At 31.0% G+C, this 47,410-nt stretch carries 47 protein-coding genes and 1 other RNA gene; 19 read left to right on the plus strand and 29 right to left on the minus strand.

The window, feature by feature from the left end:
• The 5 genes from JG780_RS03005 to JG780_RS03025 all read left to right on the plus strand — a co-directional run.
• On the plus strand, window positions 1–828 hold an 828-nt coding region (locus tag JG780_RS03005; protein WP_287569165.1), incomplete at its 5' end, for a YncE family protein.
• A gap of 36 nt (window positions 829–864) precedes the next feature.
• Complete coding sequence (locus tag JG780_RS03010) at window positions 865–1,467, plus strand: CBS domain-containing protein (protein WP_287569166.1); 603 nt, start codon at window positions 865–867, stop codon at window positions 1,465–1,467.
• On the plus strand, window positions 1,467–2,120 hold the full coding sequence (locus tag JG780_RS03015) for a segregation and condensation protein A (RefSeq protein ID WP_012580321.1): 654 nt from the start codon (window positions 1,467–1,469) through the stop codon (window positions 2,118–2,120). Before JG780_RS03010 ends, JG780_RS03015 begins: the two co-directional genes overlap by 1 nt.
• 3 nt (window positions 2,121–2,123) lie before the next feature.
• Complete coding sequence (gene scpB, locus JG780_RS03020; protein ID WP_004102444.1) at window positions 2,124–2,669, plus strand: SMC-Scp complex subunit ScpB; 546 nt, start codon at window positions 2,124–2,126, stop codon at window positions 2,667–2,669.
• Entirely contained in the window at window positions 2,617–3,642 is a 1,026-nt protein-coding gene (locus tag JG780_RS03025; protein WP_041427225.1) for an AAA family ATPase, read from the plus strand. The genes scpB and JG780_RS03025 overlap by 53 nt, the downstream gene beginning before the upstream one ends.
• Before the next feature lie 28 nt (window positions 3,643–3,670).
• On the opposite strand, the gene fliY is transcribed toward JG780_RS03025, so the two are convergent.
• The 27 genes from fliY to JG780_RS03160 form a co-directional block, all read right to left on the minus strand.
• The gene (gene fliY / locus JG780_RS03030; RefSeq protein ID WP_287569184.1) at window positions 3,671–4,768 is read right to left on the minus strand and encodes a flagellar motor switch phosphatase FliY; all 1,098 of its coding nucleotides are present in this window, start codon (window positions 4,766–4,768) and stop codon (window positions 3,671–3,673) included.
• A complete protein-coding gene (gene fliM, locus JG780_RS03035; protein ID WP_012580317.1) occupies window positions 4,768–5,757 on the minus strand; it encodes a flagellar motor switch protein FliM in 990 nt (329 codons plus the stop codon). The genes fliY and fliM overlap by 1 nt, the downstream gene beginning before the upstream one ends.
• 13 nt (window positions 5,758–5,770) lie before the next feature.
• Window positions 5,771–6,295 (minus strand): flagellar basal body-associated FliL family protein, encoded by a 525-nt coding sequence (locus JG780_RS03040; protein WP_012580316.1) that lies wholly within the window; start codon window positions 6,293–6,295, stop codon window positions 5,771–5,773.
• 11 nt (window positions 6,296–6,306) lie between these two features.
• Window positions 6,307–7,173, minus strand: a complete 867-nt coding sequence (locus JG780_RS03045; RefSeq protein ID WP_004102432.1) for a flagellar motor protein MotB — start codon at window positions 7,171–7,173, stop codon at window positions 6,307–6,309.
• A gap of 2 nt (window positions 7,174–7,175) precedes the next feature.
• Window positions 7,176–7,964, minus strand: coding sequence for a motility protein A (locus JG780_RS03050; protein ID WP_004102430.1), 789 nt, complete (start codon window positions 7,962–7,964; stop codon window positions 7,176–7,178).
• Window positions 7,964–8,176 (minus strand): flagellar FlbD family protein, encoded by a 213-nt coding sequence (locus tag JG780_RS03055; RefSeq protein WP_041427341.1) that lies wholly within the window; start codon window positions 8,174–8,176, stop codon window positions 7,964–7,966. Before JG780_RS03055 ends, JG780_RS03050 begins: the two co-directional genes overlap by 1 nt.
• Before the next feature lie 19 nt (window positions 8,177–8,195).
• Window positions 8,196–10,310, minus strand: a complete 2,115-nt coding sequence (locus JG780_RS03060) for a flagellar hook-basal body complex protein (protein ID WP_012580313.1) — start codon at window positions 10,308–10,310, stop codon at window positions 8,196–8,198.
• A gap of 5 nt (window positions 10,311–10,315) precedes the next feature.
• On the minus strand, window positions 10,316–10,984 hold the full coding sequence (locus JG780_RS03065) for a flagellar hook assembly protein FlgD (RefSeq protein WP_012580312.1): 669 nt from the start codon (window positions 10,982–10,984) through the stop codon (window positions 10,316–10,318).
• Window positions 10,959–13,220 (minus strand): flagellar hook-length control protein FliK, encoded by a 2,262-nt coding sequence (gene fliK / locus JG780_RS03070; protein WP_012580311.1) that lies wholly within the window; start codon window positions 13,218–13,220, stop codon window positions 10,959–10,961. Before fliK ends, JG780_RS03065 begins: the two co-directional genes overlap by 26 nt.
• Complete coding sequence (locus tag JG780_RS03075; protein WP_012580310.1) at window positions 13,217–14,164, minus strand: hypothetical protein; 948 nt, start codon at window positions 14,162–14,164, stop codon at window positions 13,217–13,219. Before JG780_RS03075 ends, fliK begins: the two co-directional genes overlap by 4 nt.
• Before the next feature lie 113 nt (window positions 14,165–14,277).
• Window positions 14,278–16,335, minus strand: a complete 2,058-nt coding sequence (gene fusA, locus JG780_RS03080; RefSeq protein ID WP_012580309.1) for an elongation factor G — start codon at window positions 16,333–16,335, stop codon at window positions 14,278–14,280.
• Between the two features lie 49 nt (window positions 16,336–16,384).
• On the minus strand, window positions 16,385–16,675 hold the full coding sequence (locus JG780_RS03085; protein WP_249030999.1) for a LiaF transmembrane domain-containing protein: 291 nt from the start codon (window positions 16,673–16,675) through the stop codon (window positions 16,385–16,387).
• Window positions 16,676–16,684: 9 nt separating this feature from the next.
• On the minus strand, window positions 16,685–17,194 hold the full coding sequence (locus JG780_RS03090; protein WP_287569167.1) for a hypothetical protein: 510 nt from the start codon (window positions 17,192–17,194) through the stop codon (window positions 16,685–16,687).
• Complete coding sequence (locus JG780_RS03095; RefSeq protein WP_287569168.1) at window positions 17,191–18,975, minus strand: polysaccharide biosynthesis protein; 1,785 nt, start codon at window positions 18,973–18,975, stop codon at window positions 17,191–17,193. Before JG780_RS03095 ends, JG780_RS03090 begins: the two co-directional genes overlap by 4 nt.
• An 11-nt stretch (window positions 18,976–18,986) precedes the next feature.
• Window positions 18,987–20,234: a UDP-N-acetylglucosamine 1-carboxyvinyltransferase gene (gene murA / locus JG780_RS03100; RefSeq protein WP_012580305.1), complete on the minus strand. Its 1,248-nt coding sequence runs from the start codon at window positions 20,232–20,234 to the stop codon at window positions 18,987–18,989.
• 11 nt (window positions 20,235–20,245) lie between these two features.
• Complete coding sequence (locus tag JG780_RS03105; protein WP_287569169.1) at window positions 20,246–20,839, minus strand: GGDEF domain-containing protein; 594 nt, start codon at window positions 20,837–20,839, stop codon at window positions 20,246–20,248.
• Entirely contained in the window at window positions 20,832–21,467 is a 636-nt protein-coding gene (locus JG780_RS03110) for a hypothetical protein (RefSeq protein WP_287569170.1), read from the minus strand. Before JG780_RS03110 ends, JG780_RS03105 begins: the two co-directional genes overlap by 8 nt.
• Window positions 21,464–22,477 (minus strand): rod shape-determining protein, encoded by a 1,014-nt coding sequence (locus JG780_RS03115; protein ID WP_126992334.1) that lies wholly within the window; start codon window positions 22,475–22,477, stop codon window positions 21,464–21,466. Before JG780_RS03115 ends, JG780_RS03110 begins: the two co-directional genes overlap by 4 nt.
• Window position 22,478: 1 nt before the next feature.
• The gene (alaS, locus tag JG780_RS03120) at window positions 22,479–25,058 is read right to left on the minus strand and encodes an alanine--tRNA ligase (protein WP_287569172.1); all 2,580 of its coding nucleotides are present in this window, start codon (window positions 25,056–25,058) and stop codon (window positions 22,479–22,481) included.
• A gap of 17 nt (window positions 25,059–25,075) precedes the next feature.
• Window positions 25,076–25,888, minus strand: coding sequence for a phosphatidate cytidylyltransferase (locus tag JG780_RS03125; RefSeq protein ID WP_004102403.1), 813 nt, complete (start codon window positions 25,886–25,888; stop codon window positions 25,076–25,078).
• Window positions 25,885–26,562 carry a polyprenyl diphosphate synthase gene (gene uppS / locus JG780_RS03130; RefSeq protein ID WP_012580301.1) on the minus strand — a complete coding sequence of 226 codons (678 nt, stop codon included), beginning with the start codon at window positions 26,560–26,562 and terminating at the stop codon, window positions 25,885–25,887. Before uppS ends, JG780_RS03125 begins: the two co-directional genes overlap by 4 nt.
• A gap of 2 nt (window positions 26,563–26,564) precedes the next feature.
• Window positions 26,565–27,122 (minus strand): ribosome recycling factor, encoded by a 558-nt coding sequence (gene frr, locus JG780_RS03135; RefSeq protein ID WP_012580300.1) that lies wholly within the window; start codon window positions 27,120–27,122, stop codon window positions 26,565–26,567.
• 45 nt (window positions 27,123–27,167) lie between these two features.
• Window positions 27,168–28,310: a hypothetical protein gene (locus JG780_RS03140; protein ID WP_287569173.1), complete on the minus strand. Its 1,143-nt coding sequence runs from the start codon at window positions 28,308–28,310 to the stop codon at window positions 27,168–27,170.
• Window positions 28,300–29,997, minus strand: coding sequence for a GspE/PulE family protein (locus JG780_RS03145; RefSeq protein WP_287569174.1), 1,698 nt, complete (start codon window positions 29,995–29,997; stop codon window positions 28,300–28,302). The genes JG780_RS03140 and JG780_RS03145 overlap by 11 nt, the downstream gene beginning before the upstream one ends.
• Window positions 29,978–31,033 (minus strand): cell division protein FtsZ, encoded by a 1,056-nt coding sequence (gene ftsZ, locus JG780_RS03150; RefSeq protein ID WP_004102388.1) that lies wholly within the window; start codon window positions 31,031–31,033, stop codon window positions 29,978–29,980. The genes JG780_RS03145 and ftsZ overlap by 20 nt, the downstream gene beginning before the upstream one ends.
• A 3-nt stretch (window positions 31,034–31,036) precedes the next feature.
• Window positions 31,037–32,299 (minus strand): cell division protein FtsA, encoded by a 1,263-nt coding sequence (ftsA, locus tag JG780_RS03155; protein WP_114702548.1) that lies wholly within the window; start codon window positions 32,297–32,299, stop codon window positions 31,037–31,039.
• Window positions 32,300–32,304: 5 nt separating this feature from the next.
• Window positions 32,305–32,820: a DUF4894 domain-containing protein gene (locus JG780_RS03160; protein WP_287569175.1), complete on the minus strand. Its 516-nt coding sequence runs from the start codon at window positions 32,818–32,820 to the stop codon at window positions 32,305–32,307.
• A 21-nt stretch (window positions 32,821–32,841) separates the two neighbouring features.
• Here JG780_RS03160 and rnpB point away from each other — a divergent pair.
• From rnpB to JG780_RS03230, 14 genes are all read left to right on the plus strand, one after another.
• Window positions 32,842–33,165, plus strand: an RNA gene (gene rnpB, locus JG780_RS03165) — RNase P RNA component class A.
• A 53-nt stretch (window positions 33,166–33,218) separates the two neighbouring features.
• Window positions 33,219–34,157 carry a class II fructose-1,6-bisphosphate aldolase gene (fba, locus tag JG780_RS03170; RefSeq protein ID WP_287569176.1) on the plus strand — a complete coding sequence of 313 codons (939 nt, stop codon included), beginning with the start codon at window positions 33,219–33,221 and terminating at the stop codon, window positions 34,155–34,157.
• 21 nt (window positions 34,158–34,178) lie between these two features.
• Complete coding sequence (ackA, locus tag JG780_RS03175) at window positions 34,179–35,399, plus strand: acetate kinase (protein WP_287569177.1); 1,221 nt, start codon at window positions 34,179–34,181, stop codon at window positions 35,397–35,399.
• Between the two features lie 50 nt (window positions 35,400–35,449).
• Window positions 35,450–36,145 carry a FliH/SctL family protein gene (locus tag JG780_RS03180; protein ID WP_287569178.1) on the plus strand — a complete coding sequence of 232 codons (696 nt, stop codon included), beginning with the start codon at window positions 35,450–35,452 and terminating at the stop codon, window positions 36,143–36,145.
• Window positions 36,138–37,442, plus strand: a complete 1,305-nt coding sequence (fliI, locus tag JG780_RS03185) for a flagellar protein export ATPase FliI (RefSeq protein ID WP_287569179.1) — start codon at window positions 36,138–36,140, stop codon at window positions 37,440–37,442. Before JG780_RS03180 ends, fliI begins: the two co-directional genes overlap by 8 nt.
• Window positions 37,443–37,468: 26 nt before the next feature.
• The gene (locus JG780_RS03190) at window positions 37,469–38,833 is read left to right on the plus strand and encodes a hypothetical protein (protein WP_287569180.1); all 1,365 of its coding nucleotides are present in this window, start codon (window positions 37,469–37,471) and stop codon (window positions 38,831–38,833) included.
• 16 nt (window positions 38,834–38,849) lie between these two features.
• Entirely contained in the window at window positions 38,850–39,566 is a 717-nt protein-coding gene (locus tag JG780_RS03195; RefSeq protein ID WP_012580294.1) for a hypothetical protein, read from the plus strand.
• A gap of 92 nt (window positions 39,567–39,658) precedes the next feature.
• Window positions 39,659–40,657, plus strand: a complete 999-nt coding sequence (gene gap, locus JG780_RS03200; protein ID WP_287569181.1) for a type I glyceraldehyde-3-phosphate dehydrogenase — start codon at window positions 39,659–39,661, stop codon at window positions 40,655–40,657.
• 73 nt (window positions 40,658–40,730) lie between these two features.
• Window positions 40,731–41,939 (plus strand): phosphoglycerate kinase, encoded by a 1,209-nt coding sequence (locus tag JG780_RS03205; protein WP_114702552.1) that lies wholly within the window; start codon window positions 40,731–40,733, stop codon window positions 41,937–41,939.
• 2 nt (window positions 41,940–41,941) lie between these two features.
• Entirely contained in the window at window positions 41,942–42,682 is a 741-nt protein-coding gene (gene tpiA / locus JG780_RS03210; protein ID WP_282956778.1) for a triose-phosphate isomerase, read from the plus strand.
• A gap of 53 nt (window positions 42,683–42,735) precedes the next feature.
• Entirely contained in the window at window positions 42,736–43,338 is a 603-nt protein-coding gene (locus JG780_RS03215; protein WP_287569182.1) for a response regulator, read from the plus strand.
• Entirely contained in the window at window positions 43,322–43,747 is a 426-nt protein-coding gene (locus JG780_RS03220) for a potassium channel family protein (RefSeq protein WP_004102358.1), read from the plus strand. Before JG780_RS03215 ends, JG780_RS03220 begins: the two co-directional genes overlap by 17 nt.
• Entirely contained in the window at window positions 43,744–44,403 is a 660-nt protein-coding gene (locus tag JG780_RS03225) for a potassium channel family protein (RefSeq protein ID WP_004102356.1), read from the plus strand. Before JG780_RS03220 ends, JG780_RS03225 begins: the two co-directional genes overlap by 4 nt.
• Window positions 44,404–44,405: 2 nt before the next feature.
• Complete coding sequence (locus tag JG780_RS03230) at window positions 44,406–45,887, plus strand: TrkH family potassium uptake protein (protein WP_004102354.1); 1,482 nt, start codon at window positions 44,406–44,408, stop codon at window positions 45,885–45,887.
• A 1-nt stretch (window position 45,888) separates the two neighbouring features.
• Here the strand turns inward: JG780_RS03230 and queD are convergent, their stop codons facing one another.
• Together queD and JG780_RS03240 are read right to left on the minus strand one after the other, a co-directional pair.
• A complete protein-coding gene (gene queD, locus JG780_RS03235) occupies window positions 45,889–46,251 on the minus strand; it encodes a 6-carboxytetrahydropterin synthase QueD (protein ID WP_004102352.1) in 363 nt (120 codons plus the stop codon).
• A 20-nt stretch (window positions 46,252–46,271) separates the two neighbouring features.
• Window positions 46,272–47,147 carry a hypothetical protein gene (locus tag JG780_RS03240; RefSeq protein ID WP_287569183.1) on the minus strand — a complete coding sequence of 292 codons (876 nt, stop codon included), beginning with the start codon at window positions 47,145–47,147 and terminating at the stop codon, window positions 46,272–46,274.
• Window positions 47,148–47,410 lie beyond the last annotated feature (263 nt).

Genomic DNA, 47,410 nt, shown 5'->3' on the forward strand with positions numbered 1-47,410 from the left:
GTTTTAACAAGTTCTATAGAAAGAAAGGTATATATTTATGACTTAGAAACAAACAAATTAAAATATCTATTTAATAATGTTGGAGTGTATCCTGCAATATCATATACAGACAAAAATTATTTATTCATTATTGATACTGTTGGAAAAGAAATAATCCTAATTGATTTAAAAAAACAAAAAAAACATACAAAAAGACTTGAGCACAGACCAATTTTCTACAATCGTATTAATAGCATAATTTACATTCTTGATTCCGAGGGGAATCTATTTGGCTATGACTTTAATTTAAACTTAGTATACTATCACAAATTTCTCTCAACACCAAATTATTTCTATTTTTACAAAAGCAAACCAATTGGATTATATATCTGGAAAAACAATATTGATTTTGAATATCAAGGAAAAATTTATAACTATAACCTTACTACACCCTCATTATTAGTAGATAACTTTATAATAGATACAAGAGGGGGGAATATTTTAGAAATTGATAAAAAGAAATTGTATAAGTCGGAACCTTACATATCATTTGCAATAATCTGGAATAAAAAACTTTACTTTGGTTCAATGTTTAGTAATACAATTTACAGCATAGAAAGTGGTAAAATAGAAAAGGTAGCAAAATTAAATTATCAACCAACTTACGCAAAAATTATAAACGATAAACTATACATTCTCTCTGCATCAAACAATAAGCTTATAATATTTGATAACAATACAATACAAGAAATCGAGACAGGTGATTTTCCCATTGAAATTTTTAGTTATAAAGGCGAAATAGCCGTTGTCTGTGCTGAAAATGGCGAGATAAACATATTTGAATTCTAAAAAATTATTTACTTAGTAAAAAGAGGAGGGCAAAATATGAATGTAAAAAAATGGGTTTTACAACACTTTCCAACAGTAAAAAAAGACGAAGAAATAGGAAATGCTTTAAGAAAAATGAGAGAATTTTCCTGTAATTATTGTATAGTATTAGATGAAAATGACAAGTTCGAGGGTGTTGTTTACAAATCGAGTATCAGAGATTCAGAACTCGACGAAAAAATCGATATGTATGTAACTTTTCCAGATTTTTATGTAGTCGAAGATTCAAATGTCGAAGAAGCAGCACTAATGTTAATAGAAAACAAAGATCAAGTTCTTCCAGTTGTAAATAATAACGCAGAAGTTATTGGAGTTTTAACTGTCCAAGAGGTGCTTGAAGCATTTATTGAACTTTCAGCAATGGATGAACAAGGAACCAGAATAATTTTAGAACTTGAAGATAAACCTGGTGAACTAAAAAGAGTAATAGATGTTCTTGCAAATAATAAAATGAACATTTTATCAATTCTTACTCTCAAAGACGACAACAAAAGACAGGTTTCTATAAAAATTCAATGTGAAGATCCTGAATCAGTAGCAAATTTACTTGAAATATATAATATCAAATACATATCTATCATTGAAGAAGAAGGTTTTTAATGGAATTAGTATTTAAATTCCAAGAATTTGAAGGTCCATTAGATTTAATAATATATTTAGTAAAAAAGAAGAAACTAAGTATTAGGGATATTCCTCTTTCTCAGCTTGCTGATGAGTTTTATGAGTATTTACAACAAATGAAGAATTTAAATCTTAATATAACTTCTGAATTTATAGTCACTGCTTCTTATTTAATGGAGTTAAAATCAAAAAGTCTTCTACCAAGAAGCAGTGAGGATGAGTCTTTTAAAATATCCAAAGAAAAATTTTATTCACAAGTTGAGCAATATGCAGCCTTAAAAGATTTAGTCGAAAAAGTTAAAAATAGCGAAAATTTAAATATTGAAAAAATGCCAGTTTCTGTAAAAACTGTTTTTCCGAAAATTAACGAAAAAAAGTTAAAAGATATAATAAAAAATGCTATAAAAGAAGTTGAATTAAAGCAAAAAGTATATAAAATCAAAAAAGAAGAAATCACAATCGAAACTATAATGAGTAAGGTTCTAAATTCTAATATCAACAAAAACTTATATGAAATTCTTAAAAACTTAAATAGCAAGTATGAAATTATAATGTACTTTCTTGCAATACTAGAACTAATTAAACTTAAAAAAATAACTTTAGATGAAGAATTTTACATTAGGAGTGTTTAGTCTATGGAAAAAGAAAAAATTGCACTAATCGAAGCAATTATATTTGCATCAAAAGGAATATCTATTCAAAAACTCAGCGAACTAACAAATATTGATCAGGATGAAATAAATAAGATTATAGAACATCTCTATTCAAAATATAACAATAATTCTGAATCTGGAATTGAATTAAAAAACATAGATGGATATTTAAAATTTTACACGAAAAAGCAGTATTCTTCACATATTGAAAAAGTTGTAAAAAGACGTTCTTTAAGCACTCTTACAAATCAACAACTTGAAATTGTAATACTTCTTGCAACAAAGAAAGAAGCAACAAAAAAGGAAATAGATGGAATCCGTGGGAAAGATTCTACAAATATTTTAAAACAGCTACTTTATAACGGCGTAATTAAAAGAAAAAAAAGTGGAAGATCTTATATATACGGTTTAACTGAAACTTTTAAAGAAGAAACACTAATAGAAGAACTCATCGAAGAACTGGGAGGTGCTCAACTTGACACTTTTAGAAGCAAAAACTCTAGCCCGCAAAATAATGGAAAGCGGTGAAATACCACTTTTAGTTGGCCATTTTGGTGTAGGTAAAACCGATATAATTAGAGAAATCGCTCGTGAGACAAACAGAGAATTAATTATTTTAGTTCTTTCACAAATGGAACCTGGAGATTTAATAGGACTACCCTCAAGGCAAGATGATAAAACAGTTTTTCTTGAACCTGATTGGTGGCCTAAAAATAATCAAACAATACTTTTCTTAGATGAAATCAATAGATCTCATAGAAGCATTAGGAACGCTATTATGCAGCTCTTGGTTGACAAAAGAATTCATAATCACATATTGCCAGAAGGCACTTGGATTGTAGCTTCTATGAATCCTCCTGATGAAGAATATGACCAGGTAGATTTAATAACTGATCCTGCATTTTTGTCAAGATTCTTTATCCTTGAAATTACACCTGACCTTGAAGAATGGTTAAAATGGGCACAAAAAAACGATATTCCAAATGAAATAATAAAATTTATTGAAAAAAATCCTGAATTTTTATATTCCTCAAATCATATATCACTAAAGACAACCATAAAACCAAGCCCAAGAAGCTGGCATAAGCTTGGAAATGTATTCAAAAAACTTTCCGATGAGGAGAAAAAAATTTTCGGATATCAACTTGCCTCTGGAATACTTGGGCCAGAAGCAGCAAAAATATTTACGGAAAACCTCTTCTTAAATATTCCTACTGCAAATCAATTGCTATTAGAAGGAATTATTCCAGAAAAATTAGAACTACATGAAGCTAATTCAATAATTCTAAGAATAATTGACTTTTTTTCAAATCTTGATGAAGAAAATGCAAAAAAATTACATGAAAAAGCAGAAATAATTGCAGGAAATTTAATCAAATTTTCAAATTCTGTTCCAAAAGACAGCTTTTTCAGCCTAGTTAGATTACTAAGTGAGCTTTCAAATGAGAATGGTTATAAAGGAAAGTTGTGTGATAAAATACTTGAAAAAATATCATATTAAAAAAAACTCCCTTCAGCACTGAAGGGAGTTATTCTAGTGTATAAAATCTCTCCTGAGGTGTTACAATTTCCGTAATCCTTACTCCAAAATTTTCATCAATTACTACAACTTCACCACGGGCAATCAACTTGCCATTTACAATAATATCAACCGGTTCACCGGTAAGCTTATCCAATTCAATTAGAGAACCTACTGATAATTCCATAACTTGCTTTAAAGTAAGTTTTGTCTTTCCAAGCTCAACAACAACATTAAGTGGAATATCAAGAAGTGCCTGTATTCTATCAGGTATTTCTCCTGTTGATTTTACAGTTCCGCCACTTTCAAAAGATTGAAATTGTACTGGAGATACCGAAACAGGATTTTTCTCTACATTTTTTGTAGTTGTAGCAGAATGCTCGGCATAATTTTGAGTAGAAACAGATGAAGAAGTTTCTGCTGCGCTCGATTTTACCTTTTCTTGTTTTTCACTCTCAAAAATCATACTATATAATTTTTTAACAAACTCTGGATGCATTGCCAAAAAGAAATCAGCTGGTTCTAAACCCTCGATTACAAGCTTAAAATTAACCTTAGCTACAACCGCATCATCACTAGTTGCAATAGGTGGGAAATTAACGTTTTCACCATCAAAATCAATCAATTCAACAGTTGGTGGAGTAATATCTACAGGCTTTTTTAACATGTCAGAAAGGGAAGTTGCTGCAGCTCCCATCATCTGATTCATAGCTTCTGACACAGCACTCAATGATATTTCATCAACTTCTTCATTTTCAACTTCTCCCGTTCCACCCATCATTATGTTAGCTATTTGTGCAACCAGCATTTGCGGAATAATAAGAGCATTTAGACCTTCTATTGCACCTTTAAAATGTATGGAAACTACTGCATTTTTTCCTGTAACTTCTTTTTTTATTTCTGAAATTTTTTTCAAATCAACTGTTGGAACAGTAATATCAACTTTCCTCCCAAGCAAAGTTGAAAGCGCAGTAGTTCCACTCCCCATTATAATATTCCCTATTTCACCAAACATATCTTTTTCTATCTCAGTTAAATCTTCATCTTCATTTAATTGATTAAGTAATGAATCTAATTCCTCCTGGGATAAAAATTGTTCATCACCCATCATTTTATCTCCTCCTCATCGAGAACCTCAACAATCTTTACCGCATATTTTCCTTTAAATACTCCTGGAACACCTAAGAATTTATCTTTACCATTTAATTTAATTTTTAAAGGATCTTCTTTAAAAGTATCTAATCTTATAACATCTCCAACCTCTAGGTTCAATATATCCCATAGCGTTAAATTAGTCTCGCCAACAGCTACCGAAAGTTCAACAATTGTTCTTGCTAAATTTTCACGTAATGCTTTCATGTCTTCTTCAGAAACTATTTTTTGCTTGGTCTTAAACCAACTTTGAGTAGTTAATTTTTCACCAATAGGTTCAACCAAAGATGATGGCCAACAAATATTAATATATCCCTCAATATTTCCTATTTTTAACAATAATGTAATTACAAGAACCATTTCATTTGAAGCAACAATTTGAACAAATTGTGGATTTGTTTCAATTGCTTCAATAACTGGTGTAAAAGAATAAACGGTACTCCATGCTTGTACCAAGTTAGTTAAGATGTTTACTACTTCTTTTCTCATTACTTCAATTTCAGTATCTGTTGGAGGCCTGTTAATTTCCACATTCATACCAGGCCCTCCCAGTAATATTTCTAATACCCCAAAAAATATTTCTAAATCTATATCCAAAATTGCACTCCCAACAAATTCTTTGGCAGAAAAAACTGCTATATATGAAGGATTGCGAATTGACTTTACAAATTCATCATAAGTCATCTGATCAAGACCGACCAAATCAACTGCTACAAAGCTACGAAGACGCCCTGAAAAATAAGTTGAAAGGCTCCTTGCAAAATTTTCATGGAGCATTTGTAAAGTTCTCTCTTGTTCCTTTGAAAATTTTCTAGGCCTTAAAAAATCATATGTTCTTACTTTTTTTTCTTCCTCTTCTTTTTTTACTTCTTCAATTGATACTTCCCCTTGATTAACCGCTTGCAGTAATCGATCTATTTCTTCTTGGCTCAAAACATCAGACATTTTATCACCTCAATTATTGAACGGAACTAACGGCCTTTATATACAAATATACATCAATTACCCCTTCCTTTTCTTTTTCACCAACAAAGCCGGTAATTTCGTTAACAGCGTTTTTAATTTGCTTTTTTAAAAGTTCAATCCCAGCTGGAGTATTTATCTCTGTTCTTTCTTTACTCAAAAATATCAACATTAATGCATCCATAATTTCATCATTTTTTTCAGCAATTAAACTTCTACATTGGTCACTTCCAACTTTAAAAGATAAAGAATCTATTACAGCAACCTCTTTACCACCTTTTAACATAAATGTCTGATAGGTTCCTGTTTGAATAACTACTGCTTTTATTGGAACTGCTGTCGTAGTGGTCGTAGTGGTTGTTTTCTGAGTTTGGACTTGAGTATTATTACCCAAAAACATTACCACTGCAACACTAACAACTAATGAAATCACAAGCGGTATCAAAATAGGTCCTAATAACCCCATTATTCCTTTCTTTTTTTTAGGTTGTTGTCCTTCTTGGATTTCTTCTTCTGGCATTAAAATCCCTCCTATTTTGCAAGTTCACGTTTAATTAAAATATCAATTCTTCTATACTTCTCTCTTAATTGTCTTATCTTATTATCTGTTTCTTCAGTTTTTTGTGCTACAAAATTATTCCATTCTTCTCTTGTTATTTCACCAGCAACTAATTTTTTTCTCATCTCTTCAAGTTCAAATTCGTACAAATTTCTTAATGCTTTTATTTCCTTTTGAATTTCAATATCTCCCTTTCCAATTGGCAAAAATCTTTCAGCTGCATAATAGTAATCTGGGTCGAATCTTCCCAATTGTATATCTGCAATTCTTTCAAGAGTTCTCTTTTGCTTTAGTTCTGTAGTAAAAAAGTAAACAACACTTGATGCTCTTGCGGAACTTAAATGCCAGTTTGATTGGTAAATAGAATTTTCTGGTACAGGAATTTCATTAGCGTATCCATATATTTCTAAAACATTTGTTGTATGTTCAATAATTACTGCTCCTAATTTTTCTAATAATTTTTTTGCTTCGGCAGTTAAACGCGCACTACCGGGATTAAATATATCCAAATCGCTAATTGTAATTAACGTACCTTCGTCTCTTTCCTCTACTGTTACTTTTCCTTTATACTCTTCTGAAATTTTCAATATCTCCTGATATACACCCGGATTTTGCGATATCAAAGGCTCAGTCTGCAAAGATTTTCCTCCTGTAAGAACACTTGGTGGATTACCATTTAACGCCGATGTTAATCCAACTGCAACCTGTTGAAATTTTCCTGGACTAATACTTGACATTGCAAATAGCAAAACAAAAAATGTTAGTAAAAGGGTCACCATATCTCCGTATGTTGTCATCCAAAGCGGAGCACCCTTTGGGCATTCTTGTTTTTTAGCCATTATTATGCGCCCGCCTCCTGAGTAGCTGCTTCATACTGAGCTTTTACAGCATCTGGTAAGAAGGACTTTAATTTTTCCTCCAATATTCTTGGGTTTTCACCAGCTTGAATTGACAAAATTCCTTCTAAAATCATCGTTTTTTCCATTTCAAAACTTATTACCCTTTTTGCAATTTTTTCTGCTATAGGAAGAGCCATAGCATTTGCCATTATAGAACCATACAATGTAGTAATTAATGCAACTGCCATTGAAGGACCTAACGAGTTAGGATCATTAAGGCTCTTAAGCATTTGTATCAACCCTATCAAAGTTCCTATCATTCCAAACGCAGGAGCATATGCTCCAATTGCTTCAAATAATCCCTTCTTCAAATTCATTTCATTACTAGCAACTTCAACTTCTATTTCAAGCATTGATTTTAAAACTTCAGGTTCTGTACCATCTACTAAAAGTTGAAGACCTTTTTTCATAAATGGATCATCGAGTTGCTCTATATTTTCTTCAAGTGATAAGAGACCTTCCCTTCTTGCTTTTTCTGACAAAGATACTAACGTTTTTAACAAATTTACATAATCGGTTTTTGGTTCTCTCAAAGCTTCAAGTGCTATCTGAACAATTTTAAAACCAATATCTTTCGGATTTGCTGCAATTGCAGCACCAATAGAACCACCTATAACTATAACAATGGATGGAATATTAATAAACGCGGCAAAATCTCCACCACCAGAAACAATTCCAAAGACAACCATAGCAAAAGCTATACCGACACCACCAATTAATGCTATATCCATTAATCATCACCGTCCTTAAATAAAGGAGGAATATTCAAAATCTTCTTTTTATATTCAATAATTCTTTCTATAACTGTCTTAGCATCTTCTGAAACTATATATTTTTTTCCGTTGTACAAAGTTATTGTAGTGTCAGGGAGTTCTTCTACTTTTTCGATATAATCTGCATTTAAATAAAATTGCTGTCCTGATAATGAAGTAAGTAAAATTATAAAAATCACTCCTCAATTATTATCGTCTCAAATTAACAACTTCTTGAAGAATTTGGTCAGCAGTTGTTACAACTCTAGCATTTGCCTGAAAACCTCTCTGTGCAATAATTAATTTTGTAAATTCTTCTGATAAATCTACATTTGACATCTCTAATGCACCTGATATTAGAGAACCAGAACCACCAAAACCTGGTTGTCTAATTATTGCTCCTCCACTGTTTGCACTTTCTGTATATAATGAATTCCCAGCTTCCAATAAACCAGCAGGATTATTAAATATAGCAAGTGCTACTTTTCCTAGCTTATCAGTAAGCCCATTACTAAATGTTCCAATTATATCTCCATTTTCAGCTATTGAGAAAGATTCTAGAGTTCCTTGAGCATTACCATTTTGTTCTGTAACATAAGCATCAGAAGTTGCTGCAAATTGAGTTATTCCAGTCAAATTTAACTTTATCTTTACTTCTCCATCTCCATTTTCACCGGCATCAAATTTTATAGCATCTATTGATTCACCTCTATTTACCTTGCCAGTAGAAGGATCGAAAGCATAAATGCCAGTAAATCTTCCGCTTTCATCAAATGTCATAACACCAGCTGTTCCACTAGTAATTTCTTGACCTGTTTCATAATTAGAAAGATATTTAATATTTTCCCCACTTGCGTTTCTTACTCTAAAAGCCCAAGCATTTTTGAAAGTGTCTGTACCGTCATAGTAATTTGCTGAAAGTTTTACAAAATCTATATACAAAGTATAGGCATTTCCTAATGTATCATAAACTTGCACTGAAGTTGTGTAAAATGGAGAATTAAATTCAGAAACTGCAAAATTTGTTGGATTATCTGCCTCATAAAATCTAGGTTCACCACTACCAGGTACTACTACACTATTAACAGTATCTTCTCTTACTACTTCTATTGTATACGTTCCACTTGGATTAAAAACTCCTGATAAACTATATGAAGTTCCATTTGTTATATTATTTAAGCTATACTCTCCCACTAAATTACCATTTCCGTCTCTTACAAATACTTTTATAGGTGAAGAGGTAGTTGTTCCATTATATGTAAAGTCTATCTGATTTGCTGCAACACTAGTTGGAGTTTCCGTTGATAATACATACCCAGGAGTTTGCAAGTCAACAACATCGTTTGCTATTTCTACGATATAATTTCCACCATTAACAATTTTTTCAGATGAAATTGTTGCATTACCACTTGAAACACTCGAAGTTTGAACATCCAAAATACTTCCGTTTGAATCTTTTATAATAAACGTATAATTTCCATCATCTTGTTGAATATTGTTCAAAGTTAAGCTTCCATCAGTCGTTGCTGTTGCAGAAAGTGATTGCTTTATCGCTCCAGATTGAACTACATTTCCAAATTTATCAAATTTAATATAAATTTCTCCATCAACAGAATCATCACTTCCACTATAAACCTTTGCTCTATAAATCTGGTAATCTGAGAATGGTTCTTGCAATGCCCCACTTTCACGGTCAAAAAGTATTTTTACATCTACAGAATTTCCTCCATAACCAGAAAGTGTCATAACTGTTTTGCTAGGCCCAACTCTTGCATCAAGATTATTAGCAACAGTCATATAAGATGTTTTTTTAGCAGCCATTGAAAGACCTGCAGAAATTTGAATATCTGATATTGGCTTATTAGTATCAACAAATCTCTTTCCTGATTCTGGATCCGGTTCTGCAACCCATCCTTGTAATTTAAGTCCTGAAGATGCTTGTACCAATGTACCATTTACATCCAAATCAAAATTACCAGCTCTTGTATAATATATCTTTCCTGAACCATCTTTTAAAATGAAAAAGCCATCTCCTTGAATTGCTAAATCTGTTTTCTTTCCAGTATTTTGAAAACTTCCTTGTGACATGATTTTATCAATAGATGCTACCTTAACACCATAACCAATTTGCTTTGGATTTGTACCTCCTGTTAATTCTGTGGCTCTTTTAGATAATTCTAATACTTGGGAAAAGGTCGTTGCATAAGTAACCCTAGAAGCTTTAAAGCCAATTGTACTAACATTTGCAATGTTATTCCCAACAACATCAATTGCTTGTTGAAATCCTTGCAATCCTGTAACACCACTATAAATTGACCTAATCATCTATTTCACCCCTCTTGCGAAATTTCTATTATTGAACTTATAGGATACAAATTTCCATTTACTAGAACATAAACATCATTATCCCTAAATTGTACTGCTTCCACTTTTCCTCCATCCATAGCAGAAATTTCCTCTAAATTTCCATCAGGTTGTACTGAATAAAGATTGAAAGTATATTTCCCATCAGGAAGCATCACACCATCATCGCTTCTACCATCCCAAAGAAAAGTCTGCATTCCTTCACTCAAATTACCCAAATCTTCTTGACGAACCAATTTTCCATTCTCATCGTAAATTTTTAAAATAACATGCGATGGAGACTCTAATTTGAAAACTTGAGTCGATGTTGTCCCGTTTGATAGCTCTAACACATTAGATTTTACAACTGCATACTTTCCAACCATGGAAGAAGCTTGAGCTCTATACAATGAAGCAGAACTTTCAACAAACTTCTGTACAGACTCGCTCATATTAGTAATCTGTTCTAATGTGGATAGCTGTGTCATTTGGGCAATAAATTCTCTGTCTTTCAATGGTTCTAATGGATCTTGATTTTTTAATTGAGTTACTAAAAGTTCCAAAAAAGCTTCTTTGTCTAATTCCTTTTTTATTTCTTGTTTTTTTGAATTTGTACTCAAATTGTATATATTATCCATCGAAACCCAATTCATCATCTTGCTTCACCCACCTTTTTTGTCTTCTCTTTTGCTCTTGTTGTTGATCTTCATTAGGATGCTGATTTTCATCCTCGTACCATTCTTGCTCTTCTTTAACTTCTAAATTAAATTCTTTTACTTCTAAACCTACATTTAATAATCTTTCTCTTAAATTAACCAATCCCTTTTCTATAATTTCCTTTGAATCACTATTATCAAATACAAACTTTACAACTATTTCATCTTTTACCTTTTCCAAATTTATTTCCATTTTTCCAAAAGCAGGATGTTCTAAATTTATAACCGCTTTTTCTTTAATTATTTCTCCCTTAAAATTTATCATTTCAACAACTTTTTTGTAAATATTCTCTATATTTCTATTTTGAGTTTCAATTTCTACCTTCTGATTCAAATCTACCTTCCCAGTTTGTAAATCGCCAGACCTCACAATATTCTCATCAATATGCGAAAGAGATTGGTAACTTTTTTTGGCATAAAACTCTTTTATATTATTAGAAACTTTTGGTTTTATATCACTAAATTCACTTTTCAATTTTGAAATTTTATTTTCTCGTTCAAAAACAAACTTTACATTTACCTCACTTTTATTATTCTTCGAAACACTTTCCATTTTCCTAATTAATTCATTCAAAGTTTCCACATTTTTCTTTATAGACTTTAAATCAATTTTTAAATGCCCAGTATGTTCTTTTTTCAACATCAGACTATCCAATTTTCTGATACTTTCAAAATTTTCTTTATTATCTAATATATTGACTATCATCGGCTGTAAAACAACAGCTTTTATGGTGCTATCATTTGGAAAAACACTATCAACATTAACTTTATTATCCAATATCAAAAACTTTTTGCTTGAAATTTTTAACTTTATATTATCTTTTTCATTCAAACCTTCAAAATTATCTTTTATCTCATTACTACCTTTTACAAAATCTTTTAAATTAATTTTTAAAACTAAAGGAATTCTCTCCAATTTATCATTCCATGTTATTTTCCTTGAAGTTAAATTATTTTTCAAAACTTTTTTATATTCGTATTTAGTTGTTTTACTCTCTAAACTTAACAATTTATTTGGATCTATTAAAATTATTAGTTTTTCACCTTTTTTTAGATTTATTTCTTTTTCATTAATAACAACAATTTTTTTATTGTTATCTGGTATGTTTAAAACTCTATCCACAAAATTTTTACTAATTATTTTTTCTTTCTTCAATGCACCTTTAATTATTTTTTTATTTTCTAGACCATAAATCTTTTCATTACTTTTTTTCGAATAAAGATTTTTAGTATCACTTTCAAATTTCTTTCCATTTAAAGAACTTCCACTTCCTAAACCTATACTACTTTTTATTTTTTGCTCTACATCTTCAATGAACTGAATTTTTGACTTAAACTTATCTTCCAATTGAATTTTGTTTAAATCTTTATCTTTAACAATTACCTTATCTTTGATATCTTTTTGAATTAAATTTTCGACTTTTTTAGCCACTTCAACTTTCGAAATTTCCTTTTTTAATCCATCGTCCTTTATTAATTTTCTTTCATTGACTATTAGCTTTTTTACCACATCTGTTTTTGAAACAATTTCAGCTTTAGCTTTATTATCTTTAGAATTAGGAATTATTTTTATTTCTTTTTTATTACTACTTTTCTTTATATCGATATTTTCAATACTTGAATCTAAATTTGTTTTAATTGGCAAATTATTTTTACTTTCATCAACAATAACCTTTTTGCTAATACTTTTAATTTCTTTTGAAATAAAATCTTGATCTTTTTTACTTATTTTAGTTTCGAATTCTTTATCACTTAGTTTAGAATTTTCTTCTAATTTTTTCAATGATAGAATTTTACTATTTTCAATAACTATTTTTTTCTCTGCATCCAGTGCGTTGGTATTTTTTTCTATAACTTTGTTAGTATCATCCTTAATAATTACATTTTTTCCACCTAAATCATTTAATTTCCCAGCTCCATTTTGCCTATTATTTGTCAATGATAAACTTTCTATAGCTTTCTTTAACTCCGTAGCAGGAGTTGTTAATTCTTTTTTCATGCTACTAGATATTTCAAATACTCTTTTAGAAAGGAAATTAGCCATAACTTTCTTTTTTGTTTCAAGCAGCGCTTTTTCAAAATCTTTAAAGTTTTGATTATCTTTTATTTTTTCATTTGTTGTTAATTTTAAATTAGAACCTTTTTTTATATTAATAATCTGCGTCAAAAAGTTCATTCGATCCCACCACCAAGTTTTATTATCTCAATAAACAATTTTTCATTATTTTCTTTCAACCATTTAAGTATATTTCTTGATTTACTAGGCTCTAGATTGGACAATATATAAGCTACTATCTTAGGAGATTCTTGATATTGATTTATAAAAGCTTTTATTTCTTCCTCTGTTAAACTTAAAATGTAACTTTTTATAGCTTTATTGAAACCTTCAAGAGATATTAATTGGCTTTCTCTTTCATACAATTTTGCGTAAAAATCTTCTAATTCCTTTATTTTACTATTAACTTCCTTTAAAATCTCTTCGACATTGTATATTGTATTAACCACTGATGCAGCTTTTGTTGGATTTACCGAGGCTAAAGATTGTACCATTTCACTTCTTAAATCAGGTGAAAGTTTTTGAAATACAACAGCTAAAGTTTTTACATCAACTTTCTCGCTATTCATTAAAGGCAAAAGTTCTTTTGAGTCACCATTTTTAAATATTTCAACTAAGCTATCTAAATTTTCAACTTTCTTAACCACTTCAACTTTCGAAATTTCTTCTTTAATTTTCCTTTCTTTCCATTCATCCTCTATTGACTTTAATGTTTTATACAATAACTCATTTTCTTGCTTTAATTTTTCTGCTTCTTTTAACTTTTCCTCAGATTGCTTTATTAACTCCTCAATATTTTTCTTGTAACTTTCCAAAACTTCTTCAAAATATTTTTTTGGCTCATTTATACTTAAAGGTTCATATTTAACAAATTTATTTACCAATGGTATTTTTGACAATAAGTAAGCTGAATAACTCTTAAAATTAGAAAAAATACCTTCATCAATTCCATAAACTTGATTTAGCTGAAACTTAAAATAGGAAATAAATATTAAATTAGAAAAAAACAACACAGCTATAATGAATGCAACTAAAAATTTTAGAAATTTTCCTTTTTTTTCCATATCAACCCTCCAAGTTATACTTTGTCCATAGTATTCTTCTATATGTTCAAGCACTTTTCCTTAAAAAAATGAGGCGCATAGTTGCGCCTCATTTTTACTTACATATAAAAATTTTATTCTTGTTCTAATTCACGTTTTCTTTCTTGAATAATTTTTTCTTGCACATTTGGTGGAACTATATCGTATTTTGAGAACTTCATTGTAAAGTATCCTCTACCACTTGTAATTGAAGACAATCTTCCAGAAAAGTCTAACATTTCAGCTAGTGGAACTTCTGCAGTAATCTTTGTAATACCTTTTCCTGCTGGCTCCATTCCATGAGGTCTTCCCCTTCTTGAACTAATTTCTCCCATTACGTCACCTGCGTTCTCATCTGGAACAAATACGGAAACTTCCATAACTGGTTCCAATAATACAGGTTTTGCCTGCTCAAATGCTTTTCTAAATGCTTGAATTGCAGCTATTTGGAAAGAAATATCTGAAGAATCAACTTCATGATATGAACCATCAAACAATGTAACTCTAATATCAACAACTGGATATGCTGCAAGAGATCCCTTCTTCATTGCTTCTCTTATACCTTTTTCCACTGAAGGTATAAAGTTCTTTGGAATTACTCCACCAACTATCTTATCAACAAATTCAAATCCTTTTCCTCTTTCAAGTGGCTCAATTTCTATCTTAACATGTCCATATTGTCCATGTCCACCTGTTTGCTTTTTGTGTTTGTGTTCTCCAATGGCCTTTCCCATTATTGTCTCTCTATAAGCGATCTTTGGCTTACCAACCTCAACATCAACACCAAAAATGTTCTTAAGCCTTTCAACCATTACATCCAAATGGATATTTCCAATTCCAGAGATAACTGTTTCAGAAGTTTCTGGATCAAATTCCCAACTAAATGTTGGATCAGAGTCTGCAAGTCTTGCAAGCCCGTTACTGATCTTATCAATATCAGATTTGGATTTTGGATTTATACTCTTTGAAATCATTGGTTCTGGAAATTCTGGTGGTACTATCTTAAGTTTTCTATCTTTATGGGTCATTGTATCTCCAACTGAACTTTCCTTTAATTTAGGAATGACTATAATATCTCCACATGAAGCCTCTGGAACTTCGTTGGTACTCTTAAGAACAGGTAAATATAAATGTCCAATTTTTTCACTTGTTCCCTTATTCACATTTATAAGTGTATCCCCAGAACTTAATTTTCCACTGATTATTTTTAAAAAGCTCAATTTTCCAACAAATTGATCAACAATTGCTTTAAAAGTATAAGCAACAATTGGTTCATCTTCAACTGGCACTACTTCAACTTCATCACCAGTTTCTAAAACAGCTTTATAGGAATTCCCTTCAGATGGATTTACTCCTAAAATAGTCATTACTTTTAGGAATTGATCTACAGCAATATTTTTTTCAGCTGAACCACAAAATACAGGTACTATCTCCCCAGTTTTATATCCCTTTTTTAAAGTTTTTAATAATTCTTCAGCTGATATTTCTTCATCATTAAAATACCTTTCCATTAATTCTTCATCAAGAGAAACTATATCTTCAATCATTGAAGATTTCAATTCTTCAATTTTATCTTTTAATTCCGCTGGAACTTCAACTTCTTTTGCTTTACCATTTTCATAGACGAAAGCTTTCGAAGAGAAAATATCAACAATTCCTTTAAAACTATCTTCTGCTCCAATAGGATAAAAAATTGGAACAAAATTTTTCTCAAATCTCTCTTTTAAACTTTCAAGTGATTCTTCAAAATTTGCTCTTTCTTTATCCATTTGATTTATAAAAACAGCAATTGGTTTTTTCATTTCTTCTGCAATTGCCCAAGTTCTTTCAGTTTGAATTTCAACTCCAGCTGTAGCATTAACAACTGATACAATATTTTCCGTAACATAGATCGCATTAATTACTTCCCCAACAAAATCACTAAAACCTGGGGTATCTATAACCGTATATTGAGTACCATCAAAATTAAAAGAGGCAATATGTGAGGATAGACTCGAACCTTTTTCACCCTCAATTGGATCATAATCAATATCTTTATTTCCTATTTTATCAAGTACTCCAGCATTAAAAAGCATACTAGACAATAACACACTCTTTCCTGATCCATTATGACCTATCAAAGAAATAGTTCTTTTTTTATCAACAGCACCCATTCGCCCACCTCCAGTTTATATTTATTGCAAAAATTATTATATCATAGCTTCATCCCTTTTTCTTTACAATCAAATCTAAGCCTACTTCTATTAATCCAGAACTAATTAAAATCACTATAAACTCCAAAACATCAAAATGAATTTTTCCAAAAGCACTAGCAACAATAATACTTCCAACAATTATAGCAGCGATACCTTTTGGAAAACTTCTTATTAATTTGTAAATCCCAAATCCAATTATAAGAAACCCAATTAGAAAAATAAAAGAATATGAAAAGGAGAAAAATACCGAAAATAATATTAAAATCCCCAATCCCAATAAGATAAACCCCATTAACATAACCACACCTCACATGAAAAAGTCTGTAATCTCAGTTTCAATTTCTAATTCATAATCATCTTTTCTAAATTCTTCTTCAAAAATATTCTCAACTAAGTATTTTAAAACCAAGTATGAAATTTCATTATTAGTCATTTCTCTAGTTTTATTTTCATCCAAAACCACATAAACAACATCATTGTCATAAATAAGACCTTTTATAACGTTATCAGAAATCTCAGATACAATCACATCAGAAACAAGACTATTATTTAATAAAAGTTTTTCTGAAAATACCCTTACTTCAGAAAATTCAAAATCATCAATATTTGAAAAAAATAAACCCTTAAATAAAATTAATTCGCCCTCTTTTGAAGTTTCATATAATTCTAGCTTTATTCTACCAAAATTTTGATTAGATTTAATCTCACATTTCAGGCCATTTTCATGATATTCAGAAAGATTTTTAACAATTTTTGCTAAATAATCCTTCTTATTCTTTCTTACATATTTTACCGTAAAACTATCAATAAATCTCATTCTATTCCTCCTCTAAATTTAAATTCTGGAACCAATTTTCTTGCATATTCGCACGCTTTTTCGAAATTAAAACCCTTCAAATTTTCTAAAATTTCAAGAGAATTTTTCTTTATTTCGTCTTCATTGAAAGGTTTATCATATTTTACACTAAAAATTTTCGGATGTTTGGTTCTATTTGCCACTTCATATGGATAAAATAATTCTTCATACAATTTTTCACCTCTGCGAATTCCCGTATAAACAATTTCTATATTGTCTTTTCCTAAGATCTTTCCAAGTTTTCTAGCAATCTCCTCAATTGGAATTTGTTCCCCCATATCTAAAACAAAAAGATTACCATTTAAGATCGTTGATTCTAAAACTAGTGAAACTGCTTCTGGAATACTCATAAAGTAACGCCTCATATCAGGATGTGTTATAGTTACTGGCTTTCCCTGTTCAATTTGTTTTTTAAATTTCCAAAGCACACTGCCGCGACTTCCTATAACATTACCAAATCTTACAATTGAAAATCTTGTAGAACATTTCTTAGATAATATATAAAGTTCAGCTATCCTTTTACTCAATCCCATAAATGACGTTGGATTAACTGCTTTGTCAGTTGAAATAAAAACAAATTTTTCTACATTAAACTTACATGATATATCTGCCAAATTTATTGTACCAAAGACATTTACTCTTATTGCTTCATAAGGATTTTCTTCCATCAAAGGTACATGCTTGTGAGCTGCCGCATGAAAAACTATATCTGGTTTGAACTTTTCAAAAATTTTTTCCATCCATTCTCTGTTTTCTACATCACCAATTGCTCTAAAAATTTCAACATCTGCGTATTTCTCATTCAATTCTTCAGAAATTTCATATATACTATTTTCGCCTCTACCTAATAATATCAAACTCCTAGGTTTTTGAATAACAATTTGTCTACAAAGCTCACTCCCGATACTTCCTCCTGCTCCTGTAACTAAAACAACTTTATCTTTTAAATATTCACCAATTTCTTGCAAATTTACATCAATAGGTTTTCTTCCAATAATATCTTCAAGTGAAATATTCCTTATATCATCTATCTTTACTTTTTCACTAAGAATTTCCTCAAAAGAAGGAATAATTTTTACTTTTACTTTACTCAAATCAACTAAATCTACTATTTGATTTACCTTATTACTTGTAATTCCAGGAATTGCAATTATTAATTCATCAAAATCTATGACCTTTGAAAGTTCACCAATTTTAGAAATTGGACCATAGACTTTTTTACCCATAATAGTTCTTCCAATTTTAGATTTATCATCATCTACAAAAGCTACTATTTCACCTACTTTGTTTTTTTCAATATCTTCTGCCAAAGAAACCGCCATATTTTCAGTACCTACAATCAAAAATTTTCTGGTGTGATTTTTGGATGTTTGCACAAAAAATTGGTACAGAAGTCTTCCCGTTAAAATAAACATAAAAGAGCCAAGAAAAGTAATCATACCAACAGATCTAGGCAAAACAAATGATCTATAAAAGTGAAAAAACATAACTGTTAGTAGATAAGAAAAAAGTGTTCCTCTGAAAATAACCAAAAAATCTTTTTGATTAGCGTATCTCCAAACTATCTTGTAATTTCCATTTAAAACATAAACAACTGCAGCTATAATAACATAGAAATAGATAGACTCATTATACTTATCCATTTCAACAAAATCAAAACCAAACCTTATAAACAAAGCTGCTACACCAGCAATAATGGTTGCAAGAACATCTAATAAGAATAATAACAACTTTCTTTTCAAAGAAAATCACCTCAAACTATATGTTCAATTTCTCCATTTAAATGTCTAATTTTTTCAACAATATTTTCATAACCTCTTAAAACATGAAAATCATTATGAACCTCAGTAGTACCTTCGGCAACAAGGCCAGCAATTATTAAAGCAGCTGTTGCCCTCAAATCTGTTCCTTCAACTTTAGTTCCACTTAATTTTTTTACTCCATTGACAATAGCTGTACCATCAACAACTCTTATGTCTGCTCCCATTCTAACAAGTTCATCAATATGATGAAATCGATTTTTAAAAACATTTTCCACAACCATGCTAACACCATCAGCCAATGAAAGATAAACTAAAATTTGTGGTTGAAGATCGGTAGGAAAACCAGGATAAGGTTGAATATTTATATTTATTCCTCTCTTTTTACCTTCTCCATCTACAAAAACTCTGTTCTTTTCAATGATTACATTCGTACCTGTTTCTTTAAGAATTTCCCATAATATTTCCAAATGTTCTGGGATTATTTCCTCTATATAACCCTTTCCACCGGTTGCAGCTATTGCAATAGCATACGTTCCTGCCTCGATTCTATCTGGAATTACTTTGTAGCTTCCGCCATTTAATGAGTTAACCCCTTCAATTACTATTTTCCTACTTCCCGCTCCTTGAATTTTTGCACCTAAAGAATTTAAAAAGTTTTGAAGATCAACAATCTCTGGCTCCATAGCAGCATTTTCTATAACAGTAGTTCCTTCCATTAAAGCTGCAGTCGTCATTAAATGTTCTGTTGCACCAACACTTGGGAATGGAAGATTAATAATTACTTCTTTTTCCTTTTTGCCCTTTTTTATGTATACTTCCCCATGTTCTATCTCAACTTCAAATCCCAATTTTTTTAATCCCATTATATGATAATCAACCGGTCTAACTCCTATAGCACACCCACCTGGGAGAGAAACCTTGCTTTCACCAAGAATAACAGCAAGTGGTCCTGCAACATTAAAAGAAGCTCTCATTTTTCTGACCAAATCATATGGAACAACATGATTTTCTACTGTTCCATTTAAAGTAACTTTATTATTTTCAAATATTACTTTCTTTCCAATTTTTCTCAATATCTCTATCATTGTCTGAACATCTAAAAGATCTGGAACATTTTCAATCTCTAATTTTTCTGAACTCAATATAGTAGCCGCCAAAATAGGTAATGCAGAATTTTTTGCACCAGAAATTCTTACATTTCCATTTAATATTGAATTTTTTACCTTAAAATACCCCATTTTATCATCCTTTATGCTTTTACTATATTTAATAATTCTTCTAAACTTGTTGAATCATGTGGATAAACTGCCATTTTAATTTCAAATTTCACATCTGGAATTTTCAATTCAATAAGGTGTGCTATTCTCTCTTTTACAGTTTCAGCATTTTCTTTTGTAATTTCTGTTAAAAGCACCAAGAAAGAGTCATAAGAATATCTTCCAATGCTATCAAGTGGTACTCTTACTGCTTCTCTAAGAACTTTACCTAAAGTAATTATAATTTGTTCTTTTTCAAAATCCTCTTTACTGTTGATATCTAAAAGTTTGATCATCACTATTGCATATTCAAAATTTTCTTCAAATGCTTTTTGATGATAATAGCTTATCAATTTTAAAATGTGTTCTTTTGAATATACACGAGTTAGTGGATCAACCATTCTTTTCGTTCCAAGATCCTTAATAAAATCGTCAAAAGCTTCAAATTGCTTTTTCACTATCTCCGAATATTCATTTAAAAGTCCTTCAAGTTCATTTTGTCTGGATTTTAAAAATAAAACTTCATCTTCAAGTTCTTTAATTTTTGCTATCAATTCTTCTCTTGTCATTTTTTCGTATTCACTCATCCCTATCTCCTCCCAAATTATTCTTAATATAATCATTTAGAATAAAATAAATCCTCTTTGTTTTTATATCTGGTAAATTCAACTTAAAAACTCCATCCTTTATTTCAGCAAGATAAATTCCCATCTTAATAAGTGCCAAACCGTAAGGAGTATTTTTTGATAAAAATATTTTCGCATTATTTATTTGAACATTATCAAAAACTTCAAGCTTTCCTTCTTTCAAAAATCCTTCTACTTCAAAATTATCAGCAACAACTGTTACTTCAACATTATCATACCACCATTTTTTTACAAAAATAAACTTTCCGGTTTTTCTTGCTATTCCTAATATTTTTTTATCATCTGTCAAAATTATTCCAGGAGATTCTATTTTATAAAAATATACTCCCTTTTCCGTATAAGATAAAGGTAAAAGCTCATTTTTCATTTCATCAAATACAATTATTTTACATTCATTTTTGTTTTCAAAAGAATTCATAAATCTCATTTTCAACGAAAAAAAAGGTTTAGAAAAAACACTAAAATATTCCCCCGCAATTTCAACTACTTTACCATCCAAAATAAAATTTAAGGCAAACAAAAACAATGTAACTAGCAATGACACCAAAATTATCTCTACTTTATTCATTCATTCCTCCTTAACCTCGAAAGAATTGAAACTTTATCAAGGACCATACCGGCTCCACGTGCTACACATGTCATTGGCTCATCTGCAACAATTGCATTTATTCCTGTTTCTTTTTCAATTAAAGTTGTTATTCCTCTTAAAAGCGAACCTCCACCTGCAACAACTATTCCACGTTCAGTTATATCTGCAACTAATTCTGGAGGAGTTTTTTCAAGCGTTGCTTTAGTTGAATCTATTATTTGCATTACAATAGGTTTCAAAGCTTCTCTAATTTCTCCGCCCTTTAACACCAATTTCTTTGGAAGACCACTCGATAAATCTATTCCTGTTACTGATGTTTCAAGTTCATCATATTCCTTGTCAGGGAAAACATTCCCTATTTCTATTTTAACTCTTTCAGCAGTTCTTTCACCTATAACCACTCTATACACTTCACGAACATATTGAATAATAGCATCATCTAATTCATCCCCTGCAACTCTAATAGAAGTCCAAGTAACCAAACTTCCAAGTGAAATTACTGCAATTTCAGTTGTACCTCCCCCAATATCAACAACCATATTTCCAGTTGGTTCCTCAACATTTAAATTTGCCCCAATAGCTGTTGCCATAGGTTCCTCTATTAAAAAAACCCTTTTCGCACCAGCTTCGTTTCCTGCTTCAAGTATTGCTCTACTTTCTACTTCAGTAATTCCAACTGGAACACCTACTACAACTAATGGCCTAAACAAAGAAAATCCATTTTGTGCCCTATTAATAAAGTAGGAAAGCATTGCAAGTGCAACGTTGTAATCTGCAATCACTCCGTCCTTTAAAGGTCTAATTGCCTTTATATAAGCAGGCGTTTTACCTATCATATTTTTCGCTTCATTCCCAACTTTTAAAACCTCATCTGTTTCTACATTTATAGCAACAACAGATGGTTCATTAACAACTATACCTTTATTTTTAACATAAACTAGTGTATTTGCAGTACCCAAATCAATCCCCATGTCGTATCTTTTAAACATGCTAACACTCCCTTAAAATTTCTTCAAGCTTTTTTATTGCTTCTTGCACTTTACCGAAATCTTTACCTCCAGCTTGTGCAAAGTCTGGTCTGCCGCCGCCTCCACCACCTAAAACTTTTGAAAGTTCTTTTGCAATATTTCCTGCATGTAACAACTGATTAGATTTTTTCTTCTTAACAATTAAAATAACTTTTTCTCCAACTTTATCAAATAATACTACAAGGTCCACTCCTTTATCAACCAATCTATCTGCTAGATCCCTTAAAACATCAACTTCTAATCCTTCAAACTTCTCTACAATATACTCTACATTGTTAATAACCTTCTTATTCTTATAAATACTGTCTATATCAACCATTTTCTGTTTTAAGCTCTTTATCTCAGAATTTAACTTCTTTATCTCTTCTTTCATATTTTCAATTCTTCTAAAGACTTCGTCATCGTTAACTTCAAGAACTTTTCTCACTTTAAACCAATTATTTTCTAACCTTTGCAAATACATTAAGCTATTTAAACCAGTAATTGCTTCAACCCTTCTAATTCCAGCACTCACCGAACCTTCAGACACTATCTTAAACAAACCTATCTCTCCCGTATTTTTCACGTGAGTACCACCACATAATTCCTCACTAAAATTGCCAACTTTTACTACTCTAACTTTATCTCCATATTTTTCCTCAAATAATGCCATTGCTCCTTCTTTAACTGCCTCATCATAGTCTTTTTCTTCTACAATAACGTCTATGGCTTCAAGAATAACATTGTTTACCATCTTTTCAACTTGTTCTATTTCATCAACACTTAGTGCATTAAAATGTGTGAAATCAAATCTAAGCTTCTCACTTTCGACCAATGAACCAGCTTGTCTAACGTGCGTACCTAAAACTTTCCTCAATGCCGCATGTAAAAGATGTGTTGCTGTATGATTTCTTGCAGTTGCTTTTCTCTTTTCTATATCAATTTTTGCGTAAACCTTCTCACCTACTGATAATCTACCTTTTAACTTTCCTCTATGAACTATTATTCCCTCTGTTGGGGAATAGACATATTCAACCAAAAATTCTCCATTTTCACCCTTAATTATTCCGGTATCAGATACTTGCCCACCCTTTTCTGCATAAAATGGTGTTCTTTCTAATACAATCTCACAATCAGCGTCTTGTGCTTCATTAACAAATTCAGATACTTTTATTGCAAGAACTTTAGAATACTCCTCATATTTTTCGTATCCTACAAATTCACTTTTTAATTTCAAATCTTCATAACCTGTTCTTTTTGTAAATTCAACATCACCTGCAGCGCTTTTTGCAAGCAATCTCTGCTTTTCCATATACTCATTAAATCCTTGCTCATCAAGAACATAGCCATTTTCTTCTGCTAAATCTCTTAAAATATCTAGTGGAAATCCATAAGTATCATATAATTTGAAAGCCATTTCTCCACTTATCTTCCCATTATTTTCACGAACGACTTTTTCAACTAATTCTAGCCCCTTATTAAGGTTCTGTAAAAATCTCTTTTCTTCACCTAAGATTATTTCTTTAGTAAATTCTTTCTTTTCAACAATTTCAGGATAAACATTTCCCATTTTATTAACAACAAAATCTACTAATTTATGTAAAAACGGTGCATTTGCCCCCAACAATTTTCCATGCCTTGCGGCTCTCCTCAAAATTCTTCTTAGCACATATCCTCTACCTTCGTTAGAAGGAAACACTCCATCTGAAATTAAGAAGACTAAAGCTCTTATATGATCTGCAATAACCCTTATAGAAACATCTATCTTTTCATCTTTTTTATATTCCACATTCAATATATTACAAATTCCCTCAATTATAGGAGCAAATAAATCCGTATCAAAATTGTTATATACTCCTTGCATCATAGCTGCCACTCTTTCAAGGCCCGCTCCAGTATCTATATTTTTTCTCTTCAAAGGAAGTAAATTACCATTTTCATCTTGGTAAAATTCTGTAAACACCAGATTCCATATCTCTACAAATCTGCCTTCTGTGTTAGCTGGTGTTGGTTCTTTCCCATCACTTGTAGGAACATCTCTTTGTGTATCATAAAAAATTTCAGTATCAGGTCCACAAGGTCCTGTAGGACCAGCAGGCCCCCAGAAATTATCTTCTTTTCCAAGTTTCAAAATTTTCGAAGAGAGAACACCAATTTTTCTCCAAATTTCATATGCCTCATCATCATCTTTATAGACAGAAACCCACAATCTTTCTTCAGGGATCTTCAAAACTTGAGTCACAAATTCCCATGCCCACTCAATAGCCTCTTCTTTAAAATAGTCACCAAATGAAAAATTACCAAGCATCTCAAAAAATGTATGATGCCTTGGAGTTTTCCCAACATTTTCTATATCAGTAGTTCTCACACATTTCTGACAAGTTGCAATTCTAGTATAAACAGGATCAACCTTTCCCCAAAAAATAGGTTTAAAAGGAACCATTCCTGCAATAGTAAATAAAAGTTGAGGATCCTCAGGTATCAAAGAGGCACTCGGCAGTATTTTATGTCCCTTTTTTTCAAAAAACTCTAGAAATAATCTTCTTATTTCATCGCTTCTCATGCAGCAACCTCCTTATTTTAACTAAATAGTTTTAAAAATATATAAATAACAGGTGCAACAAACAATAATCCATCTATTCTATCCAACATACCACCATGTCCGGGCATAAAACGCCCTATATTTTTTAATCCATACGCTCTCTTAATAGCAGATTCAAAAATATCACCAGCTGTATCCATTATCCCTGTAATTATTGCAAAAGCTATAGAATACCACAGAGGTATACTATAATTAAAAAAGCTATTTATAATTACAAAATAAATAAGAGTATAAACAAATGTTCCAAAAATTCCTCCTAATAATCCTTCATAACTCTTATTAGGGCTATATACTTTTGAAAGCTTGTGCCTTCCAAAACTTAATCCAAAAAAATATGCAAAACTATCATAAGCCCAACTTAAAGTCAAAGTTAAAAGTGCAACAGCTGCACCATAAAACTTATACAATGGAATAAAAAACGAAAGATTCATTGATATATAAATAAATGAAATTGAATATACTCCAAAAAATTCCATTACAATTTCTTTATTTTTAACAATAAACAATGTAAATACGATTCCAATTATATATAGAACACTTAGCAATTCCATAGGTTGCTCTAAAAACCAAATCCCAAAAAACAAAGGAAATGCAGATAAAAGTGCAATATAAACAACTAATATTCCATTTTTTCTGTGCTTCTTTAACGTTGCAAATAAAAGTTCAGAGCTTGCAAGTAAGACAATTGCCGAAACAAGGCCTATCAAACTTTGGTACGAAATAAAACAAGCAACTACAAAAGGCGCTACAATAAACGCTGAAATTAAACGAACTTTAGTTTCTTTAGTCACTTTATCCCCCCAAAACGTCTTTGCCTTTTTTTAAAATCTTCAATTGCTCTATCTAAATCTTCCCTAGAAAAGTCAGGCCATAAAACATCCGTAAAATAAAGTTCACTATATGCCGATTGCCATGTTAAAAAATTGCTTAGTCTCATTTCACCAGATGTTCTAATAATTAAGTCTGGATCTGGAATATCTGGAAAATACAAAAATTCTCTAAATTTTTCTTCATCTATATCACTTATTTTAGAATCTATTATCTTTTTTATTGCATCTACTATTTCAGCTCTACCACCGTAGTTTAATGCCATATTGACAACTATTTTATCATTATTTTTAGTTTTCTCCTGATACTTCATACAAATATTATATATTTTTTCGCCTAATTCTTTTAACCTTCCACTAAAAACTAACCTTACACCTTCCTTATTCATTCTTTCATAAAACTCACCGATTTTACTTTGCAAAAGCCCAAAAATAAAATTTACCTCGCCTTTTGGTCTTTTCCAATTCTCTGTTGAAAATGCATAAAAGGTGGTGTACTTTACACCATACTCAGCACACCACCTCACTACTTCCTCAATTTTATAAGCACCGGCATAATGCCCATACATTCTAGGCTTGTTTTGCTTTTTTGCCCATCTTCCATTTCCATCCATTATAAAAGCTATATGATTCAACATAATTAAAACTCCATTATCTCCTTTTCTTTCCTTTCAAACAATTTATCCAATTCCTCAATATATTTATCCGTTAGATTTTGAACTTCTTTTTCAAGTCTTTTTTCATCATCTTCTGATATTTCACCGTTTTTTGTCATCTCTTTCAGTTCTTTAATAACATCTCTTCTAATGTTTCTGACAGCAATTTTACCATGTTCAACAATTTCTTTTGTCTTTTTTACCCATTTTTGTCTTTGCTCAGTTGTAGGGCTTGGAAAAACTAATCTTACAACATTTCCATCATTTGTCGGATTCAATCCAAGATCACTTGCTTGAATAGCCTTTTCAATAGCACTTAAAAGGTTCTTTTCCCAAGGTTTAATAATCAATGACCTTTCTTCTGTGACATTAATAGTTGCAACCTGATTTATTGGAGTAGGCACTCCATAATAATCAATCTTAATTTCTTCCAATAAAGCTGGTGATGGCCTTCCCGTTCTTAATTTTTTCAATTCCTCGTCAATAGCTTCTACGCTTTTTTTCATCCTTAATTCTGCTTCCTTTAAAATAGGATCCTTCATCAAAACACCTCCTATATTAATTTATCATTTCATTAAATAATTATATCATGGAACTTGTAAAGTTAACACTTTAGATATTGTTTCTCCAGCATCAAGTTTAAATACTATATCATATTTTCCTGGTGCTGGAAATACTAAAGGTAAAGTAACCAAACTCATCCCACCATATCTTCCAAGCAGGACCTTTACATTACTTACTTCATAGGAATAATTTATTTTAGGAATAATTATAACGACTTTATTGAAATATAAATATCTTTCCTTCTCACTACGATTTAAAATTTCGAAATTGAAGTTCACCTTTCTACCAGATACAACATACTCATCAGAGTAAATGTTAAGATCTAGTTCTTTTAAACTTTTTTCTGGAACTTCAATAACATTTATATTTTTAGAAATAGTTTCAATGCCATTTTTAAAGTAAATTGTACATTTTAAATTATAACTTCCCTTTTTATTTATTTTGAAAATATTCGATGATTCAAAGAACAGCTTTTCTCCAGGCTTTAAACTATATTCTTGCGAAAATACATCCGTATAAGTTTTATTATTAAGTGTCCATTCAATTTTGGTTGGATTTAAAACAACAGTTGTTGCTGTTTTATTTTCAATAACCAACTGTGGAATAATATTTTCACCAATAGAATAATATGGGTCAACGGCTATTTCTTTTAGAATCTCCTCTTTTACAGAGAAATTAAAACTATTCTTTATCAATTTACCATCTAAATACATTTCTACACTTACAGTATAAATTCCAGATTTTAAGTTCTTTAAAGATACTTCACGAGAAAGGTCAAAAACTAAGATACTTTCCAATCTGTCTATGGTAGAACTTATTGGAGAATCATAATAGAAATTATACACTGGAACATTTTCTCTTAAGATTTGAAATTTGAATCTATCAATCACAAAATCCCTTTTGTAATTTCTAGTATTTATCAAAAAAACTTTCGATTGAACTTCTTCGTCTGAATAAATTTCTGAAGGCATTTTAATAGCAATTTGATAACCCTCTACAATTGTAGTATCTTTTCCCTTTACACTATTAAATAAAAAGAACAACACAACAACTAAAAAAACATTGAAGAAAAGGATATAAACACTTCTTCGTCTATATGACTGTATCTCTTCTTTTAATTTTCTTTCTTTTTCTTCTATTTTCTTTCGATAATTTTCACTCTTCATTACTACCACCAGTCACTCTTAAAATTTCCTCAATAGTTGTTTCTCCATTAAGAACCTTATACAACCCATCTTCAAATAGAGTTCTCATTCCGTTATTTTTAGCAGCTTTAGTAATTTCTATAATTGATGCTCTGTTATTTATTAAATACCTTAATTCATCATTAACAATTAAAACCTCATTTATAGCAGTTCTACCTTTATACCCCGTGCCATTACAAGCATCACAGCCAACTGCTCTGTACGCATATGGCTCTAATTCTGGAAAGAGTTTTCTAGCAATACTTTCAAATTCTGGATCAAGTTTTTCCTTTTGGGCACATTTTGTACATACTTTTCTTACCAATCTCTGACCTATTACTCCAATTAGTGCAGAACTTATTAAGCTTGGATCAATTCCCATATTCAACAAACGATCAACAGCACCAGATGCTGTATTTGTATGTAAAGTTGAAAGAACCAAATGTCCAGTAAGAGAGGCTTCAATAGCAAGATTTGCAGTTTCCTTATCTCTAATTTCTCCAACCATTATAATGTCAGGGTCCTGCCTCAAAAATGCCCTTAAATACCTTGCAAAAGTTAAACCTATCTCCGGATTTACCTGACATTGAGTAACACCTTCAATAGTATATTCGACTGGATCTTCTGCTGTTACAATATTTACTCCCTCATGGTTTAGCGAATTTATTATTCCAACAAGCGTAGTACTCTTTCCACTACCTGTTGGCCCAGTTACCAAAATTATTCCATATGGATGTTTTATCAACTCACTAATTCGTTTAAAGTTATAATCACTATATCCTAATTCTTCCAATTTTTTATTTGATTGTGACACTCTTAAAATTCTTAAGACAACTTTTTCACCATTAACAGAAGGCATTGTAGAAACCCTAAAATCATACTGTTCATTGTTCACTTTCAAATAAAATTTTCCATCTTGGGGAATTCTTTTTTCAGTAATATCAAGGTTAGACATTATCTTAATCCTTGCAACTACTGAACCATGGCTCGATTTTGGATATTCTGTAACTTTTTTCAAAACTCCATCAATTCTATATCTGACTATCACATTTTTCCCTTTCATTGGTTCTATATGAATATCACTTGCTTCTAGTTCTATTGCATGATTTAAAATATTGTTAACCAACCTAACAATCGGAGTTTCTTCAGACTCTAATTCTTCCACTCTTACTTCCTCTTCTTCATTAACTTCTTCACTGTAAAGTTCCTCAGACACATCAAAATCAACTTTCTTTTCAGCATTCATATCCATTAATAGTTCATCAAATATACTTGGAGAAACCAAAAAGACTTCTATATCTTTACTTAACAAAAACTTTAATCTCCTTTTAATCAAAGAAAGATTATATACGTTATCAGTAACAACAATTACCTTACCATTTTCTTCCTTAATTGGAATAACCCTCAATTCTTCTATTAATTCTTTTTTCAAATTCAGATTTAACGAAGGATCTATTGTAGGCTTTTCAGGAAAAAAACCTACTTCATACTGCTCAGCCAAAGCTTTAACGATTTGCTGCCATGTACAAAATCCAAGTTCAACTAAAACTTCTCCAATAGGTTTTCTAGTTTCTTTTTGAACTTTAAGTGCATACTCCAAATCATCTTCAGTAATTATCCCCTTTTCAATTAAAATATCCCCCAGCCTTTTATACTTTTTCTCCATCATCCCCCATTACCTCCAAACCAAATTTGAATATAGCGGGAATATCATCGTCACTGTAAAGAAAATCTTCCTCTCTTTCAAGTCCTGTTGCAATGAGCGTAACTCTTAATTCATCTTCTGGAATTTCTGGATCAACAATTATTCCAAGCTTTAAATCTGCATCTTCACTGCATGTTTGTCTGATAATAGTTGCAGCCTCTTGCATTTCATGTAACTTAAAGGTTGTTGATGCTGTAATATTCATAATCAGCTTGGTTGCATTTTCAATAGGATGTTCAACTAGTTTACTTTCAAGTGCCCTTCGTGCAGCAACCGTTGCCCTATTTTCACCCTTTGCAACACCAATACCAAGCATGGCTGCTCCTGCATTTCTCATTACCGATTCAATATCAGCAAAGTCAAGGTTAATAATTCCACGTTTGGTAATAAGTTCTGAGATACCTTTTATACCTTGATATAAGGTTTCATCAGCTTTTGCAAAAGCTTCTACAAAAGGAATATCCCATGATAATTCTTCAAGGAGCTTATTATTGCTTATTTTAATTAAAGTATCCACATTCTTATGTATTTTCTTTACACCTTCCATCGCAGCTCTCCATCTTGGTGCACCTTCAAAATAAAATGGAGTAGTTACAACTGCTACAGTTAAAATACCAAGACTTTTTGCTATTTCAGCAATAACTGGTGCAGCTCCTGTTCCGGTTCCACCTCCAAAACCAGCTGCTATAAATAACATGTCAATTCCCCTTAACATTTCTTCTAACTTCTTTTTATCTTCAAGTGCAGCTTCTTCGCCTACTTTTGGGTTACCTCCTGCTCCCAAGCCCTTTGTTAACTTTTCACCAATTTGGACTATTTCATCAGCTTTGCTCACTTCCAATACCTGAGCATCAGTATTAACAGCAACAAAACTCACATCATCTATACCAAATTCAATCATACGATTGATAGCATTACAACCTGCGCCACCAACACCTACAACCTTTATTTTCGGCATAATTTTAGAAAAAACTTCCTCTCTTTTTACTGAAAATCCCATACATTATTCCCCCTTAAATAATTTTCTTAGAAATTCTGAAAAAGCACTTGATGACTTATTTCTCGGTTTATTCAATGTATCAATACCCTCTTCTTTTTCAAATTGTAATATGTTTCCAAAGGCTGCTGCAAACTGAGGATCAGACAAAATTTGCTCATTTTCCTCAATTATAAACTCTTCAGTATTTATAAAACTTCCAACCCTTACGGAACATTTCATTACATCTGCAGCAACATCAGTTATTCTAGGTATTTTTGCACCACCACCTGTTAAAACTATTCCTCCAGGAATCCCCAAATCTCTAAATTCTTTATAATCTATCGTTGCATCTCTATAAATTTTTCTAACATTTAAAAATATTTCTCTAAGTCTTGCATAAATTATACGTGCAAGAAGTTCTCTGTTTGTTTCAAGCGTAGTTCTTCCATCAAGGGCCTTATATTCTATAATAGAAGGCTCTATATTTTGAAAAATTGCTATACCATATATCTTTAATAGTCTCTCAGCTTCATAAATTGAAGTTTTTAATATTTTTGCAATATCAAGAACAACATATTTCATAGATTTAGGTAGCCTTACAAATCTTATAGGTGCATTATTTAAAAATATGGTTACAACTGTAGAATAAAAACCTAAATCCACATGCATTACTCCGCTATCTTTTTCAAAACTAGTCAAAACAGCCTCAGCTGCTGAAATTGGAGAAATATAATAATCTGCTTCTCCCAAAGTCTCCCGTGTAGCATAATCAACTATGCTTCTGTGAATGCTATCACCCATTATGATGGAATATACTGCCTCTAATTTCCTTGCACTCATATCAACTGGATTAAATACTATTTTATTTTCATCCAAAATATATTTCTTTATATATGAATGGTATACATAATTATTTTCTCCAAGTGCCGTATTCAAAACAAGTTCTTTAATTTCATCTACATGCTTTTCATTTACAGTTACTAAATTATCTCCTTCCGTCAAAAGCAATTCTTCTCTAATCTCTTGAAGTTTAAAATTTCCAACACTTGATGAAACCAAAAAATCACCTTTTAAAGTTTTGCCAACCTGCTCTTCTAAATTCTCAATTATCTGATTCATTGCATCGTTCAAGGCAACTACATCTTTTATATCTCCAGACTCTATACCTTTAGATTTTAAATTTGAATAAGCAACAACTTCTTTTCCTTCATTAGAATAATTTACAACAACACCCTTAATGCTGTCATTACCTATATCTATTGAAACTACTGGATCCCATTTTCCCATACCTTTCACCTCGCTTTAACTAACATTTCATCCGAAATATAATAAATCCCTAACGGTTCAATATAGTTATACACTATTTTCAATTTTTCAAAATACATTTGAAAATCAAAATTTTCATTAAAATATATTCTGGCGTTATTATTCAAAACCATATAATTCTCATTAAAATTTATCTCATACACGAAACTTGGTATATTTTCTGGTATTTTTTTTAAAAATTCTTGCTTTATTTTTCCAAAATAGCCATCCACAAACTCTTCAGGAACTACTATTATTGGCAGACTTTTTAAAACCTTGTAATCTTCAACAATATCAATAATTTTTCCACTATCAGAAACTACCCATAAATCATTTTTATATGGTAAAATAAACTTGTAAGCAATTGAATTTTTATGGCTAAAATCAATTGCACTTATTTTCTTAACATGAAAATTGTTATAAATTCCAATAAAAAGAAACAAAAACACAATAACCCAAAGAAAATAATATCTATAATTATCCATCAAAGTATATTTTATCACAAATAATATGTAATTATCAAATGAGTGGAGCGAGGAGGCGCAGCTTTAAAGCTGAGGAAAGTCCGGACTCCGTGGGCAGGGTGCCGGATAACATCCGGAGGGAGTGATCCCTGGACAGGGCCATAGAGAAGAAAACCACCACTATGGTAAGGGTGGAACGGTGAGGTAAGAGCTCACCAGGTATGGAGTAATCCATACGCTTGGCAACCCCCACCTGGAGCAAGGTCAAGCAGGGTTTGGGTGGCCCGCCCTATAACCCGGGTAGACCGCTTGAGGAATTTGGTAACAAATTCCCAAGATAGATGCCTCCAAAAACAGAATCCGGCTTACCGCTCCACTCATTTTACAAAAAATGTTATAATTTTATTGAATAACTAAATAGATAGGAGGTTGTTAAAATGTATGTAAACACTAAAGATATTTTAGAAAAAGCTAGTAAAGAGTTTTACGCTGTTCCAGCTTTTAATATTAATAACTTAGAGTTCCTCATCGCAATTTTAGAAGGAGCAGTAGAAAAAAACGCACCTGTAATAATTGAAACAAGTGAAGGTGCAATAAAATATGCTGGAAATGGCGATCCAATTAGAGGAGCAAAATTTTTTGTGAATCTAGTTAAAGGATATGCTGATACTTTAAACATTCCTGTTGCATTACACCTTGACCATGGTAAAAATATCGAATACATTGCTGCAGCAATTAAAGCTGGTTATTCTTCAATAATGATCGATGCATCGCACGAACCATTTGAAGAAAATTTAAAAATTACTAAAGAAGTTGTTAAATGGGCTCATGCAGCTGGTGTCTCAGTTGAAGCAGAATTAGGTCAACTCGCAGGTATTGAAGATAATGTTTCTGCTGAAGAAAATGTCCTCGTTGACCCTGAGCAAGCAAAAATATTTGTAGAAGAAACAGGAGTGGACTTTCTTGCTCCAGCAATTGGAACAAGCCATGGGGCATTTAAATTCAAAGGTGAAGCTAAACTAGATTTTGAAAGACTTGAAAAAGTTAAAAAACTAACAAACATCCCATTAGTACTACACGGTGCATCAAGTGTTCCTGTAAAATATGTTGAACTTGCTGAAAAATATGGAGCAGATCTTGGCGGAGCAAAAGGTGTTCCAGCAGAAGAAATCAAAAAATGTGTAAAACTTGGTATTAATAAGGTAAATACTGATACAGATTTAAGAATAGCATTCCTTGCGGGCTTAAGAAAAAATCTAACTGAAAATGTTAAAGAATTTGATCCTAGAAAATACTTTAAAGAAGGAATGCAATTTGTAAAAGATGTTGTTATGGATAGATTAGAATTCTTAGGTGCTGCTGGTAAAGCCATATAAAAAAGAAAAGGAGGCAAAGTTATGATTGTATTAGTTGTAAACAGTGGAAGCTCTTCTATAAAATACCAACTGTTGGATATGGATAACGAGAAAGTTCTTTGTAAAGGCTTAGCAGAAAGAATCGGAATCCCTGGAAGCAGAATAGTACATAAAAAAGACGGCGAAAAATTTGTTATAGAACATCCAATGGCAAATCATGACGAAGCTTTACAACTTGTTTTGCAAACACTAAAAGATGAAAAAATGGGTGCTATAAAAGACTTTAAAGAAATTGATGCAGTTGGGCACAGAGTTGTTCATGGTGGAGAAAAATTCTCCGGTTCTGTTTTAATAGATGATGAAGTTATAAATGCAATAGAAGAATTTTCATACCTTGCTCCGCTACATAATTCTCCAAACCTAATGGGAATTAAAGCAATTATGAAACTTTTACCTGGAGTGCCTAATGTAGCTGTATTTGATACTGCTTTCCATGCTAAAATGCCTAAAAAAGCTTATCTATATGCTATTCCATATGAATACTACGAAAAATACAAAATCAGAAGGTATGGATTCCACGGAACAAGCCACAGATATGTTTCAAGAAGAACTGCTGAAATACTTGGATTAGACTACAATAAATCAAAAATTATAACTGTTCACTTAGGGAACGGAGCATCAATTGCAGCTGTAATGAATGGAAAAAGTGTAGATACATCTATGGGATTCACACCACTTGAAGGTTTAGTTATGGGAACTCGCTCTGGAGATCTAGATCCTTCAATTGTAACTTTCTTAATTGAGAAAGAAGGTTTAAGTCCTGAAGAAGTTTACACTATCTTAAACAAAAAAAGCGGTGTTTTAGGACTTACAAGCAATTTCAGTTCAGACATGAGAGATATAGAAGACAAAGCTCTTGAAAATGATCCATTATGCAGATTAGTACTTGACATTTACGAATATAGAATTGCAAAATATATAGGTGCATATGTTGCAGCAATGAATGGAGTTGATGCTATATCATTTACAGCTGGAGTTGGAGAAAACTCACCAATTACACGTGAAGAAATTTGTGAAAACTATTTGAGTTACCTTGGTATTAAGATAGACAAAGAGAAAAACAATGTCAAAGGAGAAGAAAGAATAATATCAACTCCTGACTCCAAGGTTAAAGTTCTTATTGTCCCAACCAATGAAGAATTAATGATTGCAAGAGATACTAAAGAAATAATTGAAAAAGGAATTAAAAAACTAGAATATTAATTATCTGGGCTGGTGCTTTTGCACCAGTCTCTTTTCAAGAGGTGTTAAATGTGATCATAAAAAAAAGATACGTTTACATAGATACTCCTCAATTAATAAAAAGTGAAAATGTTGAAAAAAATAAAGATTTACCAAGTGAAGATAATAAAGAAATCCAAAAAGATATACTTCTTGAGGAAGCCAAAAAAGAGGCCGCAAAGATAGTTAACGAGGCAAAAACAAACGCAAAAAATATTATTGAATCTGCAAAAAAAGAAGCTGAAGAAATAAAAAATAGAGCATTAGAGGAAATATCACAAATAAAAAATAAAGAGCTCGAAGAAATAAATCAGAAAATAAATAACCTTAATCAAAAAATCATTTCAATAAGCAATAATTTTGAAGAAAAGCTAGAAAAAAAAGTTAATGAATTAAGTAATGAAATGTTATATTTAATAAAAACAATAATTCAAAAATTTTTAGAAAAAGAAATAGATGAAGAGGTAACAAAAAGAAAACTTGAAAAAGTTTTAATGCATATTATAGGAATGAAAAACGTAAAGCTTTACCTAAATTCGGAAGATATAAAGTTACTTGATGAGGAAACTTTAAACCATTTACGTTACAGAGGAATAGAAATAATAGAAGATAATAATGTTCATTCAGGCGTTATAGCTGAAACAGAAAGCGGCACTATTAACACAAGCCTGAATTTTCAAATAAAGTTAATAAATGAAATAATAGATGAGGTACTAAACAATGAATAGCTTAGAGCTTTTAAAGAAAAGATTCGAAAATTTTAATCCTTATCAAAAGATAGGATCAGTAAGCAAAATAGTTGGATTAACTATTGAATCAAAAGGGCCCGATGCATTTTTAGGTGAATTGTGCAAAATCATTACCGACTACAAAAAAACCCTTGCCGAAGTAGTCGGTTTTAATGATAATGGAATAATATTAATGCCTTTAGAAGACATAAGCGGTCTAAAAAAAGGTTGTCAAGTATTAAAAACAGGTGAATATGTTAGTGTACCTGTTTCTGAAGAATTACTTGGAAAAGTTATAGATTCTCTCGGAAGACCACTTGATGGCAAAAAAATATATACAAAAGAAAAAGTACCTATAGTAAGAGAAGCACCTAATCCATTAGTTAGAAAAAGAATTACTACTCCCATTTCCGTTGGAGTTAGAGCAATAGATGGTTTTTTAACTTTAGGTTACGGTCAAAGAATTGGTATCTTTGCAGGTAGTGGTGTGGGAAAAAGCACGCTGCTTGGAATGATTGCAAGAAACACTTCTGCAGATATTAATGTTATTTCATTAATTGGCGAAAGAGGAAGAGAAGTTAGGGAGTTTATTGAAAAAGATCTAAAAAAAGAAGGTTTAAAACGTTCAGTTGTTGTTGTATCTACCTCTGATCAACCCGCTCTTCTAAGAGTTAAAGCATTACTTACGGCAACTTCTATAGCCGAATATTTTAGGGACAAAGGTTATAACGTCCTCTTAATGGTTGACTCACTTACAAGGTGGGCAATAGCTCAAAGAGAAGTGGGACTTGCAACAGGCGAACCTCCTACAACAAGGGGATATCCACCTAGTGTTTTTGCAGGATTACCAAAAATATTAGAAAGAGCTGGTAATTCTGATAAAGGGAGCATAACCGGTATATATACTGTTCTTGTTGAATCAGATGATTTTAACGAGCCTATATCAGATACTGTAAGGGGTATTGTTGATGGTCATATAATATTATCCAGAAAACTTGCAGAATCTGCACACTATCCCGCAATTGATATTTTAATGAGTGTAAGCAGGCTAATGAATGATATTACTAGAAAAGAACATAAAATTGCCGCATTAAAAATTAAAGATCTTCTTGCCACCTATTATGATGCAAAGGATCTAATTGACGTTGGAGCGTACAAAAAAGGTACGAATCCAAAAATTGATAAAGCAATAGAATTAATTGATGAAATAAACAAATTTTTAAGACAATCCGTTGATGAGAAAATGAGCTTTGAAGATACTGTTGAGTATTTAATTTCGATTGCAAATAAAATCTAAAACTTATTAAGAAAGAGGGGACTAAAGTGAAAAAGTTTTTTCTACTATTTTTAATAATTACCTCAACAATATTTGCAACAACATTTTCATTAAGATATGAAAATATAATATATACATCAGATACAAATAAGTATTTTTCAAATGTATTTACTCCTGACATCAAATATCAAAACGATAATTTTTCTTTTTTTGTAGAGATGACTTTTTCAAATGATGGAAAATTTCCGCTTTTTTACGAAGAATTCTACGGTGATTATTATATAAAATTTAAAAATTCTGGAATAAATTTCAATCTTAATAACGTAAAAATCTCATTTGGAAATTTAGAGAACTATGATATTGTTGACTCGCCATATTCATTATTTATTTCATCTCTTGGACATTCAAAGCCAACTGTTTCTTTTAAATTTGAAGATAGTAATTTTAAGTATGAATCAAGATACATTTTAATTTCATATGATGATTTTGTACCCCTAAATCTGTCAACAAAAAGCTCTATTGATAAGGGATTAAACTTAAAATATTACGCTATAAAGTATGGAAATTTTACATTTGGATATGAAGAAGCTTCAGTATATGTAAACAGGTTATTTGATTTTGAATATTTTTCTAATCCTTTACCAAACTTTTTTGTACAATACTACCGTGAAAATGTTTTATACAATGGAATAAGAAGTTTTAACGACAATTCTTTAATGGGATTTTTTGCAACATATGAAGATCTTAAAAAATATTTATATGCACAAATACTCATAGATGATTTTAATGCAAATAGATTTTTTAATCCAGATAATCCAACGGTTGATAAGATTGCATGGTCTTTTGGCGGGACATACAATTTAAATAATTATTTAAAAGCTAAAATATTCAGTGCTGGTGCAACAAAATATACATTTCAACCTTCATCTGACTCAGGAAACCCTCTATATTATGGATATACTTACTTTATAGTTGAAAAACTAAAAGATTGGATAATAAACTATGAGGAAAATTATATTGGTTACAAATATGGAGAAAATAATCTTGCTCTTTTAATAGGTCTTGATTATTCAAAAGAATTTAATTTAACTGGAGATCTTGAATTTATTCTTTCTGGAACAAAATCGCCTATAAATCCCTGGACCGAAAAGAATAGTTCAACATATGAACGTGGATTTAATCTTTTAAATGAGGGAAAAATCGAAAAGACCTTCCTTTTATCTTTAAACATATCAAAAAAATTTGGTATAATGGAATTAGGTGGATTTATTAAACTGGGAGAAATATTCAACGTACTAAAATTAGTGGAAGAAGTAAATGATAATGTTAAAAAGCCATATTATGCTCCGTCAGATGAAAATAAAACCATATTTGATCTTTCAATATTTTTAAAAGTAAGTTATAACCTATAAAGAAAAGGGGGATCACATGAAAAAGTTAATGTTAATTCTTTTTGTAATTACATCCTGTATTTTATTTTCTGATACGGTAGTATTAAAAGACGGAAGCCAAATAAAAGGGGAAATTCAAACAATAAATTCTGGAGTTTTAAGTATTAAATCTCTAGTTGGCCAAATTGTTTCTTATACAGATATTGTAAAAGAAGTTTACTTTGATGAACAAGCTACGCCAACTTATGGAGTATGGATAGAGCCTAATGAAGGTGAATGGATAAGAATTCCTGGAAAATTAACTAAATTTGATGGAAACTCTGGAACAGTTCTTTTACCAGATAGTGGAACTTTTGTATTTTCAAGTAGAGAGGCAATAAAATATATTAATTTCATTGAAAGTTCTACAGAACTAGATCTTTCACAAAACACATCTGTTGTTCCTGGAAAAACAGACAAATTAAAAGTAACTTTAAAAAACGGAGATACTTTTTCAGCTGTATTTTCATCCAGGCTTGGTGATATAATAACGTTTATCGTAGAACGTGGAATTATATCAATTCCAACTAACCTGATTGAAAAAGTGATATTTCCTGAAAACTCAAAATATAATTCTCTTTTTACACTTAAAGATGGTGCTAAAATATATGCGAAAATATTAAAATTTGAATCTAATAGCTTCTTAATTGAAACAGCAATAGGTGTTATATTTATTGATTTAAAAATGATGCATAATATAGAACTACTTTTTTAACTGTAACAAAAATTTTATCAAAAATACTGATTGGTTGTTAAAAAAAGATAGTAAAATTTTTCACGAGGACCATATAAAAAGGAGGGAAAAGTATGAAAATAGCTATCAACGGTTTTGGAAGAATAGGAAGATTAGTCCTTAGGGAACTTATACGCCGCAATAGTGACATTGAAGTTGTTGCTATCAACGATTTAACTGATGCTGCTACATTAGCTCATCTTTTCAAATATGATTCAGTACACAAAGTACTACCTAATGAAGTTAAAGCTACAGAAAATTCTATTATAATCGATGGTAAGGAAATTAAAATCTTTGCAGAAAGAGATCCTGAAAACCTTCCATGGAAAGATCTTGGTGTAGATGTTGTTGTAGAATCTACAGGAGTATTCAGAAACAGAGAAGGTGCCGAAAAACATTTGAAAGCAGGTGCAAAAAAAGTTGTAATTACCGCTCCTGCCAAAGGTGAAGATATTACAATAGTTTTTGGCTGTAATGAAGAACAACTTTCTTCTGAACACAATATCATTTCCTGTGCATCTTGTACAACAAATTCAATCGCATCAATTGCAAAAATAATTAATGATGAGTTTAAAATAGTAACTGGTCACCTTATTACAGTACACTCTTACACTAATGACCAAAGAATTTTAGACTTACCACACAAAGATTTTAGAAGAGCTAGAGCAGCTGCTGTTAACATAATTCCTACAACAACTGGTGCAGCAAAAGCAGTTGCAGTGGTTGTTCCTGAATTAAAAGGAAAACTCGATGGAATGGCAATAAGAGTTCCAACACCAGATGGCTCACTTACAGGCTTAAGTGTAGTAGTTGAAAAAGCTACTTCAGCTGAAGAAGTAAATGAGGTAATCAAAAAAGCTACTGAAGGCAAATTAAAAGGAATCATTGGTTACAACACTGAACCAATTGTAAGTAGCGACATTGTTGGAACAAGATTTGCTGGAATCTTTGATGCAACATTAACTAAAGTTATGAACGGAACATTGGTAAACGTATTCTCATGGTATGACAACGAATATGGATACACAAATAGAGTTGTTGATACACTTGAATTAGTAGAAAAGAAATTATAATAACTAATAATCTTTTTTCGTAAATGGGGGCCGTGTTGCCCCCATTATTAAAATTAACAAGGAGGGATAAAATATGGAAAAATTAACAATAAGAGATATAGATCTAAAAGGAAAACGAGTTATAATGAGAGTTGATTTTAACGTCCCTATGAAAGATGGAGAAATCACTGACGATACAAGAATAGTTGAAGCACTTCCTACAATAAAATATGCTATTGAAAACGGTGCTATTGTGATTTTACTTTCACACCTTGGAAGACCAAAAGGCGAAAGAAAGCCTGAATTTTCTCTTTTACCTGTTGCTAAAAGGCTTAGTGAACTTCTTGGAAAAGAGGTTACATTTATTCCAGAACTTTATGGAGAAATTGTAAATGAAAAAGTTAAAAATGCAAAAGAAGGGGATGTTATTTTACTTGAAAACACAAGATTTGACAAAGGTGAAACTAAAAATGATCCAGAACTTGCAAAAAAATGGGCTGAACTTGCCGATATACATGTAAATGATGCATTTGGAACAGCCCACAGAGCTCACGCAAGTAATGTTGGAATTGCACAGTATATACCAAGTGTTGCTGGATTTTTAATGGAAAAAGAAATTAAATTCTTATCTAAAGCTACAACTAATCCTGAAAAACCATATGTTGTTGTATTAGGTGGTGCAAAAGTTTCAGACAAAATTGGTGTTATAACAAATCTTCTTGATAAGGCAGATAAAATTTTAATTGGTGGCGCTATGATGTTTACTTTCTTAAAATCTCTCGGATACAATGTTGGTTCATCTCTAGTTGAAGATGATAAGTTAGATCTTGCAAAAAGAATTTTAGAACAAGCAAAAGAAAAGGGTACCGAAATAGTCCTTCCAGTTGATGCTGTATGTGCTCAAAAAATTGAAGCAGGAGTTGAAACAAAAACAATTGATATTAAAGATGGTATTCCTGAAGGTTGGATGGGGCTTGATATTGGACCTAAAACAGTTGAACTCTTTAGAAATAGCATATCTGGTGCTAAAACAATAGTTTGGAATGGACCAATGGGAGTTTTTGAAATAGAAGATTTCTCAAACGGAACTAAAGAAGTTGCAATTGCTATTGCTGAAGAAACATCAAAAGGAGCTACTACAATCATTGGTGGTGGAGATAGTGCAGCAGCAATCGCAAAATTTGGACTTAAAGACAAAGTATCACACGTTTCAACAGGTGGTGGAGCTTCTCTCGAATTCCTAGAAGGAAAAGAATTACCTGGTATAGCATCAATTGCAAATAAAAAAAAAATAGAAAACTAGTATTGGCTGGAAACTGGAAAATGCACAAAACTCCAACTGAATCTGCACATTTTGCATCAATATTACTAAATGCATTTCATGGAGAAAAAGAATTTGATATTATAGTTGCTCCTACTTTTATATCGATACCAGCAGTATACGAAATTCTAAGAGATTCTAATATTAAGGTTGCAGCACAAAATATGTACTTTGAGGATGAAGGTGCATACACCGGAGAAATATCTTGGAAAATGTTAAAAGAATCTGGTGTTGAGTATGTAATAATTGGTCATAGTGAAAGACGAAACATATTTGGAGAAACAGATGAAATGATAAACAAAAAGATAAAAAAAGCAATAGAAGTTGGTTTAACTCCTATTTTCTGTGTTGGAGAAAAACTCGAAGAAAGAGAGGAAGGCCTTACATTTGCAGTAGTTGAAACTCAAATTAGAAAAGGATTAAAAAATATAGAGGACATTGAAAATGTAATTATAGCTTACGAACCAGTCTGGGCTATTGGAACAGGAAAAGTTGCAACTCCAGCTCAAGCTCAGGAAGTTCATAGCTTTATAAGATCACTTATTTCAAAAATGTACTCAAAAGAAAGAGCCGAAAAAGTTAGAATACTTTACGGTGGTAGCATTAAACCAAACAACTTCTTTAGTTTAATAGTACAACCAGACATAGATGGTGGACTAGTTGGAGGAGCAAGTCTTAAAGAAAGTTTCATAGAACTTGGAAAAATTTTAAAACAAGTGATATAATATAGAACTAGGGGGTGAGTCCCCCTAGTTTTTCTTTTACAGGAGGTAATTAAATGCCACACATTCTTATAATTGATGATGAACGAAATGTAAGATTTTTAATTGAAAAATTTTTGGAAGGATTTACTTATGATTCTCTATCTACAGTTGAAGAAGCTTTAAAAAACATATTTGAAAAAAATATAAACTATGATCTTATAATTTCTGATTTAAAATTACCTGGAAAGTCTGGTATAGAACTTGTCAAAGCATTAAGGGAAAAAGCAATTGATACACCTATTTTAATTGTGTCAGCATATACAAAACCAGAAATTTTATCTGAATTATTCAAATTTGAACGGGTTGATTTTCTTTCAAAACCTTTTACAAAAGAAGAATTACTTTCAAAGGTAAAAGAATTAATTGATGAACCTAAAGAATCTTTTGACAGAGCATTAAGAATGGCAAATGAATTTCTAAATTCTGGTGATCTAAATAAAGCAGAAAAACTTATTAAAAAAATTTTTAGTCTGTCGCCTTCTTCACCAATCCCACATTACCTTATGTATGAATTACTTAAAAAACGCGGTAATTTAGAACTTGCAAACAAGCACTTGAATGCCGCAAAGTCTCTTGATGAAAACATTGAGGTGAAAAAAGATGCGGAAAACAAATGAGCTTTTCATTGTTATTATAGGCTGTGGTAAGGTTGGCGGAAACATTGCCAGTATGGCTTCGTCCATCGGACACAGTGTCGTTGTAATAGATAAAAATCAAGAGTCATTCGAGAATTTGTCACCTGAGTTTACAGGTTTTACAATTATTGGGGATGCTACTGAAAAAGATGTCCTCGAAAATGCAAAGATTTCTAAAGCAGATTATGTATTTGTACTTACAGAAGATGATAATACAAATTTTTTAATATCCCTACAATGTAAATATTATTTTGGAGCAAAAAATATAATTGCAAGAGTTTACGACCCAGAAAATAGTGTATTATTTTTAGAATACAACATTAATGTTGTATCACCTACGATGCTTTTAATTGGTGATTTAAAAAATATACTGGTTGGTGAAAGCTTATGAAAGTTGTCCTAATTGGCGGCGAAAAAATTGCATATTTTCTTGCAAAATCATTCTCAAGTAAGGGATATAAAACTTATTTAGTAAACAAAGATCAAAAATTATGTGAGGATTTTGCAAGAGATCTAAAAGCTGTGGTAATTCATGGCGATGCTTCAAAGAAAAGACTCCTAGAACAATTAGATATTGAAGAAGATGATATCATAGTTGTTCTTACAAATAAAGATAAAGAAAATCTTATTATCACACAATTTGCAAAAAAGATCTTTGGAGTAAAAAATATTGTAACACTGGTAAATAATCCAGACAATATAGAACTATTTGAAAAATTAGGAATTACAGCAGTTGTCAGTACTACCACAATGCTTCAAAAAGCTGTAGAAAATTTGTTATTTGGGGAAGAACTCCAACAATTCTTATCTGTTGAAGAAGGAAAACTAACTTTCTTAAAAATAGACATACCTGAAAACTCAAAAGCTGTTGGAAAGTTATTAAAGGATTTAAACCTGCCTCATGATTGTGTTGTTGGTGGTATACTAAGGAAGGGAAAAGTTATAATTCCACATGGTAATACTGAAATAAATGCTGGAGATAGATTATATATTGTAAGTTTACCAACAGCTCAAGAACAAATTCTTGATATTTTAATGGGTGAATAAGTATGCCTAGAAAAAAAGAACAGTACAAACTAATTATTCATAACATAGGATTAGTTTTAATGTATTACACAATTATCATACTTTTCCCATTAGTATTTAATATTTTTTATCCAAATGAATTAAAAAATTCTTATGCCTTTTTATTATCAGCCTTTTTGTCTTTTTTTATTGGATACATTCTTTTTAAAGCTACAAAAGATGTTTCTTCTACAACCGTTACAGTTCGTGAAGGAGCTGTTATTGTCTTTTTCACATGGTTACTTGTTGTTTTAATAGGCTCTATTCCTTTTATACTAGTTGAAAACTTGACCTTTTCACAAGCCGTTTTTGAATCAACAAGTGGTTTTACTACTACTGGTTTGACAATGTTTACCGATGTTTCAAAAGTTTCAAAATTAATACTTGTTTGGAGAAGTATAATGCAATTCATAGGTGGTGCTGGCTTTGCACTTATAATGATGGGATCTGTCATTGGTCCAAAAGGGTTTGGTCTATATCACGCTGAAGGCAGGGTAGATAACATTGCTCCAAACATAAAACGTTCAGCAAGGATTATTACTCTCATTTATATAACTTATGCATTTTTAGGAACTGTACTACTTGATATAGTTGGAATGCCTTTGTTTGATGCGTTCAACCATTCATTAACTGCTCTTGCAACAGGTGGTTTTTCCGTAAAGAATGCAAGTATTGGAGATTACAATAACTTAAGAGTTGAAATAGTTACAATCATTCTAATGTTTTTGGGTGGAACAGGGTTTGGAGTTCACTATACACTGTGGAGAGGAAATTTTAAGGCTTTCTTAAAAAATGGTGAGCCTTGGTTAATGCTCACAACAATATTTACTTTTTCTTTAATAATGGCCTTTAACGGTATTGGAAAAGTATTTTCTACCTTTTCACAGGGTTTTAGAGAGTCTTTATTTCAAACTACGTCTGCGCTAACAGGTACAGGTTTTTCAACAGTGGATTTGACAAATCCTTTATGGATCAATTTTGGATTAGGAATGTTTATACTTACTTCATTAATGATGGCCGGTGGTGGTATGGATTCAACCGCTGGTGGATTAAAACAATATCGTATCTGGGTGACTATCAAGGTATTACTACATTCTGTAAAGGAATTTCTTCTGCCATCAAAAAGTGTTACTAAAATATCTGCTTGGAAAGGGCAAAATAAAAATTTTATAAAGAATGAAGATATTAAAGAAATTTTTCTAGTTTTTTCAATGTATTTCTTCACATTTTTCGTGGGAAGTTTAATACTAAGCTCTTATGGTTATAATCTAACTCAATCCATGTTTGAATTTGCTTCCGCAATGAACGGCGTAGGATTATCTTCCGGAATTACTTCACCAAATATGCCTCTTGGAGCAATGTGGACACTTACTATTGCAATGTTTACTGGAAGACTGGAATTTTTAGTTGTAATTTACGCTGTTGCAAAGATGATTAATGATTTATACGAAAGTATAAAAAAGTAGTTTACATATTCTTTTTTAATGTTACGTATGAAGTAGGCGTTTCATATACTTTTATTTCATACAAGAAATATCTTTCACTATTTAATTCCGGCTCCAATTGTTTCCAAATCCACTCAGCAATATTTTCCGCACTTGGTTGTGGAATTATTTCGTTTATATAAGAATGATCTAATCTACTTAAAACTTTTTCTTTAATAATACGCTTTAGTTCTAAAAAATCTATAACCATACCTTCCTCATCTTTCTCACCAGCAACGGTAACTACTAGTTTATATGTGTGTCCATGCAACTTTTCACATTTTCCATGATACTTTACAAGGTTATGTGCTGCGTCAAACGTAAACTCTTTTGAAACTAGTAGCATCTTAAATAGTCCCTCCCCAGTTAAATAATTTCTACTTTTTTTATCTTAGCATTTTTATCTTTTAGTTTTTCTAAAAAAAGTTCTATATCTTTTCCTTTTGATAACTTCCAATTTCTCTCGATTAAAATTTTATATGTTAAGGTATCTATTTTTAAAATAATATCCCCTTTTCTTATATTATCCTCCAAAGGAAATTCTTTGTCAAAAATTATAACCATTCCTATATATGATGAAAATCTCATCAGTTTATTCTTCAACAATACATAGTCAAAAAAATCCTCATAGACTAAATCAAATTCATATCTTTTTTCTATTTCCTCAACTATCAATTTTACCACGTTATAATCTAACCCTAAATCTATCATCTTTTTTAAATACATCATTTCATTTGTTACATTTGTTTCACTATAAACCAAGTATTTACCCACTTCAAAAAATGCTTCCCTATAATACATTCTTACTGATAAAGCCCAATCAGAAGAAATTGATGGTAAAAAATCTCCATTGTATATATCAAATGCTTTTTTTAAAGACTTTGTATCTTTTTTATCTAAAGAAACCAAAGATAATCTTTCAAAGTTTTCAAAATCTGTTTCTATTTTATTAGGTACAACAGAAACTATAGAATCTTTAGTATTTAATCTTGCAATATTTTTTAACTTTTTATTTATTTTAGAAAAAAATACTGTTATATCATTTCGGCATGGCATCTGATTAATATCCCACACATTTTCTAATACATTTTCAACACTTACATGTTTTTTGTAAATAACAAAAGCAAGAATTTCTGACTCTTTGGGAGAAAAATGCGTGTTTTTCAACTCTGAAATTAAAAAATCTCCAAATGTAATAACTTTTATGCTCTCACCTTCTTTCAAGCTAATTATATCACGCAAATTATATAATTAATTTTATATTGAGTAATATTTTGATTACATCTCAGGTTTTAATTTATATTAATGTAGTATTATCAATTTACAAAAGAAAAATAAAGACAAAAAATGCTGTTGTTATGTAAATAATTTCTTAAGAAAGGAGGGAAGGTAAGAAATTATATAAGAACCACAAAAACTAAGGAGGGGAAACTATGAGAAAGATGTTAATTACTTTATTAAGTTTATTTGCTTTATTTATTTTTGCCGATGCAACTTCTGTACAT

It is taken from the genome of Thermosipho sp. (in: thermotogales) (assembly GCF_020054775.1).
Taxonomy (GTDB): domain Bacteria; phylum Thermotogota; class Thermotogae; order Thermotogales; family Fervidobacteriaceae; genus Thermosipho; species Thermosipho africanus.

Coding starts and splice junctions, on each gene's coding strand:
- JG780_RS03010 (WP_287569166.1), top strand. CDS start 865: ATGAATGTAAAAAAATGGGTTTTACAACACTTTCCAACAGTAAAAAAA.
- JG780_RS03015 (WP_012580321.1), top strand. CDS start 1,467: ATGGAATTAGTATTTAAATTCCAAGAATTTGAAGGTCCATTAGATTTA.
- scpB (WP_004102444.1), top strand. CDS start 2,124: ATGGAAAAAGAAAAAATTGCACTAATCGAAGCAATTATATTTGCATCA.
- fliY (WP_287569184.1), bottom strand. CDS start 4,768: ATGGGTGATGAACAATTTTTATCCCAGGAGGAATTAGATTCATTACTT.
- fliM (WP_012580317.1), bottom strand. CDS start 5,757: ATGTCTGATGTTTTGAGCCAAGAAGAAATAGATCGATTACTGCAAGCG.
- JG780_RS03040 (WP_012580316.1), bottom strand. CDS start 6,295: ATGCCAGAAGAAGAAATCCAAGAAGGACAACAACCTAAAAAAAAGAAA.
- JG780_RS03045 (WP_004102432.1), bottom strand. CDS start 7,173: ATGGCTAAAAAACAAGAATGCCCAAAGGGTGCTCCGCTTTGGATGACA.
- JG780_RS03050 (WP_004102430.1), bottom strand. CDS start 7,964: ATGGATATAGCATTAATTGGTGGTGTCGGTATAGCTTTTGCTATGGTT.
- JG780_RS03060 (WP_012580313.1), bottom strand. CDS start 10,310: ATGATTAGGTCAATTTATAGTGGTGTTACAGGATTGCAAGGATTTCAA.
- JG780_RS03065 (WP_012580312.1), bottom strand. CDS start 10,984: ATGATGAATTGGGTTTCGATGGATAATATATACAATTTGAGTACAAAT.
- fliK (WP_012580311.1), bottom strand. CDS start 13,220: ATGAACTTTTTGACGCAGATTATTAATATAAAAAAAGGTTCTAATTTA.
- JG780_RS03075 (WP_012580310.1), bottom strand. CDS start 14,164: ATGGAAAAAAAAGGAAAATTTCTAAAATTTTTAGTTGCATTCATTATA.
- fusA (WP_012580309.1), bottom strand. CDS start 16,335: ATGGGTGCTGTTGATAAAAAAAGAACTATTTCTTTGATAGGTCATAAT.
- JG780_RS03085 (WP_249030999.1), bottom strand. CDS start 16,675: ATGTTAATGGGGTTTATCTTATTGGGATTGGGGATTTTAATATTATTT.
- JG780_RS03090 (WP_287569167.1), bottom strand. CDS start 17,194: ATGAGATTTATTGATAGTTTTACGGTAAAATATGTAAGAAAGAATAAG.
- murA (WP_012580305.1), bottom strand. CDS start 20,234: ATGGGGTATTTTAAGGTAAAAAATTCAATATTAAATGGAAATGTAAGA.
- JG780_RS03105 (WP_287569169.1), bottom strand. CDS start 20,839: ATGAGTGAATACGAAAAAATGACAAGAGAAGAATTGATAGCAAAAATT.
- JG780_RS03110 (WP_287569170.1), bottom strand. CDS start 21,467: ATGAATAAAGTAGAGATAATTTTGGTGTCATTGCTAGTTACATTGTTT.
- JG780_RS03115 (WP_126992334.1), bottom strand. CDS start 22,477: ATGTTTAAAAGATACGACATGGGGATTGATTTGGGTACTGCAAATACA.
- alaS (WP_287569172.1), bottom strand. CDS start 25,058: ATGAGAAGCGATGAAATAAGAAGATTATTTCTAGAGTTTTTTGAAAAA.
- uppS (WP_012580301.1), bottom strand. CDS start 26,562: ATGTTGAATCATATAGCTTTTATAATGGATGGAAATGGAAGATGGGCA.
- frr (WP_012580300.1), bottom strand. CDS start 27,122: ATGAAGGATCCTATTTTAAAGGAAGCAGAATTAAGGATGAAAAAAAGC.
- JG780_RS03140 (WP_287569173.1), bottom strand. CDS start 28,310: ATGAAGAGTGAAAATTATCGAAAGAAAATAGAAGAAAAAGAAAGAAAA.
- JG780_RS03145 (WP_287569174.1), bottom strand. CDS start 29,997: ATGATGGAGAAAAAGTATAAAAGGCTGGGGGATATTTTAATTGAAAAG.
- ftsZ (WP_004102388.1), bottom strand. CDS start 31,033: ATGGGATTTTCAGTAAAAAGAGAGGAAGTTTTTTCTAAAATTATGCCG.
- ftsA (WP_114702548.1), bottom strand. CDS start 32,299: ATGGGAAAATGGGATCCAGTAGTTTCAATAGATATAGGTAATGACAGC.
- fba (WP_287569176.1), top strand. CDS start 33,219: ATGTATGTAAACACTAAAGATATTTTAGAAAAAGCTAGTAAAGAGTTT.
- ackA (WP_287569177.1), top strand. CDS start 34,179: ATGATTGTATTAGTTGTAAACAGTGGAAGCTCTTCTATAAAATACCAA.
- fliI (WP_287569179.1), top strand. CDS start 36,138: ATGAATAGCTTAGAGCTTTTAAAGAAAAGATTCGAAAATTTTAATCCT.
- JG780_RS03195 (WP_012580294.1), top strand. CDS start 38,850: ATGAAAAAGTTAATGTTAATTCTTTTTGTAATTACATCCTGTATTTTA.
- gap (WP_287569181.1), top strand. CDS start 39,659: ATGAAAATAGCTATCAACGGTTTTGGAAGAATAGGAAGATTAGTCCTT.
- JG780_RS03205 (WP_114702552.1), top strand. CDS start 40,731: ATGGAAAAATTAACAATAAGAGATATAGATCTAAAAGGAAAACGAGTT.
- JG780_RS03215 (WP_287569182.1), top strand. CDS start 42,736: ATGCCACACATTCTTATAATTGATGATGAACGAAATGTAAGATTTTTA.
- JG780_RS03220 (WP_004102358.1), top strand. CDS start 43,322: ATGCGGAAAACAAATGAGCTTTTCATTGTTATTATAGGCTGTGGTAAG.
- JG780_RS03225 (WP_004102356.1), top strand. CDS start 43,744: ATGAAAGTTGTCCTAATTGGCGGCGAAAAAATTGCATATTTTCTTGCA.
- JG780_RS03230 (WP_004102354.1), top strand. CDS start 44,406: ATGCCTAGAAAAAAAGAACAGTACAAACTAATTATTCATAACATAGGA.
- queD (WP_004102352.1), bottom strand. CDS start 46,251: ATGCTACTAGTTTCAAAAGAGTTTACGTTTGACGCAGCACATAACCTT.